The following is a 49754-nucleotide window of genomic DNA, read 5'->3' on the forward strand; positions in this document are numbered from 1 at the left end:
TGGGGCCGCTTTGCGGCCCTGACGATTCAGAAGGTATGCCCCAGGTTCAGGTACACCGCCTGCTCATGCGCGCTGTTGGCGCCATAGGTGAAATTCAACGGCCCCAATGGCGTCTCCAGCCCCAGGAAAATGCTGGCGGCATTGATGTAGCCACTGTCGAAAGCGTTGTCGTTGTTCCACGCCCGCCCACGTTCCAGCGACCCGCCAAGGTACAACGGGAAGTCCAGCGGCAGGTAGGCCCGTGGTGTCAGGCGGCGATAATAGACCATGCGCATCAGGCTCATGTTCTGCCCTGACACCGAGTCCTGGCGGAACCCTGACAGTTCTCTTGCCCCTCCCAGGACGAAACTTGACGTGACCACTTCGGTGGCATCCAGCGTGCGCCCGTAGCGTCCCCCCAGCACCAGGGTGTTCGGCCCGCTGCTGATGGCTTTGTCCAGGTTGAACATCCACTGCCGGTAATCCTGGTCGGAGTCCAGCGACTTGTCGTAGTTGCGCAAGGTCAGGCCGATGTCCTCGCCGCGGTGCGGGAAGTACACGTTGTCGAGGGTGTCGAACGAGTATTTCAGCTCGTAGAAGCCTTCGTTGAAACTGACCTTGGGCAGGTCCTGCTCGCCGATGCGCACCTCGGCCTCGCCCCAGGCCTTGCCCACGCCCAGGCGCACTTCACCGTTGGTACCGATCTGCCGCCCTACGTTCAGGCCGAAGCCGTAACGCTCCAGGCGGTACTCGGCGACCGGATCGTTGTCCAGGGTCGCTTCGATGTTCTGCGAGTTGAAGTCCAGGTACGGCGCGATGAAATAGCGCGAACCCACGTCCAGCGGCTGGTAGAACTCGCTATAGAGCTCCTGCTGGTCGCCGATCTGGCCACGAGTCAGCCATTCGGCGCCGAGGCTGTTGATGCCGTTGACGCGGTAGCTGGCACCCAGGTTGAAGGCGCTGTCGCCGCGCAGGTCGTCCGACAGGTTGAGGCCCAGGCGCAGGTAGTCGGTACCACCGCGTCGGCCCCGGGCATTGATCACCAGGGTGTTGTCGTCGCCCTTGTGTACCACGCGATATTGCACCCGGTCGAAGTAGTCCAGGCCATACAGCGTGCCCATGTCGGTCTGCAGACGGTCCAGCTCCAGCGGCGCATCGATTGGCTGGCGGATGTACGACCGGATGACGTCGTCGCTGACCTTGGAGTCGTTCTCGATCCGGATTGCGGTAATCACCGGGGTACGCTGGCGCGGCGAGCGGGCCACTGCCAGGCTGCTATCGGCCCCGGGCTGGCGCAGGGTGGCGAGGCGAGCGTCGAGCAGGCGGGTAGCACGGTAGCCGGCCTCGATCATGTCCCCGGCGCGGCCGAAATCGGTGACACCGAAGGCGGCCAGCGGCGGCTGGATGAGGATGTCGTCGCGGTGCAGGCTGGCCAGTTGCTCGTCCGAGTTGCGCCGGGTCATCAGGGTGATCGACTGGTTGAGCACATCGACCACCGTGGCCAGTTGCTTGCGGTCACGCAGTGGGGTGCCGATGTCGACCACAATGGCCAGGTCCACGCCCATTTCGCGGGCCACGTCCACCGGAATGTTGTCGACCATGCCGCCGTCCACCAGCAGCCGGCCGTCCAGCTCGACTGGGGCGAACACCGCCGGGATCGACATGCTGGCACGGATCACCTGGGGCAGGTGGCCATGGCTGAACACCACTTTCTCGCCACTGGCGATGTCGGTGGCCACTGCCCGGAAAGGAATCGGCAGCCTGTCGAAGTCACGGGTGTCGGCGGTGTGCGCCAGCTTGCTTTCCAGCAGCAAGGACAGGTTCTGGCCCTGGATCACGCCCAGTGGCAGGCCCAGGCTGCCATCGTCGCGAAAGCTGAGTTTCTGCTTCACCAGGAAGTCGCGGTCGTCCTGCTTGCGCCGGAACGGCACGTCCTTGCGCGGTGGGGCATCGGACAGCGCCTGTTGCCAGTCGAGGGTGGTGGCAAGCTTTTCCAGCTCTTCGACACTGTAGCCCGAGGCGTACAGGCCGCCGATCACCGCGCCCATGCTGGTACCGGCGATGGCGTCGATGCGCACACCTTGTTGTTCAAGCGCCTTGAGCACACCAATGTGGGCCAGGCCGCGGGCCGCGCCGCCCGACAGCACCAGGCCAACCTTGGGCCTGGCCGCTTCGGTGGCAAAGGCCGTGAGCGAGGTGAGGGCAAGCAGGAAACAGAACAGCAAACGGCGCATCGTGAGTCTCAAACCATGGGCTAAAGACCGCTAGTATAAGCGGCCCCTCACCTGGAGACGTTTCACCATGGCCGACAGCAAACCTGAAATCGTGATCACCTACTGCACCCAGTGCCAGTGGCTGCTGCGTGCCGCCTGGCTGGCCCAGGAACTGCTCAGCACCTTTGCCGATGACCTCGGGCGGGTGGCACTGGAGCCGGGTACCGGGGGCATCTTCCGCATCACCTGCAATGGCGTGCAGGTCTGGGAGCGCAAGGCCGATGGCGGCTTCCCCGAGGCCAAGGTATTGAAGCAGCGGGTGCGTGACCAGATCGACCCGCAGCGTGACCTCGGGCACAACGACCGCTGATCAGGTGCCCTCGGCCGCAGGCCGTTGCCGGGGGGGCTGCTCGGCAGCCAGGCGGCTGGACAGCACGATGGCGAAGATGATCAGCGCGCCACCCAGCAGCATGCGCAGGGTCGGGGTTTCGGCGAACACCACCCAGGCCACCGCAATGCCGTAGACCGGCTCCATGCCGAACACCACGGCGGCGGTGCGCGCCTTGATCACGGCCAGGCTGGCAACGAACAGGCTGTGGGCAACGCCGGTGCAGAAGATGCCGAGCAGGGCGATCCACAGCCAGTCCCGGCTGGCTACTTCGCCCAGGCCTGGGGCGGCGAACGCTAGCAGGCACAGGCCCACCACCAGGTTCTGCCACAGCGCCGCCTGTACCGCCGGCAGGCGGCCGGAGCCGGCGCGGTTGGTAAGAGACAGCAAGGCGAACAGCAGCCCCGACAGCAGCGCCCAGAGCAGGCCACCGGTGGCCTGGCTGGCCAGGTCGAATGCCGGAGTGACCAGCATCAGCCCGATGCTCACCAGCAGCACCAGCATGGCTTCGTTGCGGCGGATCCGTTCGCGGAACAGCAGGCCCTCGAGAATCACGGTAAAAGCCGGGAAACTGGCAAAACCTAGGGTGGCAATGGCCACGCCGCCGACTTTCACGGCGACGAAAAAGCTCACCCAATGGCCGGTCAGCAGCATGCCGCCAAGCAGCAGGCGACGGACGTCCTGGCCGCTCAGGCGTTGCCAGCCCGGGCCGGTCAGGCTGGCGAACAGGGCCAGGGCGAGCACGGCGAAGGCGGCGCGGCCGAACACGATGATTGCCGGGCTGGCGCTGGCGGCCAGCTTGCCGAAGACGCCGGTCAGGCCGAAGAACAGCGCGCCAATGTGCAGGGCGCCGAGAGCGGTGCGGTGGTTCATGAGGGGTCCTTGCTGAAGATCTTTGCTGGCAGTAGCGGCCTCTTCGCGGGCTTGCCCGGAAGAGGACGGCACAGGCAAAGTGTAAAGGTTCAGGCCAGCACGTTCTGTCGCAAGACTAGTGTGCGTTGTCGCCAGCCTCTCGCCGCAAAGCCAAAGGCGTGCAGCCGAATGCCCGTAACATCGCCGCCGAAAACGCGCTCTGCGAGCTGTACCCCACCTGCGCCGCAATCTCCCCCATCGGCAGCAAGGTCTGCACTACCAGCCGCCGCGCCTTGAGCAAGCGTCGCTGGCGGATGTAGTCCATTGGCGTCATCCCGCACTCCGTAGTAAAGCGCGCGTGCAGGCGAGCACTGGACAACCCGGCGATGCGCGCCAGGTCGGCTACCTGCAACGGGTAAGCGGCATGCTCCTCGATATGCGCATCGAACGCCGCATACGGCAGCCGCTGGCAAGCACCGCTGCTGGCAGCCGCCATGGGGTTGAGGCTGGCCAGGAGCAGCGCGGCGCCTTGCCGGGCAATCAGCGGGTCGTGCACCGGGCTGGCCGCCAGCCAGTCCACCAGCTGTTGCTGGCGCTCGTTCAGGCCGAGGGCGGCGGGACGGTCCAGCAGCCTGCGGCTGGCATCGGCATGCTCACCCAGTTGCTCGCGCAACCATTGCTCCCCCGGCACATCCAGCACCAGGCAATCGCTGCCGTTATCGCTGGCGCAGATATGATGAGCGCCTGCCGGTACCACGACCAGCCCCTGGCGAGCGATCCCGGCGCCATGCCCCTGGACTTCGAACTCCAGGCGGCCGCGCAGGCCGAACACCAACTGCGGGTGTTCGTGGCTGTGGGCGATCAGGCTGTGGCGGTAATGGCGCAGCGAGAGGATCGGACCGGTCATGGGCAACGTCCTGGCGGGGCAGGCCCGCATTGTGCCTGATTCCCGACAGCCCATCACTCGTCACGGTTTTGCCATGGCTCTGTCATCCATGCCTGCCAGTCTCCAGCAAACTGCGCCGGAGCCTGCCCATGACCCATGCCGAACTGTCCCGTCCCTCGCGCAAGCAGCGCGTGCGAACCCTGTGGATCTCCGACGTGCACCTGGGTACCCGTGATTGCCAGGCCGAACATCTTGCGCAATTCCTCAAGGGCTACCAGGCCGACCGCATCTACCTGGTGGGCGATATCATCGATGGCTGGAAGCTGCGCAGCGGAATCTACTGGCCGCAGGCCCACACCAATGTGCTGCGCCGCTTGCTGACCATGAGCAAGCGCGGTACCGAAGTGATCTACGTCACCGGCAACCATGACGAATTCCTGCGCCGTTATTCCAGGCTGATGCTCGGCAATATCCAGCTGGTGGACGAGGCTGAGCACCTGACCGCCGATGGCCGTCGGCTGCTGGTGATCCATGGCGACCAGTTCGATGTGATTACCCGTTACCATCGCTGGCTGGCGTTTCTTGGCGATCGGGCCTACGAGTTCACCTTGCTGCTCAACCGCTGGCTCAACCGCTGGCGGGCCCGCTATGGATACGGCTACTGGTCACTGTCGGCATACCTCAAGCACAAGGTCAAAGGCGCGGTGAACTTCATCAGCGATTTCGAGGATGCCATTGCCCACGAGTGCACCCGCCGTGGTTTTCACGGCGTGGTGTGTGGGCATATCCACCATGCCGAGATTCGCCGGGTGGGTGAGGTGGAGTACCTCAACTGCGGGGATTGGGTGGAGTCGTGTACGGGGCTGATCGAGCATTGGGATGGCACGATCGAGCTGTACCGGTTGGCCGAGGCGCAGGCGCGGGAGGCCCGGCAGGCTGGGGCACTGCGGGAGCCGGCGTAATGCTTCAGGCGCGAAAATCTACAGGCTGATCTTGCCCAGCAGGATATCCCTGAACATCACGAAATCCCCGGCCAGGCTGTACAACGGGTGGGTAAAGGTGGCAGGCCGGTTCTTTTCGAAAAAGAAATGCCCGACCCAGGCGAAGCCGTAGCCGAACACCGGCAGGGCCAGCAGCAGGGCCCATTTGCCACTGCCGATGGTGTAGGCCAGCAGGGCAATCACCAGGCTGGTACCGACAAAGTGCAGGCGGCGGCAAGTGGAGTTGCTGTGCTCCCCCAGGTAGTACGGATAGAACTCGGCAAAACTGCGAAACTGCGCTGTGCGGTTCATGGCACTGCTCCGGCAGATACTTTTGGACAGGATGCGCGGCGTGGAGCCTGATTCGAGTCTAGAGTGACTGGCGAGGCCGTCCAGTGACAATGGGCGCCAATTGAGTATCCTTGGGGGCACCGCAGGAGCGGTCTGCACAGTCATGAGCGAAAGAACCACGTCAGCCAGCTGGGCAACTGGGATCGTGAAGGCACTCGAGCTGGAAGGGCTGGACTGCCGGGCCATGTTCAAGCAGCTGGGGCTGGACTTCACTGCCCTGGACGACCCCGATGCGCGCTTCCCGCAGGACGCCATGACCCGCCTGTGGCAACTGGCGGAGGAGCTGTCCGGCAACGAGGCCATTGGTCTGAACATGGCGCGGGTGGTGCGCCCGGCGTCGTTCCATGTGGCGGGTTATGCGTTGATGTCCAGCCGCACCCTGGCCGAGGGTTTCGAGCGCCTGGTACGCTACCAGCGCATCATCGCCGAAAGCTGCGACCTGAGCTTCGTCGCCGACCCCGAAGGGTATTCGCTGATCCTGACCGTGCACGGCGACCATCTGCCGCCGACCCGGCACAGTGCCGAAGCGTCGCTGGCCTGCGGGCTGGCATTGTGCTCATGGCTCAGCGGCCGACCGGTGCAGCCGCGCCGGGTGCTGCTGCAGGGGCCGCCACCCAAGCATGTCGAGCCTTACAAGGCGGCGTTTCATGCCCCGCTGGTGTTCGCTGCGGCGCACGATGCGCTGCTGTTCGAGCGGGCCGACATGGAGGCACCGTTGCCCACCGCCAATGAAGCCATGGCGGTGCTGCACGACCGGTTTGCCGGGGAATACCTGGCGCGTTTTTCCGAAACCCGGGTAACCCACCGGGTACGCCAGGTGCTGTGCCGCATTCTGCCGCAGGGCGAGCCCAAGCGCGAAACCCTGGCCCAGGCCCTGCACCTGTCGCAGCGCACCTTGCAGCGGCGGTTGCAGGAAGAAGGCACCAGTTTCCAGGCATTGCTCGACGACACCCGTCGCGAACTGGCCGAACAGTACCTGGCACAACCAGGCATGACCCTGCTGGAAACCGCCTACCTGCTGGGTTTCGCCGACCCCAGCAACTTCTACCGGGCGTTCCGCCGCTGGTTCGATACCACGCCCAGCGAGTACCGTGCCCGCCTGGGCGCTACGGCCGCGGGGCTCAGTGACGCCAGAACGCTGGCATACACAGCACTAGCACGGTGATGATCTCCAGGCGGCCGAGCAGCATGCCGCTGGAGAGGATCCACTTGGCCGCGTCCGGCAGGCTGGCATAGTTGCCTGACGGGCCGATCACCTCACCCAGGCCCGGGCCTACACCGGAGACCGTGCCGGCAGCACCGGTCAGGGCGGTCATCCAGTCTACGCCCAGCAGCGACAGCAACAGTGCCATCACGCAGATGGTGATGGCGAAGAAGAACGAGAAGGTCAGGATCGAGCGCACGATTTCTTCGTCAAGGCGGTGACCGTTGTACTTCTGCTTGATCACCGCGCGCGGGTGGATCAGCTGATTGAGGCTGGCCTTGAGCAGAATGTAGGCGACCTGGAAGCGGAAGATCTTGATGCCGCCGGCGGTCGAGCCGGAGCAGCCCCCGACGAAGCCCAGGTAGAAGAACAGCATCAACGAGAAGTTACCCCACAGGCTGTAGTCGCCCAGGGCGAAGCCGGTGGTGGTGACCACCGAGGTCACATTCAGGGCCACGTGGCGCAGGGCGTCGAGCCAGTGCATCTGGGTGGTGGCCCAGTACCAGGTGCCCAGCACCAGCCAGGTGACCAGCAGCATGCCGAGCAAGCCCTGTACCTGCTGGTCGCGAAGCAGCGCCTTGCGGTTGCCACGCAGGGTCGCGACATACAGCGTGAAGGGCAGGCTACCGAGGATCATCACCACCACCGCGACCCAGTGCACGGCGGGGATGTCCCATTTCGCCAGCGACTGGTCGGAGGTGGAAAACCCGCCGGTGGAAATTGCCGACATGGCGTGGTTGATGGCATCGAAGGGGCTCATCCCGGCCCACCAGAAGGCCAGCGCGCCGAGGATCGAAAAGCCGACGTACACCCCCACGATCGACTTGGCGACCATATGCGAGCGTGGCATGACTTTCTCGGAACGGTCGGACGATTCGGTCTGGAACAGGCGCATGCCACCGATGCGCAGCAGTGGCAGGATCGCTACCGCCATGCCGATGAAGCCGATGCCGCCAAGCCAGTGCAGCATCGAGCGCCACATCAGGATGCCCGGTGACATGCTGTCGAGCCCGCTGAGCACGGTAGCACCGGTGGCGGTGATGCCCGACATGCTCTCGAAGAAGGCGTCGGTGTAGCTGATGTGCTGGGTCAGCAGGAAGGGCAGGGCGGCGAACACGCACACCACCAGCCAGCTGCTGACCGTCAGCAGGTACATGTCGCGCGGGCGCAGGTGCACATGCTCGGGGCGGCCCTGGACCACCAGGGCCAGGCCGGCGAGGAAGGTGACCAGGCTAGACCAGAGGAACGACGGCATGTCACCGGTGCGTTCGAAGATCACCAGGGTCGCCATGGGCACGGCCATGCTGACAGCGAGGGTAATCAGGAAGATGCCGATGATGAAACCAATGATCCTTAAGGTCGGCAACGCCATGTGATCTGCTCTGACTCGAAACGGAAGGGCGCCATTCTACCTATGGGTCTGGTGATGTAAACGCTAGAATGGCGCCACATTCACCTGCCAGGAGGGTAGCCGATGGAGGCTCTCGACGCATTGCTCAACCGTGTTTCCGTGCCACGCCTGACTGACCCGGCCCCCAATGCCGCCCAGCGCGAGGCGCTGTTCCAGGCCGCGCTGCGTGCCCCGGACCACGGCCAGCTGCGGCCTTGGCGGTTCCTTACCATCGAAGGCCAGGGCCGCGAGAAACTGGGCGAGCTGTTCGCTGAAGCACTGCAGCACAAGGGCGATGCCAGCCAGGCTGCACTGGACAAGGCCCGCGCCATGCCGTTGCGGGCGCCGTTGCTGATCGTGGTGATTGCCCGCGTGCAGGACCATTTCAAGGTGCCTGGTTCCGAGCAGCGCCTGGCGGCGGGCTGTGCGGCGCATGGCATCCTGATTGCGGCGCATGCGCAAGGGATCGGGGCGGTATGGCGAACCGGTGACATGGCCTACGATGTCCATGTGCACAAGGGCCTGGGGCTGGCTGAGAACGAGGAGCTGATTGGCTACCTGTATGTCGGTACGCCACTGGCCGAGCCGCGTACGGCGCCGGTTCTGGACACCACTGATTTCGTCAGCGCCTGGGGCGAATAACCGCCGAGAATGCCGGGGCTGCGCAGTAGACCCGGCCATTTCAAGCCGGGACTGCTTCCCCAGGCAACTCCAGCCTGGCCACGAATCCGCCCTGTGGGTGGTTCTCCAGCACCAGGCTGCCGCCATGGCGCTCCGCCGCCTTGCGTGCAATCGCCAACCCCAGCCCATGCCCCGGCGCTTCCTGCCCCGGCGCGCGGAAGAATGGCTCACCGAGCTGTTGCAGATGCTCGGCCGCCGCCCCGGGCCCATGGTCGCGTACGCTCACCAGGATGCGGCCTTGCTCGCGCGCGGCGCTGATTTCGATCGGCTGGCCCACCGGGTTGAAGCGCAGCGCGTTGCGTAGCAGGTTGTCCACGGCGCGCTCGATCAGCGTTGGCCAACCTTGCAAGGTCAAGCCCGGCTGCGCCTCCAGGCGCACGTCCTGCTCCGGCGCACTGAGCTGTGCATCCTTGCGCACGCTGCCGAGCACGGCATTGAGGTCGACCGGCTCGGCATGGGCCTGTTCGGCATCGACCCGCGCCAGAGTGAGTATTTCGCTGATCAGGTCTTCCAGACGGTCGCATTCGCGAGTCAGCCGCGGCCACAGCGCCTCCCGCTGCCCAGGTTCGGCGCGCTCGGCCAGGGCCAGGGCGATGCGCAGCCTTGCCAGCGGTGAGCGCAGTTCATGGGACACGTCGCGCAACAACTGGCGCTGGCTGCCGATGGTGCTTTGCAGGCGTGCGCCCATCTTGTTGAAGTCCTTGGCCAGCACGCCGAACTCGTCGCGCCGCGCCGCCAGTTGCGCCAGGCTGTTCTGCTGGTAGGTGGTCTGGCCCAGGTCGTGCACGGCGCTGCGCAGGCGGCTGAGCGGGCGGGTGATTGACAGCGTTACCAACAGGCTGAACAGGGTCAGTACCACCAGTGCGATCCCCAGGGCGCTGAGCGGCCACAGCAGGCTTTCACGGTGCCAGGCAACCAGTGCCGGGTGGGGGATACGGTAGATCAGCAGGTAGGTCTCGCCTGTGTCGGGGCTGGTGTATTCCTCGGTCAGCCGGCGCCAGGGCAGGCGCCGCTGGTCGTTGTGCTGGCGTGCCTCCAAAGCTGCCGCACGGCGCGGGAAGGTGCCGGGCACGACGGCTTCGCCACTGTCGTCGAGCACTTGCACGTCGATCTTGAAGCGCTCTTTGCGTCGTTCCAGGAACTGCTGGGCCGAAGCCAGGCCTTCCTGCTCGTAGTGCCTGGCCCACTGGCTGGCCAAGGTATTGAGGCCCGGGTGGCGGCTCAGGATCCAGGCATCCTGGTTGAGCATGTGGCCCAGCAGGATCGACAGGCCCGCGACCAGGGCGATGGCCAGCCAGAAACTGGCCAGGACGCGCCAGAACAGTGAACGCAAGTGCACCTCCTAAACGGAAAAACCCGGCCCGCTCTGGGCGGGCCGGGCACAAGCTGTCAGCTTACTGGGCCTTGGTGCCTTTTTCAGCTTTCCAGGCCTGGAACTCCTGCCACTCGGCTTTACGGGCGGCGCGTTCCTTCTGCAACTCGTCGAACTGCTTCTGCTGCTCCGGCTTGAGCAGGGCACGGACCGCGCTGTCGGTCTTGTCGCGGCTGGCCTGCAGCTCGTCCTTCATGGCCTTCTGGTCGGCCGCTGGCAGCTTGGACAGGTAGCGCTCGGTGATCTCGCGGCGCTGCTTCATCTGTTCGCCCATCAGCTTGCCGATCTGCTGGCGCTGGTCACGGCTCAGGTCCAGCTGGTGGAACGGCGCGTCACCGCGATGATGCGGGCCGCCGTGGCGCGGGCCGTCTTCAGGCATGGCCAGGGCCACGGTCGGCAGGGCGGCGGCGAACATCAGGGCGATAAGGGTCTTGCGCATGGTGTCTCTCCTTTCATGGGCCGGTGTCTACCGGATGAACACAGTCTAGGGAGAGCACCGTCAAGCGCCGTCAGCGGAGGGTAAAGGCTCGGTAAAGAGGGTCAGAGGCAGTAGTAATAGCCGCGGCTGCGCAGGGCCACGATGCGCGGGCGGCCATCGGTGTGCGGGCCGATCTTCTTGCGCAGGTTGCTGACGTGCATGTCCAGGCTGCGGTCGTACAGGGTCAGTTTGCGGCCCAGGCCGATCTGCGCCAGTTCCTGCTTGTCCAGCGGCTCGCCCGGTTGGCGCAGCAGGGCTTCGAGAATGCGGCTCTCGGACAGGGTCAGGGTCATTTCGCGGCCATCGATGCTGGCCACGCCACGGGCAGGGCTGTAGACCAGGTCGCCCAGCTCCACCTGGCTGCTGGTGGCGGCAGGGTGGCTGCGGCGCAGCACGGCGCGCAGGCGGGCGGTGAGTTCACGTGGGTCGCACGGTTTGGCCAGGTAATCGTCGGCGCCCAGTTCCAGGCCGAGAATGCGGTCCAGCGGTTCGCCGCGGGCCGAAAGCATTACCACTGGCAGCTCGGCATGCTCGCTGCGCAACTGCTTGAGCAGCTCCAGGCCACTGCCATCGGGCAGCATCACATCCAGTACCACGGCCGCCGGGGCATGCGTGGCCAGGGCCTGGCGGGCGCTCTTGCCATCATGGCAGGCACGCACGGTGAACCCTTCCTGGGTCAGCCAGCTGCCAAGCAGTTCGCACAGTTCCTGGTCATCATCAATCAGTAACAGCTCGCTCATGACTCACTCAATTCAACCATTGACGGCGACTATTCGGCCCGCCAGTGGCAAAGATACCGCAGACTGATGGCAATCGTATAACTGCCGGCACCGCGCCAGCCTTCGCGAGCAAGCCCGCGAAAGATGCCGACGCGTATCAGGTCAAGGCAGCACTTGCTTGAATGGCTTGACCACAACCTTGTCGTATACGCCCGCTGCAATGTAAGGGTCGGCATCGGCCCAGGCCTGCGCCGCCGCCAGGGAAGCGAACTCGGCAACGATCAGGCTGCCGCTGAAACCCGCTTCGCCCGGGTCATTGCTATCGATGGCCGGGTGCGGGCCGGCCAGCACCACGCGGCCTTCGGCTTTCAGTTGCTGCAGGCGCTCGATGTGCGCCGGGCGGGCAGCCAGGCGTTTTTCCAGGGAGTTTGCGACGTCGCTGGCGATGATGGCGTAGAGCATGTCAATCCTTGGGTTTGGAGGTAGAAGGGTCGTCGTGCAGGTGGCGCGACAGGTACACACCTTGCGCCACCAGGAACATCACGGTCATGCCCAGGCTGCCGAACACCTTGAAGTCGACCCAGAAGTCCTGGAAGGTGAAGGCGACGAACAGGTTGGCCGCGCCGCAGAACAGGAAAAAGCCGATCCAGGCCAGGTTCAGGCGGGTCCAGATGAGGTCGGGCAGGCTCAGCGCATGGCCCATGATGCGCTTGATCAGCACCCGGTCGCCGATGAAGTGGCTGCCGGCGAAGCCCAGGGCGAACAGCCAGTTGACCACCGGCGCCTTCCACTTGAGGAAGGTTTCGCTGTGGAAGGTCAAGGTCAGGCCGCCGAACACCAGGCACGCCACCAAAGTCAGCCACTGGCCCTTCTCCAGCTTGCGCTGACGCAGGAACAGCGCGCCGTAGACCACCAGCGAGCTGATGATCAGCATGGCCGTGGCGCTGTAGATCCCGCCGAATTCGAAGCTGTGGCCGGCGACCTCCATGGGGCGCGGGTCGAGCTTGTAGACGATGAAGAACAGCAACAGCGGAATGAAATCGATGAATTGTTTCACAATGGCAGCCAGAATCGGGATGTGACGGCATAATAACAAACATCGATTCCAGCGAAAGCGCTCCTCCATGAATGTTGATCTGCACTGTCACAGCACGGCCTCCGACGGCGCCCTGTCGCCTTCGGCGCTGGTCGCCCGGGCCCATGAGCACGGGGTGCAAACGCTGGCACTGACCGACCATGACACCATCGAGGGCCTGCCCGAGGCGCGCCAGGCCTGCCGCGACAAGGGCATGCACTGGGTCAGCGGGGTGGAGCTGTCGTGCACCTGGGGCGGCGCGACCATCCATGTGCTGGGCTATGATTTCCCGCTCGACGCGCCGCCGCTGCTGGCGGCGATCGAAGCGCTGCACCGTGGCCGCTGGCTGCGCGCCGAAGAAATCGACAAACGGCTGGCGGCCAAGGGCATGCCCGGCGCCCTCGAAGGCGCCCGCGCCGTGCAGCACGAACTGGGCGACAGTGGCAACGCCCCGGCGCGCCCGCATTTTGCCGAATACCTGGTGCGTGCCGGGCACGTCAAGGACCGCGGCGAGGCGTTTCGCAAGTGGCTGGGCGCCGGCAAGCTGGGCGATGTCAAGCAGCATTGGCCGAGCCTCGATGAAACCGTTGCCACCCTGCGCCAGTCCAACGCTTGGGTGAGCCTGGCGCATCCCATGCACTACGACCTGACCCGCAGCAAGCGCAGAAGGCTGATTGCCGACTATATTCAGGCAGGCGGGCAGGCACTGGAGGTGGTCAACGGAATGATGCCGGCCGAGCAGGTGGGCACGATGTCCATCCTCACCCGTGAGTTCGGCCTGCTGGCAAGCGCTGGCAGTGACTTCCACGGCCCCGGCACCTGGGGCGAGATCGGTGCCTACCGGCCTTTGCCCGAGGACCTGCCACCTCTGTGGCGCCGATTCAGCCATGAACAGCCTTTGGCGGTATGAACAGGACGACTACGTGAGCCAATTTTTCCAGATTCATCCGGAGAACCCCCAGCCGCGGCTGATCCGCCAGGCGGTGGAGATCATCCGCAAGGGCGGCGTGGTGGTGTATCCGACCGACTCGGCCTACGCCCTGGGCTGCCAGATCGGCGACAAGGCGGCGATCGAACGGGTGCGACGCCTGCGCGGCCTGGACAAGACCCACAATTTCACCCTGATGTGCTGTGACATGTCGCAGTTGGGGCTGTATGCCAAGGTCGATACCGGCACCTTCCGCCTGCTCAAGGCGCATGTGCCGGGGCCTTATACCTTCATTCTCAATGGCACCCGCGAAGTACCGCGCCTGCTGCTGCACGAAAAGCGCCGCACCATCGGCCTGCGCGTGCCAGACCATGCCATTACCCTGGCCTTGCTCGCCGAGCTGGGCGAGCCGCTGATGAGCGTGAGCCTGATCCTGCCGGGCGACGACGAGCCGATGACCGACCCGTACGAGATTCGCGAGCGCCTGGAGCATCATGTCGACCTGGTGATCGACGGCGGTTTTGGCGACCTCAAGGCCTCGACCATCATCGACCTGTCCGGTGACGAGCCGGAGCTGATCCGCGAAGGCTGCGGCGACCCCACGCCATTCCTGGTCAACGCGTGAGCCAGGTCGAAACACCCGAGGCACCGCCCGAACTGGCCGAGGCGCCGCGGCAACTGCAGCTGGCGCTGGTCTATGGCGAAGCCCTGACCGAGCTGCCGCTGGACCTGTACATCCCGCCGGACGCGCTGGAGGTCATCCTCGAAGCTTTCGAAGGCCCGCTGGACCTGTTGCTGTACCTGATCCGCAAGCAGAACATCGACATCCTCGACATCCCGGTGGCGGAAATCACCCGCCAGTACATGGGTTATGTGGAGCTGATGAAGAGCGTGCGCCTGGAGCTGGCGGCCGAATACCTGGTGATGGCCGCCATGCTCGCCGAGATCAAGTCGCGCATGCTGCTGCCGCGCTCGGCCGATGTCGAGGAGGACGAGGGCGACCCACGCGCCGAACTGATCCGCCGCCTGCAGGAGTATGAGCGTTTCAAGGCTGCCGCCGAAGGCATCGATGGGTTGCCCCGGGTTGGCCGCGAGGTCGTGGTGCCACGCCTGGAGGCACCGCAGGCCAAGGTGCGCAAGCTGTTGCCCCAGGTCAGCCTGGAAGAGCTGCTGGTGTCCATGGCCGAGGTGATGCGCCGCAACGACTTGTTCGAGAGCCACCAGATCACCCGTGAGACCCTGTCCACCCGGGAACGCATGAGCCTGGTGCTGGAGCGCCTGAAGGGCGGCGGCTTCGTGCCGTTCGTCGAGCTGTTTGCTGCCGAGGAGGGCAAGCTGGGCGTGGTGGTGACCTTCATGGCGATCCTTGAGCTGGTGAAGGAATCGCTGGTCGAACTGGTGCAGAATGAACCCTTCGCCGCCATCCACGTGCGGCTTCGCCCGGCGCTTGTAGAAGAACCTGATGAACCTGAATGAACCCCGTGACCTGGCGTCGCTGATCGAGGCCTTCCTGCTGGCTTCGGGCAAGCCGCAATCGCTGGAACGCCTGTACGAGCTGTTCGAAGAGGCCGAACGGCCAGAGCCCAAGGTCTTCAAGCAGGCCCTGGAGCTGCTGGGCACATCGTGCACTGGCCGTGCCTTCGAACTCAAGGAAGTGGCCAGCGGCTACCGCCTGCAGATTCGCGAAGACTTTGCCCCCTGGGTCGGGCGCCTGTGGGAAGAGCGCCCGCAGCGCTATTCACGCGCGCTGCTGGAAACCTTGGCCTTGATCGCCTACCGCCAGCCGATCACCCGTGGCGAGATCGAGGATGTGCGTGGGGTGGCGGTGAACAGCAACATCATCAAGACCCTCATGGAGCGCGAGTGGGTTCGCGTGGTCGGTTACCGCGAGGTGCCCGGGCGGCCGGCGATGTTCGCCACCACCAAGGGCTTTCTCGATCATTTCAACCTGAAGAGCCTGGACGAACTGCCGGCCCTGGCCGAGCTGCGGGAAATGCAGCCCGAGCCGCTGCTCGACCCGGATGATGCGCCGGTACCGGCGCACCTGCAGGCGTTGGCCGATGCCAGCCTTGGCGCAGAAGAGCAAGTTGCCGAGCCGAAGGAGGAGACCAGTTTCCGTAGCCTGCTGGTGGAGCTGGATGCCATGGAAGAAGGGTTGAAGACCGACTTCGATGACTTGCGTGAAGAGGAGCCTGGGGCCTCGATGGAGGAAGAGGGCAAGGTGCAGCCCTGATTCTTCTGTTGCCTGCACCGGCCTATTCGCGGGTTCACCCGCGAAGAGGCCGGTACTGCCAACACATCACCATTAGGCAGATACTCCTGCCAACGCCTACAAAACCTTCTACGCTCCAGTGCGTTCCCGCGTCGAACCGCGTATGATGCGCGGCCTTTTGGCACGTTCGTCGCCAAGAACCTGTTTTCATTCCTACACCGGGAGGTGCCCAGATGAGTGAGCAAGACCTGCAAGATAGCCAACCTACCCCTCCGTCCGGCGAAAAGCTGCAGAAAGTGCTGGCGCGTATCGGCGTGGGCTCGCGGCGTGACGTCGAGGCCTGGATCAGCCAGGGCCGTATCAAGGTCAATGGCGTCGAGGCCACCCTTGGCCAGCGCGTCGACCTGCACGATGCCATTGCCGTGGACGGCAAGCTGATCAAGCGCGAAGAGGCCGCCGAGGCCATCCGCCGGGTGATCATGTACAACAAGCCCGATGGCGAGATCTGCACCCGTGACGACCCGGAAGGTCGCCCGACCGTGTTCGATCGCCTGCCACGGCCGAAGGAAGGCCGCTGGATCAACATTGGCCGGCTCGACATCAACACTACCGGCCTGCTGCTGTTCACCACCGATGGTGAGCTGGCCAACCGCCTGATGCACCCCTCCTACGAGATGGACCGTGAGTACGCGGTGCGTGTGCGCGGCGAAGTCGATGACGAGATGATCGAGCGCCTGAAGGCTGGCGTGATGCTGGAAGACGGCCCGGCCAAGTTCACCGACATCCAGAAGGCGCCGGGTGGCGAAGGCTTCAACCACTGGTACCACTGCGTGGTGATGGAAGGCCGTAACCGCGAGGTACGTCGCCTGTGGGAATCCCAGGGCATGGTGGTCAGCCGCCTGAAGCGCGTGCGGTTCGGCCCGGTGTTCCTCAATTCCGACCTGCCGATGGGCCGTTGGCGTGAAATGACCCAGGGCGAAATCGACATCCTCGCCGCTGAAGTGGGCCTGCAGCCAGTAGCGCTGCCTGCCATGAAACTCAAGGCCAAGGACAAGCTGGAGCGCTTGCAGCGCAAGTCGACCCGCCCGTTGGGCCGTGGCGAGCGCGTGCGCAGCCTGCGCCCGGCCCACGAAGGCGGCGCTGGCGAGGAACGCCCGGCGCGCCAGCCGCGTGAGGAAGCCCCGCGCAAGAGCAGCCGTGGCAGCACCGTTGCCGAGCGCCCGAGCGAGATGCGCAAGCGCCCGGGCAAGCCTGACGCTGACAAGCCGACCGGCCGTGGTCGTGGCAAGCCGCGTGGCTGATCGGCCTTTGCGGTAACGAGAACCAGCCTTCGGGCTGGTTTTTTTATGCCTGTGGGATTTGCGGCTGCTGCGATGGGCCGCAAAGAGGCCCAAGACATTGAACAAAAAGAATTTTTCGGACGACTGGCAAGTTCTCGAACCGCCGTGTAAAAAAATCTATACAGATACCGCCGAATCCAGCCCGGATTTCAGAATTTCCACGCCCCTGTAAACATTGCTTGCCGCCGCCACAATGCCCGAGCCTGCCTCCAGGCTCCGCTCACCCTTGCCCAAAACCCCGCCCCACGGTGTTATAGCCGTCATTGCCGTGTGCAAAAGCCGGTCCGCAGAGCCCGGCTGACAAAACAACAAATGGAGGCGCCATGTACGCCGATCACTCCGCCTTTGAAGGCCTACACCACAGGATCGCTGCGTTTTTTCCCAGGGAAACGATGCAGTGCGTTGACGCCTGCGCGTTTGCAGGGGTATACAGTGCGCCGCGTTTTACCTGTGACTCCTTTGCGTACCGCGCACTCCTGATCACCCCTGGTTGACCCGCTCCGGCGGCTGCAGAGTTCAGGAAACCCAAGGTAACCACCTTGCCCATTCCGCTGCGCCACGAGCGCGGTGGGTCCGATTCCGTCACAGATAAAAACAATGCAGGTGACTTCGTTCATGAGTGGACAAAACATGCATTCAGGCGAGCTCAAGCGGGGCCTGAAGAACCGCCACATCCAGCTGATTGCCCTGGGTGGTGCGATCGGTACCGGCCTGTTCCTCGGTTCGGCCGGGGTGATGAAATCCGCCGGCCCGTCGATGATCCTTGGCTACGCCATCTGCGGCTTCATCGCCTTCATGATCATGCGCCAACTGGGCGAAATGATCGTCGAAGAGCCGGTAGCCGGCTCGTTCAGCCATTTCGCCCACACCTACTGGGGCGGTTTCGCCGGCTTCCTGTCGGGCTGGAACTGCTGGGTGCTGTACATCCTGGTGGGCATGTCGGAGCTGTCGGCCGTCGGCAAATATGTCCACTACTGGTGGCCGGAGATCCCGACCTGGGTCACCGCGGCGGCGTTCTTCGTGCTGATCAACGCCATCAACCTGATGAACGTGAAGTTCTTCGGTGAAGCGGAATTCTGGTTCGCCATCATCAAGGTGGTGGCCATCGTCAGCATGATCGGCCTGGGTGCCTACCTGCTGACCAGCGGCAGCGGCGGCCCCGAGGCGACCGTGGCCAACCTGTGGTCGCATGGTGGCTTCTTCCCGAACGGTGTCAGCGGGCTGGTGATGGCCCTGGCGTTCATCATGTTCTCCTTCGGTGGCCTGGAAATGCTCGGCTTTACCGCTGCCGAGGCCGACAAGCCGAAGACCGTGATCCCCAAGGCGATCAACCAGGTCATCTACCGCATCCTGATCTTCTATGTGGGCGCCCTGGTGGTCCTGCTGTCGCTGACCCCGTGGGACAACCTGGTCGCCAGCATCGCTGCCTCGGGTGGCAGCTATGGCAGCAGCCCGTTCGTGCAGGTGTTCTCGCTGCTGGGCAGTGACGTGGCGGCGCACTTGCTGAACTTCGTGGTCCTGACTGCAGCATTGTCGGTGTACAACAGCGGCACCTACTGCAACGCCCGCATGCTGCTGGGCATGGCCGAGCAGGGCGATGCCCCGGCGTCGCTGGCCAAGGTCGACAAGCGTGGTGTGCCGGTGCGTTCGATTCTGGCGTCGGCCGCTGTGACCTTTTTCGCCGTGCTGCTCAACTACCTGATGCCGCAGAACGCCCTGGAGCTGCTGATGTCGCTGGTGGTGGCGACCCTGGTGATCAACTGGGCGATGATCAGCTACTCGCACCTGAAGTTCCGTCAACACCTCGACCGCACCGGCCAGAAGCCGCTGTTCAAGGCGCTGTGGTACCCCTATGGCAACTATGTCTGCCTGGCATTCGTGGTGCTGATCCTCGGCATCATGCTGATGATCCCGGATATCCAGGTATCGGTGTATGTGATGCCGCTGTGGGTGTTCGTCATGTTCGTGGTGTACATGGTCAAGCCGCGTCGCCGGATGAATACCGGTGTGGCTGCTGGTGGCATGGCCAAGTAGGCCGCCATGCAGTAGCCGGGAACCCGGAGCCAGGTGACTGGCTTCGGGTTTTTTCTTGCCTGTCCCGGCCGTGGCTTGCCGGCGACAGGGCCGAGGCAGAAGTCAGATCTGCTCCAGCAACCAGCTTCTGAATGCCCGCAACGATGGCAACGCCTCGTTCCGCGGCGGGTAGATCAGGTAATAACTGCGCTGGCTGGCAAACGCCTCGCCGGGGCTGTACAGCTCGCCCTTGGCCAACTCTTCTTCCACCAGGATGCGCGGCACCAGGCCGATGCCGATACCGGCCCGTACCGCCTGGATCAGGTGCGAGGTCAGCTCGAAGCTCGGCCCCAGGCGCATCGCCCGGTGCGCCAGGCCATGGTGGGAGAACCACTCGCCCCAGGCATGCGGGTTGTTGGCCACGTTCAGCAGCACCTCTTCACTGATCCGGGCCGGGCTCCAGCCCTGGCCATCCGCGCCAGCTTCCGGCGGCAGGATCACCACCAGTTGCTCGGCATGCAGGCGATGGCAGACCAGCCCCGGCAGGTCGTGGCTGGCCACGCCGATGGCGGCGTCGATCTCGCTGGTGTCGAAATTGATGGCTTCGATGCGTGAATGAATGTGCACCAGCATGCCCGGGTGGGCGCTGTAGAACGCGTGCAGCCGCGGCAGCAGCCACTTCGAGCCGAAGGTGGGCAGGGTGGCCAGGCGCAAGGTACCGACCCCCGACTGGTAGGCCAGTGCCTGCAGGGTGGCACTGCGAATGCGCCCCAGGGCCTCGCTGAGTTCCCGTTGGTACAGGCGCCCGACATCCGTGAGCTGCACCTGGCGCCCTTCACGGCGGAACAGGGTCAGCCCCAGCTGCTGTTCCAGTGCCTGTACCTGGCGGCTGACTGCGCTCTGGGTCAGCGACAGTTCGGCGGCGGCGCGGGTATAGCTTTCATGTCGGGCGGCAGCCTCGAAGGCCAGCAGCAGCGACATGGAGGGGGTCAGGTGGCGGTAATTCATTCATGGAAGTCATCGATAGCGGCAGGATTATCCGTTTGCCCCTGACGCGAAACTACAGGAACATTGGCCTATACGTCATCCCCGCATGCCTTCACTCATGCCGGAGCGACAGGAATCCCGTGAATTAGCCTATATCAAGAGGCCATCCTTCGATGATCGCCCAGCTGCCGACCGTTGCGCCGAGCGCCAATTACCCCGAATTCCTCGAAGCCCTGCGCAGCAGCGGCTTCCGTGGCCAGATAAGTGCCGACTACGCTACCCGCACGGTGCTGGCCACCGACAACTCGATCTACCAGCGCTTGCCGCAGGCCGCGGTGTTCCCGCTGGACGCCGACGACGTGGTGCGGGTCGCCACGCTGATGGGCGAGCCGCGTTTCCGCCAGGTCAAGCTGACCCCGCGCGGCGGCGGCACTGGCACCAATGGCCAGTCGCTGACCGACGGTATTGTCGTCGACCTGTCGCGGCACATGAACAAGATTCTCGAAATCAACGTCGAGGAGCGCTGGGTGCGGGTACAGGCCGGTACGGTCAAGGACCAGCTCAACGCCGCGCTCAAGCCGTATGGCCTGTTCTTCGCCCCCGAGCTGTCCACCTCCAACCGCGCCACCGTCGGTGGCATGATCAACACCGATGCCAGCGGCCAGGGCAGTTGCACCTATGGCAAGACCCGCGATCACGTCCTGGAGCTGCACAGCGTGCTGCTCGGTGGCGAACGCCTGCACAGCCTGCCGATCGACGATGCCGCACTGGAACAGGCCTGCGCCGCGCCCGGCCGGGTCGGCGAGGTGTACCGCATGGCGCGGGAGATCCAGGAAACCCAGGCAGACCTGATCGAAACCACGTTCCCCAAGCTCAACCGCTGCCTGACCGGCTACGACCTGGCGCACCTGCGCGACGAGCAGGGCCGTTTCAACCTCAACAGCGTGCTGTGCGGTGCCGAAGGTTCGTTGGGCTACGTGGTCGAAGCCAAGCTCAATGTGCTGCCGATCCCCAGGTACGCCGTGCTGGTCAACGTCCGCTACAGCAGTTTCATGGATGCCCTGCGCGACGCCAACGCGCTGATGGCGCACAAGCCGCTGTCGATCGAGACCGTCGACTCCAAGGTACTGATGCTGGCGATGAAGGATATCGTCTGGCACAGCGTCGCCGAATACTTCCCGGCCGACCCCGAGCGCCCGACCCTGGGCATCAACCTGGTGGAGTTCTGTGGCGACGAGCCGGCCGAGGTCAACGCCAGGGTGCAGGCGTTCATCCAGCACCTGCAGAGCGACACCGGTGTCGAACGCCTGGGCCACACCCTCGCCGAGGGCGCCGAGGCGGTGACCCGCGTCTATACCATGCGTAAACGTTCGGTGGGTTTGCTGGGCAACGTCGAAGGCGAAGTCCGCCCGCAGCCGTTCGTCGAGGACACTGCGGTACCGCCAGAACAACTGGCCGACTACATCGCCGACTTCCGCGCGCTGCTCGATGGCTACGGCCTGGCCTATGGCATGTTCGGTCACGTCGACGCCGGCGTGCTGCACGTGCGACCGGCGCTGGACATGAAGGACCCGGCCCAGGCGGCGCTGGTCAAGCCGATCTCCGATGCCGTGGCGGCGTTGACCCGAAGCTACGGCGGCCTGCTGTGGGGCGAACATGGCAAGGGCCTGCGGTCGGAGTACGTGCCGGAGTACTTCGGCGAGCTGTACCCGACGCTGCAGCGCCTGAAGGGCGCCTTCGACCCGCACAACCAGCTCAACCCGGGCAAGATCTGTACCCCGCCGGACAGTGCCGAGGGCCTGACCAAGGTCGATGGCGTGACCCTGCGCGGCGATCTCGACCGCACCATCGACGAGCGCGTGTGGCAGGACTTCGGCAGCGCCGTGCACTGCAACGGCAACGGCGCCTGCTACAACTATGACCCCAACGACGCCATGTGCCCGTCATGGAAGGCCACCCGCGAGCGCCAGCACTCGCCCAAGGGCCGCGCCTCGCTGATGCGTGAGTGGCTGCGCCTGCAGGGCCAGGCGAACATCGATGTGCTGGCTGCGGCGCGCAGTCGAGCGTCCTGGCTCAAGGGCCTGCCGGCACGCCTGCGCAACAACCGCGCACGCAGCCAGGGGCAGGCAGATTTCTCCCACGAAGTGTACGACGCCATGGCCGGCTGCCTGGCGTGCAAGTCGTGCGCCGGGCAGTGCCCGATCAAGGTCAACGTGCCAGATTTCCGCTCGCGCTTCCTCGAGCTTTACCACGGCCGCTACCAGCGCCCGCTGCGTGACTACCTGATCGGTTCGCTGGAGTTCACCATCCCGTACCTGGCCCACGCGCCGGGGTTGTACAACGCGGTGATGGGCTCGAAGTGGGTAAGCAGGTTGCTGGCCGACAAGGTGGGCATGGTCGACAGCCCGCTGCTCAGCCGCTTCAACTTCCAGGCCACCCTGGCCCGCTGCCGTGTCGGTGTGGCCAGTGTGCCGGCCCTGCGTGAGCTGACCCCGGCCCAGCGTGAGCGCAGCATCGTGCTGGTACAGGACGCCTTCACCCGCTACTTCGAGACGCCACTGCTGTCGGCCTTCATCGATCTGGCGCACCGCCTTGGCCATCGCGTGTTCCTGGCACCGTACAGCGCCAACGGCAAGCCGCTGCATGTGCAGGGCTTCCTCGGTGCGTTCGCCAAGGCGGCGATCCGCAATGCCAACCAGCTCAAGGCCCTGGCTGACTGCGGCGTACCGCTGGTGGGCCTGGACCCGGCGATGACCCTGGTGTACCGCCAGGAGTACCAGAAAGTCCCGGGCCTGGACGGTTGTCCGAAAGTTTTGTTGCCGCAGGAGTGGTTGATGGATGTGCTGCCGGAGCAGGCGCCGACTGCGCCGGGCCGCTTCCGCCTGATGGCGCACTGCACCGAGAAGACCAATGTGCCGGCCAGTACCCGGCAATGGGAACAGGTGTTCGCCCGCCTGGGGCTGAAGCTGGTGACCGAGGCCACTGGCTGCTGCGGGATGTCCGGTACCTACGGGCACGAGGCGCGTAACCAGGACACCTCGCGGACCATCTTCGAACAGAGCTGGGCGACCAAGCTGGACAACGAAGGCGAACCGCTGGCGACGGGTTATTCCTGCCGTAGCCAAGTCAAGCGCATGACCGAGCGGCAGCTGCGTCACCCGCTGGAGGTGGTGCTGCAGTACGCGCAGCGCTAGGTTTCAGGGCCTTGGGGGGCAAAGCGCCCCCCGGCTTGTTACCGATACTGCCTGCGATGCACCTGCCGGTACAGGTACAGGCTCAGCACCAACCCGCAAGCCGCCGCCGCCGCCGCAAACAGAAACATCGAAGCAAAGCCGAACCCCGCCGCCACCGCGCCCACCAGCGGCCCGGTCACCCCCAGCGACAAGTCGATGAACAGTGAATAGGCCCCCACCGCAGCCCCGCGGTTGGCCGCCGATACCTGGTTCACTGCCTCCACTCCCAGTGCCGGGAACACCAGCGAGAAACCGAACCCGCTCAGCGCGGCACCTGCCAGTGCCAATTCGGCATCGGGCGCCAGCCACAGCATCAGCAGCCCGAGGGTTTCCACGGACAGGCAGGCAATCGCTACGCGGAACCCGCCAATCCGGTTGATCAGGTTGCCGAACAGCAGCCGCGCGCTGATGAAGCTGGCGCCGAACAGGCTCAAGGTCAGCGCTGCATTGGCCCAGCCGCGGCTGGCGTAGTACAGGGTGATGAACGTAGCGATGGTGCCGAAGCCGATCGAGCCCAGGGCCAGCCCCGAACCGTGCGGGAACACTTTGCCCAGCACGCGCAGGAACGGCAGGCGCACGCCGCTGACGATGGGCGCGGCCTGCCGGGGCCAGGCCAGCAGCAGGCCGAGCGCACACAGCAGGATGATGCTCGCGCCCATGCTCCATAGCCCCAGGCCCTTGACCATCAACACCCCCAGCGGGGCGCCGATGGCCAGCGCGCCGTAGCTGGCGATGCCGTTCCAGGAGATGACCTTGGCGGTGTGTTCGGCACCGACCCGGCCGATACCCCAGCCGATCGACCCCGAACCCACCAGGCTTTCAGCGCTGCCCAGCACCAGGCGGCCGGCCAGCAGGCTGGCCAGGCTCAGCCAGGGCAGGTGGGTGAGAAAGGCGCAGGCCAGCATGAACACCCCGCTGAGGCCGCACCCGGCCAGGCCATACAGGACGGCTTTCTTGCTGCCATGGTTGTCGATGATGCGGCTGGCCGTGGGGCGGCTGAGCAGGGTGGCCAGGTATTGCACGCTGATCACCAGGCCCGCGACCACGGCGCCGAAGCCCAGGTCGTTGTGCACATAGCCGGGCAATACGGCCAGGGGGATGCCGATGTTCAGGTAGCCGATGAAGGTAAAGAGGACGATGGAGACGACTTGCAGGGTGACCGCAAGGGCGCGCGGTGAGTCGGGCATGGGGGCCTACGTGGGTTCTGGACGGTGTGAAAACGTGATGACGGGGGTAGCCCGCAGGTCAGCCGTTTTCACACAGTCGGGGTTGCGCGGTTAGTCCTGGTCAGCGCTGGATTGATCGTCACCATCCTGCTCGGCGGCAGCAGCCGGCTCGGCGTGAACGGTTACGGTTGGCTCTTCTGGGTTCAGGCTTGGGAAGGGAAGATTCGGGATTTCATGCATCTCGTCGTTCCTCGCAAGTGTGAGTGAAAAGTCTGCGCCAGGCGCGTTTGAAGCTGCGCAAAGCTGGGGCAGGATACACAAGTCTGGATGACAGTTTGGTTTTTTTGCCGGTCGCCGGTCGGTTTTGCGGGCGAACAGCGGACAGGGATGCCAACGAAAAGGGGCCGCTTCGTACCCCTTCGCGAGCACGCCCACTCCCGCCAGGGCCGCGGAAAATAGGACCCTGTGGGAGCGGGCGCGCCCGCGAAGGGGCGCGAAGCAGCCCCACTTTTCAGACGATTACTTGCGGCCTTCAGCCGTCTCCGCCACCTTGTCAGTGCGCGCGCACATGATGAAGTCGTTGCGGTGCAGGCCCTTGATCGAGTGGCTCCACCAGGTCACGGTGACCTTGCCCCACTCGGTCAGCAGGCCCGGGTGGTGGCCTTCGGCTTCGGCGATTTCGCCAATGGCATTGGTGAAGGCCAGGGCGTGCTTGAAGTTCTTGAACAGGAACACGCGCTCCAGCTCCATGTGGCCATCGCGTACTTCGATGTTCCAGTCCGGGATTTCGCGGATCAGCTCGGCCAACTCTTCGTCGGTGACTTTCGGCGCGTCGGCGCGGCAGGCTTCGCAATGGGCTTGGTTCAAGGCATTCATGTAGTGTTTTCCGGTTCGAGTTGTTGTCGGCAAGGTCGCTCAGGCGGCGACCTTGGGTGGAAACTTCGGTGCGTGCAGGCCCAGCTGCATGGCGTGGTGAACCATGCCCATGATGTCTTCATGGGCCAGGTCGAACAGGCGCTTCATGTTCGGCAGCACGAAATACAGCGGCTGCAGGATGTCTATGCGGTAGGGGGTACGCATGGCTTCGACCGGGTCGAAGGCCTGATGCTCTGGCTCGCCAGACAGACTGTAGACGGTTTCCTTTGGTGACGAGAGGATGCCACCGCCATAGATCTTGCGGCCCTGGGCGGTTTCAATGAGGCCGAATTCGATGGTCATCCAGTACAGGCGTGCCAGGTAAACGCGCTGTTCCTTGGTCGCGGCCAGGCCGAGCTTGCCGTAGGTGTGGGTGAATTCGGCGAACCAGGGGTTGGTCAGCAGCGGGCAGTGGCCGAAGATCTCGTGGAAGATGTCGGGTTCCTGCAGATAGTCCAGTTCTTCCGGGGTGCGGATGAACGTGGCGACCGGGAAGCGCTTGCTGGCCAGCAGTTCGAAGAAGGTCTGGAAGGGGATCAGCGCCGGCACCCGGGCCACCTGCCAGCCCGTGGTGGCGCCCAGCACCTTGTTGATCTCGCCCAATTGCGGAATCCGCTCATGCGGCAGCTTGAGCTGGTCGATGCCGTCCAGGTATTCCTGGCATGCGCGACCTTCGATCACTTTCAGCTGGCGGGTGATCAAGGTGTTCCATACCGCATGCTCTTGCTGCGGGTAGTCGATAAAACCGTGCGCATCGGGCTCGCGTGCCACGTATTGCGTCTGTTTCATGTGGCTCTCCTGGTGAGGGCTTTTCTTGTTATGTGCAGGACATGCTTTAAGGGATATCCCTTCACCGGCAGCTTTGCACGGGGGTAGTACTGGGGCGGGCCAGGGTTCTTGCACCACTTTCGTAACGAATATTTTACAAAGCGCGGCGAGTGTCGGAAAATCCGAGGCATCTGGCTGATCATATTGTGGACTTTGTCAGCTTTTCTTTACGAATTTTCTTTGCCGTGTCGAAATAAACCGGTCCTCGAGAGGCCTCATGCGTATCAAAGTGCATTGTCAGAACCGTATTGGCATCCTGCGCGACATCCTCAACCTGTTGGTGGAATACGGCATCAACGTGTTGCGCGGCGAGGTGGGCGGTGACCACGGCAACGCCATCTACCTGCATTGCCCGAACCTGATCAACCTGCAATTCCAGGCGCTGCGGCCCAAGTTCGAGGCCATCGCCGGGGTGTTCGGCGTCAAGCGCGTGGGGCTGATGCCCAGCGAGCGCCGTCACATGGAGCTGAATGCGCTGCTGGGGGCGCTGGATTTCCCGGTGCTGTCGATCGACATGGGCGGCAGTATCGTCGCCGCCAACCGCTCGGCAGCCCAGTTGCTGGGGGTGCGGGTGGATGAGGTGCCGGGCATGCCGCTGGCGCGCTATGTGGAAGATTTCGACCTGCCGGAGCTGGTACGGGCCAACAAGTCGCGCATCAACGGCCTGCGCATCAAGGTCAAGGGTGATGTGTTCCTGGCCGATATCGCGCCGCTGCAGTCCGAGCACGACGACAGCGAGGCGCTGGCCGGTGCAGTGCTGACTCTGCACCGCGCCGACCGCATCGGCGAGCGAATCTACAACGTGCGCAAGCAGGAGTTGCGCGGTTTCGACAGCATCTTCCAGAGCTCGCGGGTCATGGCCGCCGTGGTGCGCGAGGCGCGGCGCATGGCACCGCTGGATGCGCCGTTGCTGATCGAGGGGGAAACGGGTACCGGCAAGGAGCTGCTGGCGCGTGCCTGCCACCTGGCCAGCCCGCGCGGACAGTCGCCGCTGATGGCGCTGAACTGCGCCGGGTTACCCGAGTCGATGGCCGAGACCGAGTTGTTCGGTTATGGCCCTGGGGCCTTCGAAGGCGCGCGGGCCGAGGGCAAGCTGGGGCTGCTGGAACTGACCGCCGGTGGCACGCTGTTCCTTGACGGGGTAGGGGAGATGAGCCCGCGCCTGCAGGTGAAGCTGCTGCGCTTTCTGCAGGACGGCTGCTTCCGCCGCGTAGGCAGTGATGAAGAGGTATACCTGGACGTGCGGGTGATCTGCGCGACCCAGGTGGATTTGTCCGAATTGTGCGCGCGTGGCGAGTTTCGTCAGGACCTGTACCACCGGCTCAATGTGTTGTCGCTGCACATTCCGCCCCTGCGTGAATGCATGGATGGCCTGGAAGGCCTGGTGCAGCACTTTCTCGACCAGGCCAGCCGGCAGATTGGCTGTGCCATGCCGCGCCTGGCGCCGGCGGCGATGGACAAACTTGCCCAGTACCATTGGCCGGGCAATGTAAGGCAACTGGAAAATGTATTGTTCCAGGCAGTTTCGTTATGCGATGGCGGCGTGGTCAAGAGCGAACATATCCGCTTGCCGGATTATGGTGCGCGGCAACCGCTGGGTGACTTTTCCCTGGATGGGGATCTTTCGCAAATTGTCGGGCGCTTTGAGAAAGCGGTGCTGGAAAGTTTGATGGGGGAGTTTCCCAGTAGTCGCGCTTTAGGTAAAAGACTGGGTGTTTCGCATACGACTATTGCCAACAAGTTGCGGGATTATTCGTTGGGCAAGTCAGCGGATTAAATCGTCGTTAGTTATAATCTGTTAATCAGGCGGTGGCTGCTACGCGGGTAAACCCGCTCCCACAGGTACAGCGCTGGACTCAAGGCAGGCGCTGTACTTGTGGAAGCGGGTCTACCCGCGAATGGGGCCCGTAGGGCCCCTGATTCAATGGTCTCAGCCGTTCGAGCAGCCGTTCCCCATCACGCGGTATTCGAGAATGTGCTTCTGGCCCTTGGAGTCTTCATAGGTCATGCGGGCAGGCACGACTTCGCACACATTGGGCACTTCGCTCATGGAAATGACGCGGGCAATGTCCAGGTGCTGCGAATAGTTGTACTGTTCAACCGGAATCTGCTCGGCCTCTTTCGCTTCGTCGGCCATTGCCGCGCCGCAAAGACTGCCAAGTACCAATACCAGTAAAGCTTTCATTTTCCATTTACCTGTCTAAGGTCGAGAGGGGGCGCGCGGCGCTTGTGGCGCCGCGGGTATTGCTGGTTCAACTATCGATAAGACGGGGATTAACGTTTGCCTTCGTGGGGGCTGTTACCAGTTGTTAATCGCCTTGCCGTTGCTGGCGAGATGAATTCTAGGGCTGTGCCCAAGGCCGAAACAGTGGGGCTTTTGATAAAGTCTTTTGACAGAATCTGTAACAATCGTCTGCCAAGCGTTGCAGTTCTTTCTCTGTCGCACCGGTAAGGCGCGTGCCAGAGCGCTTGTGCTGTACGCACGTACCAAATTACTACCATCGTCGAATGGCTTTTGTTGCTCTGGTACAGTTACAAACGGTCCCATACAAAAACAACTATTACACCGAGGTAACACAGATGAGTGCGGCTCCACTGTATCCCGTTCGTCCCGAGGTCGCGGCCACAACCCTGACCGACGAGGCCACCTACAAGGCCATGTACCAGCAGTCGGTGATCAACCCGGACGGCTTCTGGCGCGAGCAGGCCCAGCGCATTGACTGGATCAAGCCGTTCACCAAGGTCAAGCAGACCTCCTTCGACGATCACCATGTCGACATCAAGTGGTTTGCCGATGGCACTCTGAACGTTTCCTCCAACTGCCTGGATCGCCACCTCGAAGAGCGCGGTGACCAGCTGGCCATCATCTGGGAAGGCGACGATCCTTCCGAGCACCGCAACATCACCTACCGCGAACTGCACGAGCAGGTCTGCAAGTTTGCCAACGCCCTGCGTGGCCAGGATGTGCACCGCGGTGACGTGGTCACCATCTATATGCCGATGATCCCGGAAGCCGTGGTTGCCATGCTGGCCTGCGCCCGTATCGGTGCGATCCACTCGGTGGTGTTCGGTGGCTTCTCGCCTGAAGCGTTGGCCGGGCGGATCATCGACTGCAAGTCCAAGGTGGTGATCACCGCCGACGAAGGCGTGCGCGGCGGCCGCCGTACCCCGCTCAAGGCCAACGTCGATCTGGCGCTGACCAACCCGGAAACCAACAGCGTGCAGAAGATCATCGTGTGCAAGCGCACCGGTGGCGACATTGCCTGGCACCAGCATCGCGACATCTGGTACGAAGACCTGATGAAAGTGGCTTCCAGCCACTGCGCGCCGAAGGAGATGGGGGCTGAGGAAGCGCTGTTCATCCTTTACACCTCCGGCTCCACCGGCAAGCCGAAGGGCGTGCTGCATACCACCGGTGGTTACCTGGTATATGCCGCGCTGACCCATGAGCGGGTGTTCGACTACCGTCCGGGCGAGGTCTATTGGTGCACCGCCGACGTGGGGTGGGTCACCGGCCACAGCTATATCGTCTACGGCCCGCTGGCCAACGGTGCCACCACGCTGCTGTTCGAGGGCGTGCCGAACTACCCGGACATCACCCGCGTGTCGAAGATCATCGACAAGCACAAGGTCAATATCCTGTACACCGCGCCAACTGCCATCCGCGCGATGATGGCCGAAGGCGAGGCTGCGGTGGCCGGGGCCGACGGCTCGAGCCTGCGTCTGCTGGGCTCTGTCGGCGAGCCGATCAACCCGGAAGCCTGGAACTGGTACTACAAGGCGGTGGGCAAGGAACGCTGCCCGATCGTCGATACCTGGTGGCAGACCGAGACCGGCGGCATTCTGATCAGCCCGCTGCCAGGTGCTACCGGCCTCAAGCCGGGTTCGGCAACCCGTCCGTTCTTCGGCGTGGTGCCGGCACTGGTGGACAACCTGGGCAACCTGATCGAAGGTGCTGCCGAAGGCAACCTGGTGATTCTCGATTCCTGGCCGGGCCAGTCGCGTTCGCTGTACGGCGACCACGACCGTTTCGTCGACACCTATTTCAAGACCTTCCGTGGCATGTACTTCACCGGCGACGGCGCGCGCCGCGACGAAGATGGCTACTACTGGATCACCGGCCGCGTGGATGACGTGCTCAACGTGTCCGGCCACCGCATGGGGACCGCCGAAATCGAAAGCGCCATGGTGGCCCATTCGAAAGTGGCCGAGGCAGCGGTGGTGGGCGTGCCGCACGACATCAAGGGGCAAGGCATCTATGTGTATGTCACCCTCAATGCCGGCATCGAGCCCAGCGAGCAGTTGCGCCTGGAGCTGAAGAATTGGGTGCGCAAGGAAATCGGCCCGATCGCCTCGCCGGACGTGATCCAGTGGGCGCCGGGGCTGCCGAAGACCCGTTCGGGCAAGATCATGCGGCGTATCCTGCGCAAGATTGCCACGGGCGAATACGGCGCGCTGGGTGACATCTCGACCCTGGCCGACCCGGGGGTGGTGCAGCATCTGATCGATACCCACAAGGCGATGAGCCTGGCTTCGGCCTGATAGCTGCGGGTATTCGGAAAGCTGAATACTCGTACGCCGTTCGACCAAAACCCCGCACGGGCAACCGGCGGGGTTTTTGCTTTACTGTTACCCGACATTCATCGGTAACTGTTCTGTCACCGTTGACACACGGCTTCGGGGCGCCAGGAAACAATTCCGCTTCGTTTCGGTGCATTTCACCGGCAATTTTTCCAACGCAGCACGCTACGCTTGCCGTACTTCAAGGCTTTGCCAATAATAGGCCCGGGAATTGCTAGGTCTATAGGTTCTATTTCTTGCGCTTTTGCATATTTTGCACTGGCTGTCAACATTGCCTGCAGCGGTTTCAGGCGCTTCTGTAAGTAGTTGTCGCTTTGAAGAAATATCGACTACCGGGCTGTCGCTAGAATGCCACTCACACGCTCGTGGTCTGCGACCTTGGTCGATACCCTGCGCGGCTCGCGTTGTACCCATTCGCATTCGGGCAGCCGTTCCCTGCCTTGTATTGCCCCGTACCGATGGAGTTACCTGATGAAGAAGCTCGCACTGCTTGGCGCCCTGGCGCTGTCCGTGTTTTCCCTGGTGTCGCAGGCCGATGAAAAACCGCTGAAAATCGGCATCGAGGCCGCCTACCCGCCATTTGCCTTCAAGCAGCCTGATGGCAGCCTTGCCGGTTTCGACTACGACATCGGCAACGCCCTGTGCGAAGAGATGAAGGCCAAGTGCACCTGGGTCGAGCAGGAATTCGATGGCCTGATCCCGGCGCTGAAAGTGCGCAAGATCGACGCCATCCTGTCGTCCATGTCGATCACCGAAGACCGCAAGAAGTCGGTGGACTTCACCAAGCGCTATTACCTGACCCCGGCGCGTCTGGCCATGAAGGAAGGCACCACCGTCAGCGACAGCCTCGACGAGCTCAAGGGCAAGAAGATCGGCGTGCAGCGCGGCTCGATCCATGACCGCTTCGCCAAGGAAGTGCTGGCTGCCAAGGGTGCCACCGTGGTTCCTTACGGTACCCAGAACGAAATCTACCTGGACGTGGCTGCCGGCCGCCTCGATGGTACCGTGGCTGACGCCACCCTGCTGGAGGACGGTTTCCTGAAGACCGACGCTGGCAAGGGCTTCGCCTTCGTCGGCCCGTCGTTCACCGACGTGAAGTACTTCGGTGACGGCGTCGGCATTGCCGTGCGTAAAGGTGACGACGCCAACCGCGAGCGCATCAACAAGGCCATCGACGCCATCCGCGCCAATGGCAAGTACAAAGAAATCGAGAAGAAGTACTTCAACTTCGATATCTACGGTCCAGACTCGAACTAAGAAATCGGGTTTCACCTGTGCAATGGTGCAAACAGCAGAGGCTCTGAGGTTTGCACCATTTTTCATTCTCTAGGTCGAGGACCTCATCATGTTGAAAGGCTACGGGGCAGTCATCCTCGACGGGGCGTGGCTGACGCTGCAGCTCGCCCTGTCGTCGATGGCCCTGGCCATCGTGCTCGGCCTGATCGGTGTGGCGCTGCGCTTGTCGCCGGTGCGCTGGCTGGCCTGGCTGGGCGATCTCTACTCCACGGTGATTCGTGGCATTCCGGACCTGGTCCTGATCCTGCTGATCTTCTACGGCGGGCAGGACATCATCAACCGGGTGGCGCCGCTGCTCGGTTACGAAGACTACATCGACCTGAACCCGTTGATCGCGGGTATCGGTACCCTGGGCTTCATTTTCGGCGCGTACCTGTCAGAGACCTTCCGTGGCGCGTTCCTGGGTATTCCCAAGGGCCAGGCCGAAGCGGGCGTGGCCTATGGCATGAGCAGTCGTCAGGTGTTCTTCCGCATCCAGGTGCCACAGATGATTCGCCTGGCGATCCCGGGCTTCACCAACAACTGGCTGGTGCTGACCAAGGCTACCGCGCTGATCTCGGTGGTCGGTCTGCAGGACATGATGTTCAAGGCCAAGCAGGCGGCTGATGCCACCCGCGAGCCTTTCACCTTCTTCCTCGCGGTGGCGGCGCTGTACCTGGTGCTGACCAGTGTCTCGTTGCTGGCCCTGAAGTATCTCGAACGCCGCTATTCGGTAGGCGTCAAGGTGGCTGAACTATGATCTTCGACTACAACGTCGTCTGGGAGGCCTTGCCGATGTACCTCGGCGGCCTGCTGACCACGCTCAAGCTGCTGGCCATTTCGCTGTTCTTCGGCCTGCTGGCGGCCATCCCGCTGGGCCTGATGCGGGTGTCCAGGCAGCCGGCAGTCAACCTGGTCGCCTGGCTCTACACCTATGTGATCCGCGGCACGCCGATGCTGGTGCAGCTGTTCCTGATCTACTACGGCCTGGCGCAGTTCGAGGCGGTACGCGAAAGCGTCCTGTGGCCGCTGCTGTCCAGCGCCACGTTCTGTGCCTGCCTGGCGTTCGGCATCAACACCAGCGCCTACACCGCCGAAATCATCGCCGGCAGCCTCAAGGCCACGCCGCATGGCGAGATCGAGGCGGCCAAGGCCATGGGCATGTCGCGCATGAAGATGTACCGGCGCATCCTGCTGCCGTCGGCCTTGCGCCGGGCGCTGCCGCAGTACAGCAACGAAGTGATCATGATGCTGCAGACTACCAGCCTGGCGTCGATCGTTACCCTGATCGACATCACCGGTGCTGCGCGCACGGTCAATGCCCAGTATTACCTGCCTTTCGAGGCCTATATCACGGCGGGCGTGTTCTACCTGTGCCTGACCTTCATCCTGGTGCGCCTGTTCAAGATGGCCGAACGCCGCTGGCTCGGCTACCTGGCGCCGCGCAAGCACTGACCGCTTTGTGAGAATCGACAGCATGTACAAACTCGAAGTCCAAGACCTGCACAAGCGCTACGGCAGTCATGAAGTGCTCAAGGGCGTGTCCCTGTCGGCCAAGGCAGGCGATGTCATCAGCATCATCGGCTCCAGCGGCTCGGGCAAGTCGACCTTCCTGCGCTGCATCAACCTGCTGGAGCAGCCGCATGCCGGCAAGATCCTGCTCAACAACGAAGAACTCAAGCTGGTGCCGGGCAAGGACGGTGCGCTCAAGGCCGCCGACCAGCGTCAGTTGCAGCGCATGCGCTCGCGCCTGTCGATGGTGTTCCAGCATTTCAACCTGTGGTCGCACATGACCGCGCTGGAGAACATCATCGAAGCGCCGGTGCACGTGCTGGGGGTGAACCGCAAGGAAGCCCTGGAAAAGGCCGAGCACTACCTGGCCAAGGTCGGTGTCGCGCATCGCAAGGACGCCTTCCCGGGGCACATGTCCGGCGGCGAGCAGCAGCGCGTGGCCATTGCCCGGGCGCTGGCGATGGAGCCGGAAGTGATGCTGTTCGATGAGCCGACTTCGGCACTCGACCCGGAGCTGGTGGGCGATGTGCTCAAGGTCATGCAGGCGCTGGCCCAGGAAGGCCGGACCATGGTGGTGGTAACCCATGAAATGGGCTTTGCCCGCGAGGTGTCGAACCAGCTGGTGTTCCTGCACAAGGGGCTGGTCGAAGAAACCGGCTGCCCTCGCCAGGTGCTGGCCAATCCGCAGTCGGAGCGCCTCAAGCAGTTCCTCTCCGGCAGCCTGAAGTAAAAGCTGCATTTTTGCACCATAGTAGGGCATGCTGCGCGGCGAGCGCAGCCTGACCCGGCGCACAGACTCGAACGACCTCAGGTTTCGGACCGCACCCTATGACCACCCAGCGAATCGGTTTTCTCATCTGGCCCAATACCAGGCCCTTGACCCTGGCGCTGGCCGAGGAGGTGTTGCAGGTGGCGCAGCGGGTGCACCCGGAGGTGGTCTACGAGCTGCTGTTCCTGCAGGCGGAGCCGGCGCAGGAGGGCAGTTGGCGCCTGCCGGGCGAGCCGTGGAACGGCCGCCTTGACGGTTGCCAGAAGCTGTTCCTGGTGGCTGACGAGCCGCCGGCGGTGGTGGCAGGGCCCCTGGTGGCGGCGCTCAAGCAACTGGCGCGTAGCGGCTGCATGATCGGTGGGCTGTCGGCCGGGGTCTATCCCCTGGCGATGCTGGGCCTGCTCGATGGCTACCGGGCGGCGGTGCATTGGCGTTGGCAGGATGATTTCGCCGAGCGTTTCCCCAAGGTCATCGCCACCAGCCATCTGTTCGACTGGGATCGTGATCGCCTGACCGCCTGTGGCGGCATGGCGGTGACCGACCTGCTGCTGGCGGTGCTGGCGCGTGATCACGGTGCCGAGCTGGCCGGGGCGGTGTCGGAGGAGCTGGTGGTCGAGCGCATCCGCGAGGGGGGAGAGCGCCAGCGCATTCCGTTGCAGAATCGCCTGGGCTCCAGCCACCCAAAGCTGACCCAGGCGGTGCTGCTGATGGAAGCGAATATCGAAGAGCCGCTGACCACCGACGAAATTGCCCAGCATGTGTGCGTGTCACGTCGGCAGCTGGAGCGCATCTTCAAGCAGTACCTCAACCGCGTGCCGAGCCAGTACTACCTGGAGCTGCGGCTGAACAAGGCGCGGCAGATGCTGATGCAGACCAGCAAGTCGATCATTCAGATCGGCCTGTCTTGCGGCTTTTCTTCCGGGCCGCATTTTTCCAGTGCGTATCGTAATTTCTTCGGGGCAACACCGCGCGAAGACCGTAACCAGCGACGCAACAGCAGCCCGTTCGAGCTGAGCTCGGCGCCTGCCGAAAAAGGCTGATCTCTCCTCCGTCTGTATCGGCCTCTTCGCACGTAGAACCGCTCCCACAGGATCTCCACCGGCCTTGAGAACCGTGCATACCTGTGGGAGCGGGTTTACCCGCGAAGAGGTCGGTACAGGCGCCATCCCTTCTTATGTGAACAGCCGTTCACCCAGCACCCTCTCTCCCGTACACTGCGCTATTGCGACAATGTTTGTCGCATTGCCGAAAACCTTGTGCAAACAGGGTTTTGCGCTGTAACAAGTTGTCGCTTGGCCGCAAGGACAGGCGCGGTTCAGTCCTTACAATCCCCCCATCGCTCGCCACTTCCAGGCCAGCGTTCCTCATCAGGAGACTCAGATGTCCGTTGAGCAAGCCCCGGTGCAACGTGCCGATTTCGACCAGGTCATGGTCCCCAACTATTCCCCGGCGGCCTTCATTCCTGTGCGAGGCGAGGGTTCCCGTGTCTGGGACCAGTCGGGTCGCGAGCTGATCGACTTTGCCGGTGGCATCGCGGTCAACGCCCTGGGCCACTGCCACCCGGCACTGGTCAAGGCCCTGACCGAGCAGGCCAACACCCTCTGGCACGTATCCAACGTATTCACCAACGAGCCGGCCCTGCGCCTGGCCCACAAGCTGGTGGATGCCACGTTTGCCGACCGTGCGTTCTTCTGCAACTCCGGCGCCGAGTCCAACGAGGCGGCCTTCAAGCTGGCCCGGCGCGTTGCCCATGACCGCTTCGGCCCGGAAAAGCACGAAATCATTGCCACCGTGAACAGCTTCCATGGCCGTACCCTGTTTACCGTCAGCGTCGGTGGCCAGCCGAAGTATTCCGACGGCTTCGGCCCGAAGATCACCGGTATCAGCCATGTGCCCTACAACGACCTGGAAGCGCTGAAAGCACAGATTTCCGACAAGACCTGCGCCGTGGTTATCGAGCCGATCCAGGGCGAGAGCGGCGTAGTGCCGGCCGACAAGGCCTACCTGGAAGGCGCACGCAAACTGTGTGACGAGCACAATGCCCTGCTGATCTTCGACGAAGTGCAGACTGGCGTGGGCCGTACCGGTTCGCTGTATGCCTACCAGCACTACGGTGTGACTCCGGACATCCTGACCAGCGCCAAGAGCCTGGGCGGTGGCTTCCCGATCGGCGCCATGCTGACCACCACCGAGCTGGCCAAGCACCTGGCCGTCGGCACCCACGGCACCACCTATGGCGGCAACCCGCTGGGTTGCGCGGTTGCCTGCGCGGTGCTGGACGTGGTCAACACCCCGGAAACCCTGGCTGGCATCAAGGCCAAGCACGAGCGCTTCAAGGTACGCCTGGAGCAGATCGGCCAGAAGTACCAGCTGTTCACCCAGGTGCGTGGCGTCGGTCTGCTGCTGGGCTGTGTGCTGGCTGAAGTCTGGAAAGGCAAGGCCAAGGACGTGCTTAACGCCGCCGAGAAGGAAGGCGTGATGGTGCTGCAGGCCGGCCCGGATGTGGTCCGCTTTGCCCCAAGCCTGGTGGTTGAAGACGCCGATATCGATGAAGGCCTGGACCGCTTCGAGCGCGCCGTGGCCACCCTGACCCAGGGCTGAGCAGTCTGGGGTCCCATCGCCGGCAGCGATGACTGAGCGGGCCGGCGATACCCGATTCCCGTGCAGGTGCCGGTGCACCTGCCGTTCTTCCGTGCCGCCATGAGCGGCCCGTATTCCAAAGGAGTGACACCATGCTGGTGATGCGCCCCGCGCAAATGGCTGATCTGAACGAAGTGCAGCGCATGGCTGCAGACAGCCCCATTGGTGTCACCTCGCTGCCGGACGACACTGCTCGCCTGGGCGACAAGATTGCCGCTTCCGAGACTTCCTTCGCCGCCGAGGTCAGCTTCAACGGTGAAGAAAGCTACTTCTTCGTCCTTGAAGACAGCGAAACCGGCAAGCTGGCAGGCTGCTCGGCGATCGTTGCTTCGGCCGGCTACTCCGAGCCGTTCTACAGCTTTCGTAACGAAACCTTCGTGCACGCTTCACGCGAGCTGAAGATCCACAACAAGATCCACGTGCTGTCGTTGTGCCACGACCTGACCGGCAACAGCCTTCTGACCAGCTTCTATGTACTGCCGGAGCTGGTGAACAGTGGTTGGGCCGAGCTCAATTCGCGTGGCCGCCTGTTGTTCATGGCCTCGCACCCGGAGCGTTTCGCCGAGTCGGTGGTGACCGAGATCGTCGGCTACAGCGACGAGCAGGGTGAGTCGCCGTTCTGGGATGCCATCGGCCGCAATTTCTTCGACCTCAACTACGCCGACGCCGAGCGCCTGTGCGGCCTGAAAAGCCGTACCTTCCTCGCCGAGCTGATGCCGCACTACCCGATCTACGTGCCGCTGCTGCCTGACCTGGCGCAGGAGGCGATGGGCCAGGTGCATCCGCGGGCGCAGATCACCTTCGACATCCTCATGCGCGAAGGCTTCGAAACCGAACACTACATCGACATCTTCGATGGCGGCCCAACCCTGCATGCGCGTACTTCGGGCATCCGTTCGATCGCCCAGAGCCGGGTGGTGCCGGTGAAGCTTGAGGACGCCCCGGTCAAGGGCGGGCGCCCATATTTGGTGTGCAACGGCCAGCTGCAGGACTACCGCGCGGTGCTGCTGGACCTGGACTGGGTGCCCGGGAAACCGGTCAGCCTGAGCCTGGCTGCCGCCGATGCGCTGGGGGTGGGTGAGGGGGCCAGCGTGCGTCTGGTCGCGGTCTGAGGTCTGGCAACAGACGTTTGCGGATTGATGCGTTAGCAGAGTTTCGCGCCGGCCGCCGCCGTCGCGCAAGGAGATAGCATGATCGTTCGTCCTGTACGCAGCAGCGATTTGCCTGCGTTGATCGAATTGGCACGCAGCACCGGAACCACCGGGCTGACCACGCTGCCGGCCAACGAAGAGCGCCTGGGGCATCGCGTTGGCTGGGCGGAAAAAAGCTTCCGTGGTGAAGCCGAGCGCGCCGACACCGACTACCTGTTCGTGCTGGAAAACGACGAAGGTCTGGTGGTGGGCATCAGTGCCATTGCCGGTGCCGTCGGCCTGCGTGAGCCCTGGTACAACTACCGGGTCGGGCTGACCGTCAGCGCCTCGCAGGAGCTGAAGATCTACCGCGAAATCCCCACCCTGTTCCTGGCCAACGACCTGACCGGCAATTCCGAGTTGTGCTCGCTGTTCCTGCGCAGTGACTACCGCTCGGGCCTGAACGGCCGCCTGCTGTCGCGGGCGCGCATGCTGTTCATGGCCGAGTTCCCCGAACTGTTCGGCAAGAAGATCATCGCCGAAATGCGCGGCATGTCCGACGAGCAGGGCCGTTCGCCATTCTGGGAAAGCCTGGGCCGGCACTTCTTCAAGATGGAGTTCAGCCAGGCCGACTACCTCACCGGTGTGGGCAACAAGTCGTTCATCGCCGAGCTGATGCCCAAGTTCCCGCTGTACACCTGCTTCCTGTCCGAGGCGGCCCGCAACGTGATCGGTCGCGTGCACAAGGACACCGAGCCGGCGCTGGCCATGCTCAAGCAGGAAGGTTTCAACTACCAGGGCTACGTCGACATTTTCGACGCCGGCCCTGCTATCGAATGCGATACCGACAAGATCCGCGCCGTGCGCGAAAGCCAGACCCTGGTGCTGGCCGTGGGCACACCGGGCGATGACGCCACCCCTTACATCATTCACAACCGCAAGCGCGACGACTGCCGCATCACGGCTGCACCTGCGCGGTTGGCCGCCGGTACCCTGGTGGTCGACCCCTTGACGGCCAAGCGCCTGCGCATGGGTGCTGGCGACAATGTGCGCGCGGTGCCGCTGTCGGCAAGCCGGGAGGCCAAATAAATGACCACGCATTACATCGCCGGCAACTGGCAGGCCGGCCAGGGCGATACCCTGCAGTCGCTCAACCCGGTAACGCAATCCGTCATCTGGCAAGGGCAGGGGGCTGACGCCAGCCAGGTAGACGCCGCCGTGCAGGCCGCTCGTCAGGCTTTCCCGGGCTGGGCGCAGCTGAGCCTGGAGGCACGTATCGACGTGCTGGAAAAGTTTGCCGAGCAACTCAAGACCCATGCCGAAGCGCTGGCCCAGTGCATCGGCGAGGAAACCGGCAAGCCGCTGTGGGAGTCGGCCACCGAAGTCACCAGCATGATCAACAAGGTGGCGATTTCGGTGCAGAGCTACCGCGAGCGCACCGGCGAAAAGAGCGGCCCGCTGGCCGATGCAACGGCGGTGCTGCGGCACAAGCCTCACGGTGTGGTGGCGGTGTTCGGCCCGTACAACTTCCCCGGCCACTTGCCCAACGGCCATATCGTGCCGGCACTGCTGGCAGGTAACTGCGTGGTGTTCAAGCCCAGCGAGCTGACCCCCAAAGTCGCCGAGCTGACTGTCAACTGCTGGATTGCCGCCGGCTTGCCGCCGGGTGTGCTGAACCTGGTGCAGGGCGCGCGTGAAACCGGCGTGGCGCTGGCCGCCAACCCTGGTATCGACGGCCTGTTCTTCACTGGCTCCAGCCGTACCGGCAACCTGCTGCACCAGCAGTTCGCTGGCCGCCCGGACAAGATCCTGGCCCTGGAAATGGGTGGCAACAACCCGCTGCTGGTGGACGAGGTCAAGGACCTTGACGCTGCGGTGTACACCATTATCCAGTCGGCATTCATTTCCGCCGGCCAGCGCTGCACCTGCGCCCGCCGCCTGCTGGTGCCGCAAGGCGCCTGGGGTGATAGGTTGATCGCGCGCCTGGTCGAGGTGTGCAAGACCATCACGGTGGGTGCGTTCGACCAGCAGCCAGCGCCGTTCATGGGCTCGGTCATTTCGCTGCAGGCGGCGCGAGCGTTGCTTGCGGCCCAGGCCGAGCTGGTTGCCAAGGGTGCCGTGCAACTGCTGGAAATGACCCAGCCGCAGGCCGATGCCGCACTGCTGACCCCGGGTATTCTCGACGTCAGTGCCGTCAGCGAGCGGCCGGACGAAGAATTCTTCGGCCCGTTGCTGCAGGTGATTCGCTACGCCGACTTCGATGCCGCCATCGAGGAAGCCAACAACACCCAGTACGGCCTGGCCGCCGGGCTGCTGTCCGACTCGCGCGCCCGCTACCAGTACTTCTGGCTGCGCAGCCGCGCCGGCATCGTCAACTGGAACAAACAGCTGACCGGCGCCGCCAGCAGCGCGCCGTTCGGTGGTGTCGGCGCCAGTGGCAACCATCGCGCCAGTGCCTATTACGCCGCTGACTACTGCGCTTACCCCGTGGCTTCGCTGGAGACCGCCAGCCTTGCCTTGCCGGCGACCCTGACGCCGGGCGTCACCCTATAACTACAGGTCACGGAGCCTAGCCGATGAAATCCTATGAAGTGAATTTTGATGGCCTGGTGGGGCCTACCCACAACTATGGCGGCCTGTCCTACGGTAACGTGGCTTCGCAGAGCAACAGCCAGCAGGGGTCCAACCCGCGCGAAGCTGCACGCCAGGGCCTGGCGAAGATGCAAGCGCTGGCTGACATGGGTTTCAAGCAGGGCGTACTGGCGCCGCAGGAGCGCCCGGATGTGGCCGCGCTGCGCCGCCTGGGCTTCAGCGGCAGCGATGCCGAGGTGATCCAGCGGGCTGCCAGGGAGGCCATGCCGTTGCTGGTGGCCAGCTGCTCGGCCTCGAGCATGTGGGTAGCCAACGCCGCCACGGTCAGCCCCAGTGCCGACACGGCCGATGGCCGCGTGCACTTCACCGCCGCCAACCTCAATTGCAAGTACCACCGCAGCATCGAGCACCCGACCACCAGCCGCGTGCTGGGGGCCATGTTCAGTGATGAACAGTATTTTGCCCACCATGCGGCGCTGCCTGCCGTGGCTCAGTTCGGCGACGAAGGCGCGGCCAACCACACGCGCTTTTGCCGTAGCTACGGCGAGGCTGGCGTGGAGTTCTTCGTCTATGGCCGCAGTGCTTTCGACAGCCGCTACCCGGCACCACAGAAATACCCGGCCCGGCAAACCCTGGAAGCCTCGCAGGCGGTGGCCAGGCTGCATGGCCTGAGCGAGGGTGGCGTGGTCTACGCTCAACAGAACCCGGCAGTGATCGACCAGGGCGTGTTCCACAACGACGTGATTTCGGTGGGCAACGGCGAGGTACTGTTCTACCACGAGGACGCTTTCCTCAACACCGACACGGTACTTGGCCAACTGCGAGCTAAACTGGCCAGCAAGGGTGGCAACTTCCAGGCCATCTGCGTGCCGCGGGCAGCGGTTACCGTAGAGGACGCGGTGCGTTCCTACCTGTTCAACAGCCAGCTGCTCAGCCGCGAGGATGGTTCCATGCTGCTGGTGGTGCCGGAAGAGTGCCGCAACAACGAGCGGGTCTGGGCCTACCTGGGCCAGCTCACCAGCCAGGGCGGCCCGGTGAAGGAGGTCAAGGTGTTCGACCTCAAGCAGAGCATGCAGAACGGTGGTGGCCCGGCTTGCCTGCGTTTGCGTGTGGCGTTGAAGGAATCGGAACTGGCAGCGGTCAACCAAGGCGTTATCATGACCGCCCCGCTGTACGACACCCTGGTGCAGTGGGTCGACAAGCATTACCGCGATCGCCTCGGCGAGGCGGACCTGGCCGACCCGCAGCTGTTGCTGGAATGCCGTACGGCACTGGACGAACTGACCCAGATCCTGAAGTTGGGCTCGGTGTATCCGTTCCAACGCCAACCTTGAAGAGAGACTTTGCAATGACCGACGCCCTGCGCCTGATCCTCGAAGATGAAGACGGCACCCAGCTGGAGACCTCCTGCACCCGCTTTGCCGTGGTCTGGCAAGGCAAGGAAGTGTGGATTCAGCAGGATGGCCGTGGCCAGCTGCTGATCGGCGTGGATGTCGAGGAAGACGACACCGAGTACGCCAACCTGTTGCTGCGGCCGATGGCCACCAACCTGGTCAGCCTGCAACTGGAAATGGAGCCGGCGGAGCTTGGCGAAGACGACGATCACGTCCATGGCCCCGACTGCGGCCACCACCACTAAGGAAGTCCCTATGCTCGCCCTTGGCAAATTGCTTGATCTGACCCTCGCCGATCACGAACCGGCCGAGAAGACCCAAGTGACTCCCAAGGGCGTGCGTTTGCGCTGGCTAGGGGAGGGCGCGCTGGAAGTGCGCCCGGCCGAAAGCGACGATTGCGGGCTCGACTTGCTGTTGTCCGCCGGTATCCACGGCAACGAAACGGCGCCGATCGAGTTGCTCGAGCGCCTGCTGCATGGCGTGGCCAACGGCAAGATCATACCCCGGGCACGGGTACTGTTCCTGTTCGGTAATCCTGCGGCTATCCGCAAGGGTGAGCGTTTCATCGAGCAGGACATCAACCGCCTGTTCAACGGCCGCCACGAGCTGTCCAGTGGCTTCGAGGCCTTGCGTGCCGCCGAGCTGGAACAGTTCGCCCGGGTGTTTTTCAGCATGCCGGGGCGCAGCCGTCTGCATTACGACCTGCATACGGCCATTCGCGGCTCGAAGATCGAGCAGTTCGCCCTGTACCCCTACAAGGAGGGGCGCAAGCATTCCCGTCGCGAGCTGGCGCGCCTGGCGGCAGCGGGCATGCAGGCAGTGCTGCTGCAGAGCAAGTCCTCCATCACCTTCAGTGCCTTTACCTATGAGCAACTGGAAGCCGAAGCCTTTACCCTGGAGTTGGGCAAGGCCCGCCCGTTCGGCAAGAACGAGCAGGTCAATCTCGACAAGCTGGAGCAGCGGCTGATCCAGATCATCGAAGCAACCGAGCCCGACGATGAAGGCTCGCTGGAGGGGCTGCAGCTGTTCAGCGTCGCCCGCGAGATCATCAAGCACAGTGACAGTTTCCGCCTGCACCTGCCAGCGGACATCGAGAACTTCTCCGAGCTGGGCAAGGGTTACCTGCTGGCCGAAGACCTGGCCGAGACGCGCTGGGTGGTCGAGGAGGAGGGGGCACGCATCATCTTCCCCAACCCTGGGGTGAAGAATGGCTTGCGCGCCGGGATTCTCATTGTGCCGGCTTCGGGGCAGTGGCTGGGCTGAAGGGTGGTTCGGGCAAATGGCACGTGTTCAGGCGCAGCCTATGGGCTCGCTCAGTAGTGCGTGCGCACTGGCAGGCCCAGCTCCATTCGCAGCGCGTTTTCGTTGAAGGGTGATGGGTTGGTGTCGGTCGGCGCCGTTTCGGGGTTTTTGTCGAAATCGTAAAGAATGCCGCTCGGCAGGCCAATGGCTTGCAAGTGTGCATTGTCGACCTGGATCCGCCTGCGATCGATAGTCCTGATCGAAGTCTGGCCAGCTACCGTCGTACCATTGAAGGCGCTGTACGCCTCGCACAAGCAACGGTAAAAGTCGAGCAGCGGCAAATTGTCGCTGTCCGAGCGAGTCAGGTTGAATGCCAGGTACCCGCCCTCGGCAGGCAAGCCGGACACCCATTCCAGGTTGCTGTTCTGTCGTAGGTAATGGTCCCTGTCGGTCGGGTCTGAAATGTGGACGTCAAAATGGCTGGCCTGCTGTGTCTCGGTAACGTTTATCCATGACCGTTTCGCCAGCTGGGTCAGGAGTTGCCGGCCGCAATGCGTGTGGCATAGAAATACCAGGTGGTTGTGGACGGCCTGTTTGAAGGTATCGCTGCCTTGTATGTCGAGCGTGTTGCTGGCGAGTGCGTCGAGCGGGGCGGTGAGTGGCTGCTCGAAACGGGCGTCACCCGTCTGGTTGCGGGCATAGACGACTGATTCGTGTGGGTCATCGACCAGGATATGGCCGTTGATACGGCGGCTCGCGGCGCCGCTCTTGATGAATGTCAGCCCCTCGCCCACGTTGATCAGTGCATCGCCACTGCCGGTGAAAACCTCGGTGATGCCGCCACCGGTCGTGATGCGCGCAGTGCCATCTGCGGCCTGAATGATGACCGGCATTTTTACTTCCTCCGCCACACGGACGTTGGCCTCACCCTTTGCAGTTCTGATGATGAGGGTTTGTCTTTGCGTAGGCGCGAGGATGAACGTCTTGTTGCCGACTTTGGCTTTCAGGTGGCAATCGTAGAGGGAAATGTCGATATCGACCGCCGAGGTATGGCTCTGAATCACCATGTGGTGCTTGCCGGGAATCTGGCCTTGATCGAACCATATCTGTTCCAGAAGGACGTCTATTTTGTCGTCCCGGTATTCGTAGAATCGATGGACGGCTTTGCCATCCTCGGATGTGTCTGCCCACTGTTGAAAACCGCTGGTCCTGCCAGAAATGAAATAGATAGGGTTGGGATGCATGAGAAGGCTCGCTGGTTGTTAATGGGGGGGCGACAGTTGTCGCTGCGGCCAAAGTAAAAGGTTGGGCAGGCGAGGGGCGGTAGTTATCTAGGGGCAAGAGGGGCGAGAAGGGGCGTTGTGACCAGGCGCTGAACCGTATAGCCTCCATTTTGATGTTCGAAATGACGATTTCATGCCGATTGACCGTTTCGGGCGTATAAACACACTGCATCCGCCGTTCAGGCTGGATATAATGGCGCCCTTTGCCGTCGTTTCGTCGATTCGACGTATCAGCCCAAACGGCCGCCGTTTCCGTGGAAGAACCTATGAAAAGCGCAGAAATCCGTGAAGCCTTCCTTCGCTTCTTCGAAGAGCAGGGACATACCCGAGTCGCCTCCAGTTCGCTGATCCCGAACAACGACCCGACTCTGCTGTTCACCAATGCCGGCATGAACCAGTTCAAGGACTGCTTCCTCGGTGCGGAGAAGCGTGCCTACACCCGTGCCGTCAGCAGCCAGAAGTGCGTGCGCGCCGGTGGCAAGCACAACGACCTGGAAAACGTCGGTTACACCGCGCGTCACCATACCTTCTTCGAGATGCTGGGCAATTTCAGCTTCGGCGACTATTTCAAGCGCGACGCCATCACCTTCGCCTGGACCTTCCTGACCTCGGAAAAGTGGCTGAACCTGCCCAAGGAGAAGCTCTGGGTAACGGTCTACGCCACTGACGATGAAGCCTACGACATCTGGACCAAGGAAGTCGGCGTACCAGCCGAGCGCATGGTGCGTATCGGCGACAACAAAGGCGCCCCATACGCCTCCGACAACTTCTGGACCATGGGCGACACCGGCCCTTGCGGCCCGTGCACCGAGATCTTCTACGACCACGGCCCGGACATCTGGGGCGGCCCACCCGGCTCGCCGGAAGAAGACGGCGACCGCTACATCGAGATCTGGAACAACGTCTTCATGCAGTTCAACCGCACTGCCGATGGCGTGCTGCACCCGCTGCCAGCGCCGTCGGTAGACACCGGCATGGGCCTGGAGCGGATCAGCGCGGTGCTGCAGCACGTGCATTCGAACTACGAGATCGACCTGTTCCAGAACCTGCTGTCTGCCGCGGCCAAGGCCATCGGTTGCAGCAATGACGGCCAGGCTTCGCTGAAAGTGGTGGCCGACCACATCCGTTCGTGCGGCTTCCTGATCGCCGACGGCGTGCTGCCGTCCAACGAAGGTCGCGGCTACGTGCTGCGCCGCATCATTCGCCGCGCCTGCCGCCACGGCAACAAGCTGGGTGCCAAGGGCAGCTTCTTCTACCAGATCGTGGCCGCGCTGGTCGGCGAAATGGGCGAAGCGTTCCCGGAACTGCAGAGCCAGCAGGCGCACATCGAGCGCGTGCTCAAGGCCGAAGAAGAGCAGTTCGCCAAGACCCTGGAACAGGGCCTGCGCATCCTCGAGCAGGACCTGGCGCAGTTGCAGGGCGACGTGGTGCCGGGTGACGTGGTGTTCAAACTGTACGACACCTATGGCTTCCCGATGGACCTGACTGCCGACATCGCCCGCGAGCGCGAACTGACCATCGACGAAGCCGGCTTCGAGCGCGAAATGGACGCCCAGCGTGAGCGTGCCCGCTCGGCCAGCGCCTTCGGCATGGACTACAACAGCCTGGTCAAGGTCGACACCGCCACCGAATTCCTTGGCTACGACGCTACCGAAGGCCAGGGCAAGGTCATCGCCCTGTACAAGGACGGCCAGGCTGTCGACCAGCTGGGTGAAGGCGAGCAGGGCGTGGTCGTGCTCGACCGCACGCCGTTCTACGCCGAGTCCGGCGGCCAGGTGGGCGACACCGGCTACCTGCAGGCCGGCGCTGCACGATTCGACGTGCGCGACACCACCAAGACCGGCGGCGCCTTCCTGCACCACGGCGTGGTCGCCAGCGGTGCATTGCTGATCGGTTCGTCGGTCGAGGCCAAGGTCGATGCCGAGGTGCAGCATGCCACCTCGCTGAACCACTCGGCCACCCACCTGCTGCACGAAGCGCTGCGCCAGGTGCTGGGCGAGCACGTACAGCAAAAGGGCTCGCTGGTCGACAGCCAGCGCCTGCGTTTCGACTTCAGCCACTTCGAGGCGGTGAAACCGGAGCAGATCAAGGCCCTGGAAGACATCGTCAACCGCGAAGTGCGCAAGAACACTGCGGTGGAAACCGAACTGACCGACATCGAAACCGCCAAGGCCAAGGGTGCCATGGCGCTGTTCGGCGAGAAGTACGGCGACACCGTGCGTGTGCTGAGCATGGGCGGCGATTTCTCGGTGGAGCTGTGCGGCGGTATTCACGCCAAGCGCACCGGTGACATCAGCCTGTTCAAGATTATCAGCGAAGGTGGTGTGGCTTCTGGCGTGCGCCGCATCGAAGCGGTAACCGGCGCTGCGGCGCTGGCCTACCTGAACGCTGCCGAAGAGCAGGTCAAGGAAGCCGCGCAACTGGTGAAAGGCAACCGTGACAACCTGATCGACAAGCTGTCGGCTGTGCTCGAGCGCAACCGCCAGCTGGAGAAGCAGCTGGAACAGCTGCAGGCCAAGGCCGCCAGCGCCGCCGGGGATGATCTCTCCAACGCGGCCGTTGAGGTCAAGGGCGCCAAGGTGCTCGCCGCCCGCCTGGATGGGCAGGATGGCAAGGCCTTGCTGGCGCTGGTCGATCAACTGAAGAACAAGCTCGGCCACGCAGTGATCCTGCTGGGCAGCGAGCATGAGGGCAAGGTCGTGCTGGTGGCCGGTGTGACCAAGGACCTCTCCAGCCAACTCAAGGCTGGCGATCTGATGAAACAAGCCGCTGCGGCGGTGGGTGGCAAGGGCGGTGGCCGTCCGGACATGGCTCAGGGTGGTGGCGTCGACGTCGCTGCGCTGGACCGGGCCCTGGCGCTGGCCGTGCCATTCGCAGAGCAGGGACTTTGAGATGGGGCGGCCAGTGGTCTAGTCGCTGGCCGCTCCATGTTGGATTGTTTTTTGGGGCCCTGTATGGGCTGAGGCACCATTGAAATGGCGTTGATCGTACAGAAATTTGGCGGCACCTCTGTCGGTTCCATCGAGCGGATCGAGCAGGTAGCCGATAAGGTCAAGAAACACCGTGAGGCGGGCGACGACCTGGTGGTTGTGTTGTCGGCCATGAGCGGTGAAACCAATCGCCTGATCGACCTGGCCAAGCAGATCAGCGATCAGCCGGTTCCGCGCGAGCTGGACGTGATCGTGTCGACCGGTGAGCAGGTCACCATTGCCCTGCTGGCCATGGCCCTGATCAAGCGCGGTGTGCCAGCGGTGTCCTACACCGGCAACCAGGTGCGCATCCTCACCGACAGTGCGCACAACAAGGCGCGCATCCTGCAGATCGACGACCAGAAGATCCGTGCCGACCTCAAGCAAGGCCGCGTGGTCGTGGTAGCGGGCTTCCAGGGCGTCGACGAGCACGGCAACATCACCACCCTGGGCCGTGGCGGCTCCGACACCACCGGCGTGGCCCTGGCGGCGGCGCTGAAGGCCGACGAGTGCCAGATCTACACCGACGTCGACGGCGTCTACACCACTGATCCGCGCGTCGTGCCACAGGCCCGACGCCTGGAGAAGATCACCTTCGAAGAGATGCTGGAAATGGCCAGCCTCGGTTCCAAGGTGCTGCAGATCCGCTCGGTGGAGTTCGCCGGCAAATACAACGTTCCGCTGCGCGTGCTGCACAGCTTCAAGGAGGGTCCGGGTACCCTCATTACCATTGATGAAGAGGAATCCATGGAACAGCCGATCATTTCCGGTATCGCCTTCAACCGTGATGAAGCCAAGCTGACCATTCGCGGCGTGCCGGACACCCCGGGCGTGGCTTTCAAGATCCTCGGCCCGATCAGCGCCTCGAACATCGAGGTCGACATGATCGTGCAGAACGTTGCTCACGATAACACCACCGACTTCACCTTCACCGTGCACCGCAACGAGTACGAGAAGGCGCAGAGCGTGCTGGAAAACACCGCGCGCGAAATCGGCGCCCGTGAAGTGATTGGCGACACCAAGATCGCCAAGGTCTCGATCGTTGGCGTCGGCATGCGTTCGCACGCCGGTGTGGCCAGCCGCATGTTCGAAGCCCTGGCCAAGGAGGGGATCAACATCCAGATGATCTCCACCTCCGAGATCAAGGTTTCGGTCGTGATCGAAGAGAAGTACCTGGAGCTGGCCGTACGCGCGCTGCACACCGCGTTCGAGCTCGACGCTCCGGTACGACAGAGCGAGTAAAACGCTGCCTGGAAGGGCGCGGCTTGCCGCGCCCTTCGCGTTTCTGCTTGCCACGCAGGCCCTTTCCTGGCCTGCGGGGCAAGCAACCGAGGCCCGAGCCATCGTCCACGGCCGGCCGCGACACCCAAGACTGTTACCCCTGTATGTTTCGCGTAAGGAGAAAGCTATGTTGATTCTGACTCGTCGGTGCGCCGAGAGCCTGATCATTGGAGACGGCGAGATCACCGTGACGGTGCTCGGTGTCAAAGGTAACCAGGTGCGTATTGGCGTCAGCGCCCCTAAAGAAGTGGCCGTTCACCGCGAGGAAATCTACCTGCGGATCAAGAAAGAGAAGGACGAGGAGCCAAGCCTTTAATTTTTTTGAAGTTTTTTTCAAAAAAAGGGTTGCAAACGAGGAAGGCTGTGTTTAATATTCGCCTCGTGTTGCGGTGAGGTGGCCGAGTGGCCGAAGGCGCTCCCCTGCTAAGGGAGTATACCTCATAAGGGTATCGGGGGTTCGAATCCCCCCTTCACCGCCATTATTCGCTTAGGGCGCTGTAATCGGCAAGAACGCTAAGTAGTTGATTTTAAACGAAAAAGTTCTTGCAATAATGTTTCAGCGACCTATAATGCGCGGCAAGACACGGACTCATAGCTCAGCTGGATAGAGTACTCGGCTACGAACCGAGCGGTCGGAGGTTCGAATCCTCCTGAGTCCGCCACTTTTGAAGTGGCTTTGTTTGCAAGGCTGCTTCAATCACCAGTGGTAACCTGGTCTAAAAATACCAACCACGGACTCATAGCTCAGCTGGATAGAGTACTCGGCTACGAACCGAGCGGTCGGAGGTTCGAATCCTCCTGAGTCCGCCACTTTTGAAGTGGCTTTGTTTGAAAGGCTGCTTCAGTCACCAGTGGTAACCTGGTCTAAAAATACCACCACGGACTCATAGCTCAGC

45 protein-coding genes and 3 tRNA genes are annotated in these 49754 nt (G+C 63.3%); 31 read left to right on the forward strand and 17 right to left on the reverse strand.

Annotated features, from left to right (window positions below):
- Nucleotides 1–26: 26 nt before the first annotated feature.
- Nucleotides 27–2213, reverse strand: coding sequence for a patatin-like phospholipase family protein (locus B4L76_RS10890; RefSeq protein ID WP_296232414.1), 2187 nt, complete (start codon nt 2211–2213; stop codon nt 27–29).
- Between the two features lie 67 nt (nt 2214–2280).
- Between B4L76_RS10890 and B4L76_RS10895 the strand changes: the two genes are divergently transcribed.
- On the forward strand, nt 2281–2562 hold the full coding sequence (locus B4L76_RS10895; RefSeq protein WP_296232415.1) for a SelT/SelW/SelH family protein: 282 nt from the start codon (nt 2281–2283) through the stop codon (nt 2560–2562).
- On the opposite strand, the gene B4L76_RS10900 is transcribed toward B4L76_RS10895, so the two are convergent.
- Together B4L76_RS10900 and B4L76_RS10905 are read right to left on the reverse strand one after the other, a co-directional pair.
- Complete coding sequence (locus B4L76_RS10900) at nt 2563–3453, reverse strand: DMT family transporter (protein WP_296232416.1); 891 nt, start codon at nt 3451–3453, stop codon at nt 2563–2565.
- A gap of 115 nt (nt 3454–3568) precedes the next feature.
- Nucleotides 3569–4339: a helix-turn-helix transcriptional regulator gene (locus tag B4L76_RS10905; RefSeq protein WP_296232417.1), complete on the reverse strand. Its 771-nt coding sequence runs from the start codon at nt 4337–4339 to the stop codon at nt 3569–3571.
- Nucleotides 4340–4467: 128 nt separating this feature from the next.
- Between B4L76_RS10905 and B4L76_RS10910 the strand changes: the two genes are divergently transcribed.
- On the forward strand, nt 4468–5280 hold the full coding sequence (locus tag B4L76_RS10910; RefSeq protein WP_296232418.1) for a UDP-2,3-diacylglucosamine diphosphatase: 813 nt from the start codon (nt 4468–4470) through the stop codon (nt 5278–5280).
- Nucleotides 5281–5298: 18 nt separating this feature from the next.
- Here B4L76_RS10910 and B4L76_RS10915 read toward each other — a convergent pair whose 3' ends face one another.
- Nucleotides 5299–5610 (reverse strand): DUF962 domain-containing protein, encoded by a 312-nt coding sequence (locus B4L76_RS10915; RefSeq protein ID WP_296232419.1) that lies wholly within the window; start codon nt 5608–5610, stop codon nt 5299–5301.
- Between the two features lie 142 nt (nt 5611–5752).
- On the opposite strand from B4L76_RS10915, the gene B4L76_RS10920 reads away from it, so the two are divergent.
- Nucleotides 5753–6814, forward strand: coding sequence for an AraC family transcriptional regulator (locus tag B4L76_RS10920; protein WP_296232420.1), 1062 nt, complete (start codon nt 5753–5755; stop codon nt 6812–6814).
- Here B4L76_RS10920 and B4L76_RS10925 read toward each other — a convergent pair.
- On the reverse strand, nt 6771–8225 hold the full coding sequence (locus B4L76_RS10925) for a TrkH family potassium uptake protein (RefSeq protein WP_289130991.1): 1455 nt from the start codon (nt 8223–8225) through the stop codon (nt 6771–6773). The genes B4L76_RS10920 and B4L76_RS10925 overlap by 44 nt on opposite strands.
- A gap of 102 nt (nt 8226–8327) precedes the next feature.
- On the opposite strand from B4L76_RS10925, the gene B4L76_RS10930 reads away from it, so the two are divergent.
- Nucleotides 8328–8885, forward strand: coding sequence for an NAD(P)H nitroreductase (locus tag B4L76_RS10930; RefSeq protein WP_296232425.1), 558 nt, complete (start codon nt 8328–8330; stop codon nt 8883–8885).
- Nucleotides 8886–8925: 40 nt separating this feature from the next.
- Here B4L76_RS10930 and B4L76_RS10935 read toward each other — a convergent pair whose 3' ends face one another.
- The 5 genes from B4L76_RS10935 to B4L76_RS10955 form a co-directional block, all read right to left on the reverse strand.
- On the reverse strand, nt 8926–10263 hold the full coding sequence (locus B4L76_RS10935) for a sensor histidine kinase (RefSeq protein ID WP_296232426.1): 1338 nt from the start codon (nt 10261–10263) through the stop codon (nt 8926–8928).
- Nucleotides 10264–10318: 55 nt separating this feature from the next.
- On the reverse strand, nt 10319–10735 hold the full coding sequence (locus B4L76_RS10940) for a Spy/CpxP family protein refolding chaperone (RefSeq protein ID WP_296232429.1): 417 nt from the start codon (nt 10733–10735) through the stop codon (nt 10319–10321).
- Nucleotides 10736–10836: 101 nt separating this feature from the next.
- Nucleotides 10837–11514 carry a response regulator transcription factor gene (locus B4L76_RS10945; RefSeq protein ID WP_296232430.1) on the reverse strand — a complete coding sequence of 226 codons (678 nt, stop codon included), beginning with the start codon at nt 11512–11514 and terminating at the stop codon, nt 10837–10839.
- A 141-nt stretch (nt 11515–11655) separates the two neighbouring features.
- Nucleotides 11656–11955, reverse strand: a complete 300-nt coding sequence (locus tag B4L76_RS10950; RefSeq protein ID WP_296232432.1) for a YciI family protein — start codon at nt 11953–11955, stop codon at nt 11656–11658.
- A 1-nt stretch (nt 11956) separates the two neighbouring features.
- The gene (locus tag B4L76_RS10955; protein WP_296232433.1) at nt 11957–12550 is read right to left on the reverse strand and encodes a septation protein A; all 594 of its coding nucleotides are present in this window, start codon (nt 12548–12550) and stop codon (nt 11957–11959) included.
- Nucleotides 12551–12617: 67 nt separating this feature from the next.
- Here B4L76_RS10955 and B4L76_RS10960 point away from each other — a divergent pair, with 67 nt between their 5' ends.
- The 6 genes from B4L76_RS10960 to B4L76_RS10985 all read left to right on the forward strand — a co-directional run bounded on the left by B4L76_RS10960 (nt 12618) and on the right by B4L76_RS10985 (nt 19082).
- Nucleotides 12618–13478: a PHP domain-containing protein gene (locus tag B4L76_RS10960; RefSeq protein ID WP_296232434.1), complete on the forward strand. Its 861-nt coding sequence runs from the start codon at nt 12618–12620 to the stop codon at nt 13476–13478.
- A 13-nt stretch (nt 13479–13491) separates the two neighbouring features.
- Nucleotides 13492–14121, forward strand: coding sequence for an L-threonylcarbamoyladenylate synthase (locus B4L76_RS10965; protein WP_200627528.1), 630 nt, complete (start codon nt 13492–13494; stop codon nt 14119–14121).
- Nucleotides 14122–14246: 125 nt separating this feature from the next.
- Nucleotides 14247–14972 (forward strand): segregation and condensation protein A, encoded by a 726-nt coding sequence (locus B4L76_RS10970; RefSeq protein ID WP_296232473.1) that lies wholly within the window; start codon nt 14247–14249, stop codon nt 14970–14972.
- Entirely contained in the window at nt 14959–15729 is a 771-nt protein-coding gene (gene scpB, locus B4L76_RS10975) for an SMC-Scp complex subunit ScpB (RefSeq protein ID WP_296232435.1), read from the forward strand. Before B4L76_RS10970 ends, scpB begins: the two co-directional genes overlap by 14 nt.
- Before the next feature lie 212 nt (nt 15730–15941).
- On the forward strand, nt 15942–17009 hold the full coding sequence (gene rluB / locus B4L76_RS10980) for a 23S rRNA pseudouridine(2605) synthase RluB (RefSeq protein ID WP_296232437.1): 1068 nt from the start codon (nt 15942–15944) through the stop codon (nt 17007–17009).
- Nucleotides 17010–17663: 654 nt separating this feature from the next.
- The gene (locus B4L76_RS10985; RefSeq protein WP_296232439.1) at nt 17664–19082 is read left to right on the forward strand and encodes an amino acid permease; all 1419 of its coding nucleotides are present in this window, start codon (nt 17664–17666) and stop codon (nt 19080–19082) included.
- Between the two features lie 102 nt (nt 19083–19184).
- Here the strand turns inward: B4L76_RS10985 and B4L76_RS10990 are convergent, their stop codons facing one another.
- On the reverse strand, nt 19185–20069 hold the full coding sequence (locus B4L76_RS10990; RefSeq protein WP_170031242.1) for a LysR substrate-binding domain-containing protein: 885 nt from the start codon (nt 20067–20069) through the stop codon (nt 19185–19187).
- Between the two features lie 152 nt (nt 20070–20221).
- Between B4L76_RS10990 and ydiJ the strand changes: the two genes are divergently transcribed.
- Nucleotides 20222–23242, forward strand: coding sequence for a D-2-hydroxyglutarate dehydrogenase YdiJ (gene ydiJ / locus B4L76_RS10995; protein WP_296232440.1), 3021 nt, complete (start codon nt 20222–20224; stop codon nt 23240–23242).
- Between the two features lie 38 nt (nt 23243–23280).
- Here ydiJ and B4L76_RS11000 read toward each other — a convergent pair whose 3' ends face one another.
- The 4 genes from B4L76_RS11000 to phhA all read right to left on the reverse strand — a co-directional run bounded on the left by B4L76_RS11000 (nt 23281) and on the right by phhA (nt 26151).
- Complete coding sequence (locus B4L76_RS11000; protein WP_296232441.1) at nt 23281–24468, reverse strand: MFS transporter; 1188 nt, start codon at nt 24466–24468, stop codon at nt 23281–23283.
- Nucleotides 24469–24558: 90 nt separating this feature from the next.
- On the reverse strand, nt 24559–24687 hold the full coding sequence (locus B4L76_RS11005; protein ID WP_263975009.1) for a hypothetical protein: 129 nt from the start codon (nt 24685–24687) through the stop codon (nt 24559–24561).
- Nucleotides 24688–24966: 279 nt separating this feature from the next.
- On the reverse strand, nt 24967–25323 hold the full coding sequence (locus tag B4L76_RS11010; RefSeq protein WP_133328218.1) for a 4a-hydroxytetrahydrobiopterin dehydratase: 357 nt from the start codon (nt 25321–25323) through the stop codon (nt 24967–24969).
- Nucleotides 25324–25362: 39 nt separating this feature from the next.
- Nucleotides 25363–26151: a phenylalanine 4-monooxygenase gene (phhA, locus tag B4L76_RS11015; RefSeq protein WP_296232447.1), complete on the reverse strand. Its 789-nt coding sequence runs from the start codon at nt 26149–26151 to the stop codon at nt 25363–25365.
- A gap of 256 nt (nt 26152–26407) precedes the next feature.
- Here phhA and B4L76_RS11020 point away from each other — a divergent pair, with 256 nt between their 5' ends.
- Nucleotides 26408–27967 (forward strand): sigma-54-dependent transcriptional regulator, encoded by a 1560-nt coding sequence (locus tag B4L76_RS11020; RefSeq protein WP_296232448.1) that lies wholly within the window; start codon nt 26408–26410, stop codon nt 27965–27967.
- Nucleotides 27968–28120: 153 nt separating this feature from the next.
- Here the strand turns inward: B4L76_RS11020 and B4L76_RS11025 are convergent, their stop codons facing one another.
- Nucleotides 28121–28375 carry a DUF2790 domain-containing protein gene (locus B4L76_RS11025; protein ID WP_296232449.1) on the reverse strand — a complete coding sequence of 85 codons (255 nt, stop codon included), beginning with the start codon at nt 28373–28375 and terminating at the stop codon, nt 28121–28123.
- A gap of 395 nt (nt 28376–28770) precedes the next feature.
- Here B4L76_RS11025 and acs point away from each other — a divergent pair, with 395 nt between their 5' ends.
- From acs to astE, 13 genes are all read left to right on the forward strand, one after another.
- Complete coding sequence (gene acs, locus B4L76_RS11030; RefSeq protein WP_186676385.1) at nt 28771–30732, forward strand: acetate--CoA ligase; 1962 nt, start codon at nt 28771–28773, stop codon at nt 30730–30732.
- Nucleotides 30733–31242: 510 nt separating this feature from the next.
- On the forward strand, nt 31243–32028 hold the full coding sequence (locus tag B4L76_RS11035) for an ABC transporter substrate-binding protein (protein ID WP_296232451.1): 786 nt from the start codon (nt 31243–31245) through the stop codon (nt 32026–32028).
- An 88-nt stretch (nt 32029–32116) separates the two neighbouring features.
- The gene (locus B4L76_RS11040; protein ID WP_296232452.1) at nt 32117–32806 is read left to right on the forward strand and encodes an ABC transporter permease; all 690 of its coding nucleotides are present in this window, start codon (nt 32117–32119) and stop codon (nt 32804–32806) included.
- The gene (locus B4L76_RS11045) at nt 32803–33501 is read left to right on the forward strand and encodes an ABC transporter permease (protein WP_296232453.1); all 699 of its coding nucleotides are present in this window, start codon (nt 32803–32805) and stop codon (nt 33499–33501) included. The genes B4L76_RS11040 and B4L76_RS11045 overlap by 4 nt, the downstream gene beginning before the upstream one ends.
- Before the next feature lie 22 nt (nt 33502–33523).
- The gene (locus B4L76_RS11050) at nt 33524–34288 is read left to right on the forward strand and encodes an ABC transporter ATP-binding protein (RefSeq protein ID WP_296232454.1); all 765 of its coding nucleotides are present in this window, start codon (nt 33524–33526) and stop codon (nt 34286–34288) included.
- Nucleotides 34289–34386: 98 nt separating this feature from the next.
- Nucleotides 34387–35367, forward strand: coding sequence for a transcriptional regulator ArgR (gene argR / locus B4L76_RS11055; protein ID WP_296232455.1), 981 nt, complete (start codon nt 34387–34389; stop codon nt 35365–35367).
- A gap of 340 nt (nt 35368–35707) precedes the next feature.
- Complete coding sequence (locus B4L76_RS11060; protein ID WP_296232456.1) at nt 35708–36928, forward strand: aspartate aminotransferase family protein; 1221 nt, start codon at nt 35708–35710, stop codon at nt 36926–36928.
- A gap of 131 nt (nt 36929–37059) precedes the next feature.
- Nucleotides 37060–38079: an arginine/ornithine succinyltransferase subunit alpha gene (aruF, locus tag B4L76_RS11065; RefSeq protein WP_296232457.1), complete on the forward strand. Its 1020-nt coding sequence runs from the start codon at nt 37060–37062 to the stop codon at nt 38077–38079.
- A gap of 78 nt (nt 38080–38157) precedes the next feature.
- Nucleotides 38158–39186, forward strand: coding sequence for an arginine N-succinyltransferase (gene astA / locus B4L76_RS11070; protein WP_063912885.1), 1029 nt, complete (start codon nt 38158–38160; stop codon nt 39184–39186).
- The gene (astD, locus tag B4L76_RS11075) at nt 39187–40650 is read left to right on the forward strand and encodes a succinylglutamate-semialdehyde dehydrogenase (protein WP_296232460.1); all 1464 of its coding nucleotides are present in this window, start codon (nt 39187–39189) and stop codon (nt 40648–40650) included. It abuts the gene before it with no gap.
- A gap of 23 nt (nt 40651–40673) precedes the next feature.
- The gene (gene astB / locus B4L76_RS11080) at nt 40674–42023 is read left to right on the forward strand and encodes an N-succinylarginine dihydrolase (protein WP_296232461.1); all 1350 of its coding nucleotides are present in this window, start codon (nt 40674–40676) and stop codon (nt 42021–42023) included.
- Nucleotides 42024–42037: 14 nt separating this feature from the next.
- Nucleotides 42038–42328 (forward strand): topoisomerase II, encoded by a 291-nt coding sequence (locus tag B4L76_RS11085; protein ID WP_003254508.1) that lies wholly within the window; start codon nt 42038–42040, stop codon nt 42326–42328.
- 10 nt (nt 42329–42338) lie between these two features.
- Nucleotides 42339–43346 (forward strand): succinylglutamate desuccinylase, encoded by a 1008-nt coding sequence (gene astE, locus B4L76_RS11090; RefSeq protein ID WP_296232463.1) that lies wholly within the window; start codon nt 42339–42341, stop codon nt 43344–43346.
- A 50-nt stretch (nt 43347–43396) separates the two neighbouring features.
- Here astE and B4L76_RS11095 read toward each other — a convergent pair whose 3' ends face one another.
- The gene (locus B4L76_RS11095) at nt 43397–44569 is read right to left on the reverse strand and encodes a M91 family zinc metallopeptidase (RefSeq protein WP_296232464.1); all 1173 of its coding nucleotides are present in this window, start codon (nt 44567–44569) and stop codon (nt 43397–43399) included.
- A 305-nt stretch (nt 44570–44874) separates the two neighbouring features.
- Here B4L76_RS11095 and alaS point away from each other — a divergent pair, with 305 nt between their 5' ends.
- From alaS to B4L76_RS11125, 6 genes are all read left to right on the forward strand, one after another.
- Entirely contained in the window at nt 44875–47499 is a 2625-nt protein-coding gene (alaS, locus tag B4L76_RS11100) for an alanine--tRNA ligase (RefSeq protein WP_296232465.1), read from the forward strand.
- An 84-nt stretch (nt 47500–47583) separates the two neighbouring features.
- The gene (locus B4L76_RS11105; RefSeq protein WP_296232467.1) at nt 47584–48819 is read left to right on the forward strand and encodes an aspartate kinase; all 1236 of its coding nucleotides are present in this window, start codon (nt 47584–47586) and stop codon (nt 48817–48819) included.
- 166 nt (nt 48820–48985) lie between these two features.
- Entirely contained in the window at nt 48986–49174 is a 189-nt protein-coding gene (csrA, locus tag B4L76_RS11110; RefSeq protein WP_003254503.1) for a carbon storage regulator CsrA, read from the forward strand.
- Between the two features lie 72 nt (nt 49175–49246).
- Nucleotides 49247–49337: transfer RNA gene (locus tag B4L76_RS11115), tRNA-Ser, on the forward strand.
- 106 nt (nt 49338–49443) lie between these two features.
- Nucleotides 49444–49520: transfer RNA gene (locus B4L76_RS11120), tRNA-Arg, on the forward strand.
- A 71-nt stretch (nt 49521–49591) separates the two neighbouring features.
- Nucleotides 49592–49668, forward strand: a tRNA-Arg gene (locus B4L76_RS11125).
- The last annotated feature ends 86 nt before the right edge of the window (nt 49669–49754 follow it).

The organism is Pseudomonas sp. UBA4617 (assembly GCF_002386445.1).
Lineage (GTDB): Bacteria > Pseudomonadota > Gammaproteobacteria > Pseudomonadales > Pseudomonadaceae > Aquipseudomonas.

What these genes read in the sequence shown, in the direction of transcription:
- B4L76_RS10890 (WP_296232414.1), bottom strand. Translation starts at nt 2,213, where the DNA reads ATGCGCCGTTTGCTGTTCTGTTTCCTGCTTGCCCTCACCTCGCTCACG.
- B4L76_RS10895 (WP_296232415.1), top strand. Translation starts at nt 2,281, where the DNA reads ATGGCCGACAGCAAACCTGAAATCGTGATCACCTACTGCACCCAGTGC.
- B4L76_RS10900 (WP_296232416.1), bottom strand. Translation starts at nt 3,453, where the DNA reads ATGAACCACCGCACCGCTCTCGGCGCCCTGCACATTGGCGCGCTGTTC.
- B4L76_RS10905 (WP_296232417.1), bottom strand. Translation starts at nt 4,339, where the DNA reads ATGACCGGTCCGATCCTCTCGCTGCGCCATTACCGCCACAGCCTGATC.
- B4L76_RS10910 (WP_296232418.1), top strand. Translation starts at nt 4,468, where the DNA reads ATGACCCATGCCGAACTGTCCCGTCCCTCGCGCAAGCAGCGCGTGCGA.
- B4L76_RS10915 (WP_296232419.1), bottom strand. Translation starts at nt 5,610, where the DNA reads ATGAACCGCACAGCGCAGTTTCGCAGTTTTGCCGAGTTCTATCCGTAC.
- B4L76_RS10920 (WP_296232420.1), top strand. Translation starts at nt 5,753, where the DNA reads ATGAGCGAAAGAACCACGTCAGCCAGCTGGGCAACTGGGATCGTGAAG.
- B4L76_RS10925 (WP_289130991.1), bottom strand. Translation starts at nt 8,225, where the DNA reads ATGGCGTTGCCGACCTTAAGGATCATTGGTTTCATCATCGGCATCTTC.
- B4L76_RS10930 (WP_296232425.1), top strand. Translation starts at nt 8,328, where the DNA reads ATGGAGGCTCTCGACGCATTGCTCAACCGTGTTTCCGTGCCACGCCTG.
- B4L76_RS10940 (WP_296232429.1), bottom strand. Translation starts at nt 10,735, where the DNA reads ATGCGCAAGACCCTTATCGCCCTGATGTTCGCCGCCGCCCTGCCGACC.
- B4L76_RS10945 (WP_296232430.1), bottom strand. Translation starts at nt 11,514, where the DNA reads ATGAGCGAGCTGTTACTGATTGATGATGACCAGGAACTGTGCGAACTG.
- B4L76_RS10950 (WP_296232432.1), bottom strand. Translation starts at nt 11,955, where the DNA reads ATGCTCTACGCCATCATCGCCAGCGACGTCGCAAACTCCCTGGAAAAA.
- B4L76_RS10960 (WP_296232434.1), top strand. Translation starts at nt 12,618, where the DNA reads ATGAATGTTGATCTGCACTGTCACAGCACGGCCTCCGACGGCGCCCTG.
- scpB (WP_296232435.1), top strand. Translation starts at nt 14,959, where the DNA reads ATGAACCTGAATGAACCCCGTGACCTGGCGTCGCTGATCGAGGCCTTC.
- rluB (WP_296232437.1), top strand. Translation starts at nt 15,942, where the DNA reads ATGAGTGAGCAAGACCTGCAAGATAGCCAACCTACCCCTCCGTCCGGC.
- B4L76_RS10985 (WP_296232439.1), top strand. Translation starts at nt 17,664, where the DNA reads ATGAGTGGACAAAACATGCATTCAGGCGAGCTCAAGCGGGGCCTGAAG.
- B4L76_RS10990 (WP_170031242.1), bottom strand. Translation starts at nt 20,069, where the DNA reads ATGAATTACCGCCACCTGACCCCCTCCATGTCGCTGCTGCTGGCCTTC.
- ydiJ (WP_296232440.1), top strand. Translation starts at nt 20,222, where the DNA reads ATGATCGCCCAGCTGCCGACCGTTGCGCCGAGCGCCAATTACCCCGAA.
- B4L76_RS11000 (WP_296232441.1), bottom strand. Translation starts at nt 24,468, where the DNA reads ATGCCCGACTCACCGCGCGCCCTTGCGGTCACCCTGCAAGTCGTCTCC.
- B4L76_RS11005 (WP_263975009.1), bottom strand. Translation starts at nt 24,687, where the DNA reads ATGCATGAAATCCCGAATCTTCCCTTCCCAAGCCTGAACCCAGAAGAG.
- B4L76_RS11010 (WP_133328218.1), bottom strand. Translation starts at nt 25,323, where the DNA reads ATGAATGCCTTGAACCAAGCCCATTGCGAAGCCTGCCGCGCCGACGCG.
- phhA (WP_296232447.1), bottom strand. Translation starts at nt 26,151, where the DNA reads ATGAAACAGACGCAATACGTGGCACGCGAGCCCGATGCGCACGGTTTT.
- B4L76_RS11020 (WP_296232448.1), top strand. Translation starts at nt 26,408, where the DNA reads ATGCGTATCAAAGTGCATTGTCAGAACCGTATTGGCATCCTGCGCGAC.
- B4L76_RS11025 (WP_296232449.1), bottom strand. Translation starts at nt 28,375, where the DNA reads ATGAAAGCTTTACTGGTATTGGTACTTGGCAGTCTTTGCGGCGCGGCA.
- acs (WP_186676385.1), top strand. Translation starts at nt 28,771, where the DNA reads ATGAGTGCGGCTCCACTGTATCCCGTTCGTCCCGAGGTCGCGGCCACA.
- B4L76_RS11035 (WP_296232451.1), top strand. Translation starts at nt 31,243, where the DNA reads ATGAAGAAGCTCGCACTGCTTGGCGCCCTGGCGCTGTCCGTGTTTTCC.
- B4L76_RS11040 (WP_296232452.1), top strand. Translation starts at nt 32,117, where the DNA reads ATGTTGAAAGGCTACGGGGCAGTCATCCTCGACGGGGCGTGGCTGACG.
- B4L76_RS11045 (WP_296232453.1), top strand. Translation starts at nt 32,803, where the DNA reads ATGATCTTCGACTACAACGTCGTCTGGGAGGCCTTGCCGATGTACCTC.
- B4L76_RS11050 (WP_296232454.1), top strand. Translation starts at nt 33,524, where the DNA reads ATGTACAAACTCGAAGTCCAAGACCTGCACAAGCGCTACGGCAGTCAT.
- argR (WP_296232455.1), top strand. Translation starts at nt 34,387, where the DNA reads ATGACCACCCAGCGAATCGGTTTTCTCATCTGGCCCAATACCAGGCCC.
- B4L76_RS11060 (WP_296232456.1), top strand. Translation starts at nt 35,708, where the DNA reads ATGTCCGTTGAGCAAGCCCCGGTGCAACGTGCCGATTTCGACCAGGTC.
- aruF (WP_296232457.1), top strand. Translation starts at nt 37,060, where the DNA reads ATGCTGGTGATGCGCCCCGCGCAAATGGCTGATCTGAACGAAGTGCAG.
- astA (WP_063912885.1), top strand. Translation starts at nt 38,158, where the DNA reads ATGATCGTTCGTCCTGTACGCAGCAGCGATTTGCCTGCGTTGATCGAA.
- astD (WP_296232460.1), top strand. Translation starts at nt 39,187, where the DNA reads ATGACCACGCATTACATCGCCGGCAACTGGCAGGCCGGCCAGGGCGAT.
- astB (WP_296232461.1), top strand. Translation starts at nt 40,674, where the DNA reads ATGAAATCCTATGAAGTGAATTTTGATGGCCTGGTGGGGCCTACCCAC.
- B4L76_RS11085 (WP_003254508.1), top strand. Translation starts at nt 42,038, where the DNA reads ATGACCGACGCCCTGCGCCTGATCCTCGAAGATGAAGACGGCACCCAG.
- astE (WP_296232463.1), top strand. Translation starts at nt 42,339, where the DNA reads ATGCTCGCCCTTGGCAAATTGCTTGATCTGACCCTCGCCGATCACGAA.
- B4L76_RS11095 (WP_296232464.1), bottom strand. Translation starts at nt 44,569, where the DNA reads ATGCATCCCAACCCTATCTATTTCATTTCTGGCAGGACCAGCGGTTTT.
- alaS (WP_296232465.1), top strand. Translation starts at nt 44,875, where the DNA reads ATGAAAAGCGCAGAAATCCGTGAAGCCTTCCTTCGCTTCTTCGAAGAG.
- B4L76_RS11105 (WP_296232467.1), top strand. Translation starts at nt 47,584, where the DNA reads ATGGCGTTGATCGTACAGAAATTTGGCGGCACCTCTGTCGGTTCCATC.
- csrA (WP_003254503.1), top strand. Translation starts at nt 48,986, where the DNA reads ATGTTGATTCTGACTCGTCGGTGCGCCGAGAGCCTGATCATTGGAGAC.